Origin of the sequence: Nonomuraea salmonea, from assembly GCF_042428605.1 — a bacterium.
GTDB lineage: Bacteria > Actinomycetota > Actinomycetes > Streptosporangiales > Streptosporangiaceae > Nonomuraea > Nonomuraea salmonea.
Window position 1 is genome coordinate 114,214 of record NZ_JBHMCF010000029.1, and the last position, 57,070, is coordinate 171,283.

At 71.8% G+C, this 57,070-nt stretch carries 47 protein-coding genes and 1 pseudogene (2 of these 48 running past the window's edge); 29 read left to right on the forward strand and 19 right to left on the reverse strand.

Features of this window, described 5'->3' with window-relative positions; all coding sequences use genetic code 11:
• Nucleotides 1-1,130 carry the 5' portion of an aa3-type cytochrome oxidase subunit I gene (gene ctaD / locus ACFFR3_RS24700; protein WP_345409273.1) on the reverse strand. 514 nt of this gene lie to the left of the window's left edge, so 1,130 of the gene's 1,644 nt are visible here — the first part of the coding sequence; its start codon is at nt 1,128-1,130; the stop codon falls past the left edge of the window.
• Nucleotides 1,131-1,403: 273 nt separating this feature from the next.
• On the opposite strand from ctaD, the gene ACFFR3_RS24705 reads away from it, so the two are divergent.
• Entirely contained in the window at nt 1,404-2,615 is a 1,212-nt protein-coding gene (locus ACFFR3_RS24705) for an aspartate aminotransferase type Ic (protein ID WP_364364274.1), read from the forward strand.
• Here ACFFR3_RS24705 and ACFFR3_RS24710 read toward each other — a convergent pair.
• Entirely contained in the window at nt 2,612-3,184 is a 573-nt protein-coding gene (locus ACFFR3_RS24710) for a hypothetical protein (RefSeq protein WP_345386892.1), read from the reverse strand. The genes ACFFR3_RS24705 and ACFFR3_RS24710 overlap by 4 nt on opposite strands.
• A gap of 52 nt (nt 3,185-3,236) precedes the next feature.
• Between ACFFR3_RS24710 and ACFFR3_RS24715 the strand changes: the two genes are divergently transcribed.
• The 6 genes from ACFFR3_RS24715 to ACFFR3_RS24740 all read left to right on the forward strand — a co-directional run bounded on the left by ACFFR3_RS24715 (nt 3,237) and on the right by ACFFR3_RS24740 (nt 13,424).
• Nucleotides 3,237-4,598 (forward strand): FAD-binding oxidoreductase, encoded by a 1,362-nt coding sequence (locus tag ACFFR3_RS24715; RefSeq protein WP_379483912.1) that lies wholly within the window; start codon nt 3,237-3,239, stop codon nt 4,596-4,598.
• Nucleotides 4,599-4,766: 168 nt separating this feature from the next.
• Nucleotides 4,767-7,433 carry a serine/threonine protein kinase gene (locus ACFFR3_RS24720; protein WP_379483913.1) on the forward strand — a complete coding sequence of 889 codons (2,667 nt, stop codon included), beginning with the start codon at nt 4,767-4,769 and terminating at the stop codon, nt 7,431-7,433.
• 132 nt (nt 7,434-7,565) lie between these two features.
• On the forward strand, nt 7,566-9,101 hold the full coding sequence (locus ACFFR3_RS24725; RefSeq protein WP_345409274.1) for an acyl-CoA carboxylase subunit beta: 1,536 nt from the start codon (nt 7,566-7,568) through the stop codon (nt 9,099-9,101).
• Nucleotides 9,098-10,963 carry an ATP-binding protein gene (locus tag ACFFR3_RS24730; RefSeq protein WP_364364260.1) on the forward strand — a complete coding sequence of 622 codons (1,866 nt, stop codon included), beginning with the start codon at nt 9,098-9,100 and terminating at the stop codon, nt 10,961-10,963. The genes ACFFR3_RS24725 and ACFFR3_RS24730 overlap by 4 nt, the downstream gene beginning before the upstream one ends.
• The gene (locus ACFFR3_RS24735; RefSeq protein ID WP_345386900.1) at nt 10,960-11,718 is read left to right on the forward strand and encodes an enoyl-CoA hydratase-related protein; all 759 of its coding nucleotides are present in this window, start codon (nt 10,960-10,962) and stop codon (nt 11,716-11,718) included. Before ACFFR3_RS24730 ends, ACFFR3_RS24735 begins: the two co-directional genes overlap by 4 nt.
• Nucleotides 11,706-13,424, forward strand: a complete 1,719-nt coding sequence (locus ACFFR3_RS24740; protein ID WP_364364256.1) for an acyclic terpene utilization AtuA family protein — start codon at nt 11,706-11,708, stop codon at nt 13,422-13,424. The genes ACFFR3_RS24735 and ACFFR3_RS24740 overlap by 13 nt, the downstream gene beginning before the upstream one ends.
• Here ACFFR3_RS24740 and ACFFR3_RS24745 read toward each other — a convergent pair.
• Nucleotides 13,415-14,326: an ROK family protein gene (locus ACFFR3_RS24745; RefSeq protein ID WP_364364253.1), complete on the reverse strand. Its 912-nt coding sequence runs from the start codon at nt 14,324-14,326 to the stop codon at nt 13,415-13,417. The genes ACFFR3_RS24740 and ACFFR3_RS24745 overlap by 10 nt on opposite strands.
• Nucleotides 14,327-14,419: 93 nt before the next feature.
• Between ACFFR3_RS24745 and ACFFR3_RS24750 the strand changes: the two genes are divergently transcribed.
• The 4 genes from ACFFR3_RS24750 (at nt 14,420) to ACFFR3_RS24765 (ending at nt 17,110) form a co-directional block, all read left to right on the forward strand.
• The gene (locus tag ACFFR3_RS24750; RefSeq protein WP_345386910.1) at nt 14,420-15,433 is read left to right on the forward strand and encodes a phosphotransferase family protein; all 1,014 of its coding nucleotides are present in this window, start codon (nt 14,420-14,422) and stop codon (nt 15,431-15,433) included.
• A gap of 168 nt (nt 15,434-15,601) precedes the next feature.
• Nucleotides 15,602-15,865, forward strand: a complete 264-nt coding sequence (locus tag ACFFR3_RS24755; RefSeq protein WP_345386912.1) for a hypothetical protein — start codon at nt 15,602-15,604, stop codon at nt 15,863-15,865.
• A 57-nt stretch (nt 15,866-15,922) separates the two neighbouring features.
• Nucleotides 15,923-16,774, forward strand: coding sequence for a helix-turn-helix domain-containing protein (locus tag ACFFR3_RS24760; protein ID WP_345386915.1), 852 nt, complete (start codon nt 15,923-15,925; stop codon nt 16,772-16,774).
• 69 nt (nt 16,775-16,843) lie between these two features.
• Nucleotides 16,844-17,110 carry a hypothetical protein gene (locus ACFFR3_RS24765; protein WP_345386917.1) on the forward strand — a complete coding sequence of 89 codons (267 nt, stop codon included), beginning with the start codon at nt 16,844-16,846 and terminating at the stop codon, nt 17,108-17,110.
• A 60-nt stretch (nt 17,111-17,170) separates the two neighbouring features.
• On the opposite strand, the gene ACFFR3_RS24770 is transcribed toward ACFFR3_RS24765, so the two are convergent.
• The 4 genes from ACFFR3_RS24770 to ACFFR3_RS24785 all read right to left on the reverse strand — a co-directional run bounded on the left by ACFFR3_RS24770 (nt 17,171) and on the right by ACFFR3_RS24785 (nt 20,820).
• A complete protein-coding gene (locus ACFFR3_RS24770; RefSeq protein ID WP_379483914.1) occupies nt 17,171-17,536 on the reverse strand; it encodes an ATP-binding cassette domain-containing protein in 366 nt (121 codons plus the stop codon).
• The gene (locus ACFFR3_RS24775; protein ID WP_345386921.1) at nt 17,475-18,860 is read right to left on the reverse strand and encodes a HAMP domain-containing sensor histidine kinase; all 1,386 of its coding nucleotides are present in this window, start codon (nt 18,858-18,860) and stop codon (nt 17,475-17,477) included. Before ACFFR3_RS24775 ends, ACFFR3_RS24770 begins: the two co-directional genes overlap by 62 nt.
• Nucleotides 18,857-19,555 (reverse strand): response regulator transcription factor, encoded by a 699-nt coding sequence (locus tag ACFFR3_RS24780; protein WP_364364245.1) that lies wholly within the window; start codon nt 19,553-19,555, stop codon nt 18,857-18,859. The genes ACFFR3_RS24775 and ACFFR3_RS24780 overlap by 4 nt, the downstream gene beginning before the upstream one ends.
• Nucleotides 19,556-19,620: 65 nt before the next feature.
• The gene (locus tag ACFFR3_RS24785) at nt 19,621-20,820 is read right to left on the reverse strand and encodes a cytochrome P450 (protein WP_379483915.1); all 1,200 of its coding nucleotides are present in this window, start codon (nt 20,818-20,820) and stop codon (nt 19,621-19,623) included.
• An 87-nt stretch (nt 20,821-20,907) separates the two neighbouring features.
• Here ACFFR3_RS24785 and ACFFR3_RS24790 point away from each other — a divergent pair, with 87 nt between their 5' ends.
• Nucleotides 20,908-21,480, forward strand: coding sequence for a TetR/AcrR family transcriptional regulator (locus tag ACFFR3_RS24790; protein ID WP_345386925.1), 573 nt, complete (start codon nt 20,908-20,910; stop codon nt 21,478-21,480).
• Nucleotides 21,481-21,641: 161 nt separating this feature from the next.
• Here ACFFR3_RS24790 and ACFFR3_RS24795 read toward each other — a convergent pair whose 3' ends face one another.
• Complete coding sequence (locus tag ACFFR3_RS24795; protein WP_379483916.1) at nt 21,642-23,147, reverse strand: phytoene desaturase family protein; 1,506 nt, start codon at nt 23,145-23,147, stop codon at nt 21,642-21,644.
• Between the two features lie 166 nt (nt 23,148-23,313).
• On the opposite strand from ACFFR3_RS24795, the gene ACFFR3_RS24800 reads away from it, so the two are divergent.
• The 3 genes from ACFFR3_RS24800 to ACFFR3_RS24810 all read left to right on the forward strand — a co-directional run bounded on the left by ACFFR3_RS24800 (nt 23,314) and on the right by ACFFR3_RS24810 (nt 28,518).
• A complete protein-coding gene (locus ACFFR3_RS24800; RefSeq protein WP_345386933.1) occupies nt 23,314-24,240 on the forward strand; it encodes a pseudouridine-5'-phosphate glycosidase in 927 nt (308 codons plus the stop codon).
• Nucleotides 24,237-25,166: a carbohydrate kinase family protein gene (locus ACFFR3_RS24805; protein WP_364364233.1), complete on the forward strand. Its 930-nt coding sequence runs from the start codon at nt 24,237-24,239 to the stop codon at nt 25,164-25,166. The genes ACFFR3_RS24800 and ACFFR3_RS24805 overlap by 4 nt, the downstream gene beginning before the upstream one ends.
• Before the next feature lie 82 nt (nt 25,167-25,248).
• Nucleotides 25,249-28,518: a hypothetical protein gene (locus ACFFR3_RS24810; protein ID WP_379483917.1), complete on the forward strand. Its 3,270-nt coding sequence runs from the start codon at nt 25,249-25,251 to the stop codon at nt 28,516-28,518.
• A gap of 225 nt (nt 28,519-28,743) precedes the next feature.
• Here ACFFR3_RS24810 and ACFFR3_RS24815 read toward each other — a convergent pair whose 3' ends face one another.
• From ACFFR3_RS24815 to ACFFR3_RS24840, 6 genes are all read right to left on the reverse strand, one after another.
• On the reverse strand, nt 28,744-31,764 hold the full coding sequence (locus ACFFR3_RS24815) for a helix-turn-helix transcriptional regulator (RefSeq protein WP_379483918.1): 3,021 nt from the start codon (nt 31,762-31,764) through the stop codon (nt 28,744-28,746).
• A gap of 49 nt (nt 31,765-31,813) precedes the next feature.
• Nucleotides 31,814-32,248 (reverse strand): GNAT family N-acetyltransferase, encoded by a 435-nt coding sequence (locus ACFFR3_RS24820; protein WP_345386945.1) that lies wholly within the window; start codon nt 32,246-32,248, stop codon nt 31,814-31,816.
• 93 nt (nt 32,249-32,341) lie between these two features.
• Nucleotides 32,342-33,487, reverse strand: coding sequence for an acyl-CoA dehydrogenase family protein (locus tag ACFFR3_RS24825; protein WP_345386947.1), 1,146 nt, complete (start codon nt 33,485-33,487; stop codon nt 32,342-32,344).
• Between the two features lie 3 nt (nt 33,488-33,490).
• On the reverse strand, nt 33,491-34,396 hold the full coding sequence (locus ACFFR3_RS24830; RefSeq protein ID WP_345386949.1) for a hydroxymethylglutaryl-CoA lyase: 906 nt from the start codon (nt 34,394-34,396) through the stop codon (nt 33,491-33,493).
• Nucleotides 34,396-36,342, reverse strand: coding sequence for an acetyl/propionyl/methylcrotonyl-CoA carboxylase subunit alpha (locus ACFFR3_RS24835; protein WP_345386951.1), 1,947 nt, complete (start codon nt 36,340-36,342; stop codon nt 34,396-34,398). Before ACFFR3_RS24835 ends, ACFFR3_RS24830 begins: the two co-directional genes overlap by 1 nt.
• Before the next feature lie 3 nt (nt 36,343-36,345).
• Nucleotides 36,346-37,917 (reverse strand): carboxyl transferase domain-containing protein, encoded by a 1,572-nt coding sequence (locus tag ACFFR3_RS24840; RefSeq protein ID WP_364364220.1) that lies wholly within the window; start codon nt 37,915-37,917, stop codon nt 36,346-36,348.
• A gap of 61 nt (nt 37,918-37,978) precedes the next feature.
• Here ACFFR3_RS24840 and ACFFR3_RS24845 point away from each other — a divergent pair, with 61 nt between their 5' ends.
• The 3 genes from ACFFR3_RS24845 to ACFFR3_RS24855 all read left to right on the forward strand — a co-directional run bounded on the left by ACFFR3_RS24845 (nt 37,979) and on the right by ACFFR3_RS24855 (nt 39,613).
• Entirely contained in the window at nt 37,979-38,578 is a 600-nt protein-coding gene (locus ACFFR3_RS24845; protein ID WP_345386953.1) for an SACE_7040 family transcriptional regulator, read from the forward strand.
• Nucleotides 38,579-38,711: 133 nt separating this feature from the next.
• Nucleotides 38,712-39,053, forward strand: coding sequence for an ABC transporter permease (locus ACFFR3_RS24850; protein ID WP_379483919.1), 342 nt, complete (start codon nt 38,712-38,714; stop codon nt 39,051-39,053).
• A gap of 62 nt (nt 39,054-39,115) precedes the next feature.
• Nucleotides 39,116-39,613, forward strand: coding sequence for a hypothetical protein (locus ACFFR3_RS24855; RefSeq protein WP_345386957.1), 498 nt, complete (start codon nt 39,116-39,118; stop codon nt 39,611-39,613).
• 57 nt (nt 39,614-39,670) lie between these two features.
• Here ACFFR3_RS24855 and ACFFR3_RS24860 read toward each other — a convergent pair whose 3' ends face one another.
• A complete protein-coding gene (locus tag ACFFR3_RS24860) occupies nt 39,671-41,002 on the reverse strand; it encodes a hypothetical protein (RefSeq protein ID WP_345386959.1) in 1,332 nt (443 codons plus the stop codon).
• Nucleotides 41,003-41,230: 228 nt separating this feature from the next.
• Between ACFFR3_RS24860 and ACFFR3_RS24865 the strand changes: the two genes are divergently transcribed.
• Entirely contained in the window at nt 41,231-43,423 is a 2,193-nt protein-coding gene (locus tag ACFFR3_RS24865; RefSeq protein ID WP_379483920.1) for a thiamine pyrophosphate-dependent enzyme, read from the forward strand.
• On the opposite strand, the gene ACFFR3_RS24870 is transcribed toward ACFFR3_RS24865, so the two are convergent.
• A complete protein-coding gene (locus tag ACFFR3_RS24870) occupies nt 43,412-44,971 on the reverse strand; it encodes a serine/threonine-protein kinase (RefSeq protein ID WP_379483921.1) in 1,560 nt (519 codons plus the stop codon). The two genes, ACFFR3_RS24865 and ACFFR3_RS24870, sit on opposite strands and share 12 nt — an antisense overlap.
• A gap of 46 nt (nt 44,972-45,017) precedes the next feature.
• Entirely contained in the window at nt 45,018-45,716 is a 699-nt protein-coding gene (locus tag ACFFR3_RS24875) for a M50 family metallopeptidase (RefSeq protein WP_379483922.1), read from the reverse strand.
• A 121-nt stretch (nt 45,717-45,837) separates the two neighbouring features.
• Between ACFFR3_RS24875 and ACFFR3_RS24880 the strand changes: the two genes are divergently transcribed.
• From ACFFR3_RS24880 to ACFFR3_RS24910, 7 genes are all read left to right on the forward strand, one after another.
• On the forward strand, nt 45,838-46,701 hold the full coding sequence (locus tag ACFFR3_RS24880) for an LLM class F420-dependent oxidoreductase (RefSeq protein ID WP_345386972.1): 864 nt from the start codon (nt 45,838-45,840) through the stop codon (nt 46,699-46,701).
• The gene (locus tag ACFFR3_RS24885; protein ID WP_379483923.1) at nt 46,698-47,579 is read left to right on the forward strand and encodes an amidohydrolase family protein; all 882 of its coding nucleotides are present in this window, start codon (nt 46,698-46,700) and stop codon (nt 47,577-47,579) included. Before ACFFR3_RS24880 ends, ACFFR3_RS24885 begins: the two co-directional genes overlap by 4 nt.
• Nucleotides 47,580-47,586: 7 nt before the next feature.
• Complete coding sequence (locus ACFFR3_RS24890) at nt 47,587-48,060, forward strand: nuclear transport factor 2 family protein (RefSeq protein WP_364364194.1); 474 nt, start codon at nt 47,587-47,589, stop codon at nt 48,058-48,060.
• Between the two features lie 23 nt (nt 48,061-48,083).
• Nucleotides 48,084-49,202: a magnesium and cobalt transport protein CorA gene (locus tag ACFFR3_RS24895; protein WP_364556413.1), complete on the forward strand. Its 1,119-nt coding sequence runs from the start codon at nt 48,084-48,086 to the stop codon at nt 49,200-49,202.
• Between the two features lie 132 nt (nt 49,203-49,334).
• On the forward strand, nt 49,335-49,562 hold the full coding sequence (locus ACFFR3_RS24900) for a hypothetical protein (RefSeq protein WP_364364189.1): 228 nt from the start codon (nt 49,335-49,337) through the stop codon (nt 49,560-49,562).
• Nucleotides 49,559-51,625 carry a hypothetical protein gene (locus tag ACFFR3_RS24905; RefSeq protein ID WP_379483924.1) on the forward strand — a complete coding sequence of 689 codons (2,067 nt, stop codon included), beginning with the start codon at nt 49,559-49,561 and terminating at the stop codon, nt 51,623-51,625. Before ACFFR3_RS24900 ends, ACFFR3_RS24905 begins: the two co-directional genes overlap by 4 nt.
• Nucleotides 51,622-52,188, forward strand: a complete 567-nt coding sequence (locus ACFFR3_RS24910; RefSeq protein WP_379483925.1) for a hypothetical protein — start codon at nt 51,622-51,624, stop codon at nt 52,186-52,188. The genes ACFFR3_RS24905 and ACFFR3_RS24910 overlap by 4 nt, the downstream gene beginning before the upstream one ends.
• On the opposite strand, the pseudogene ACFFR3_RS24915 reads toward ACFFR3_RS24910, so the two are convergent.
• Both ACFFR3_RS24915 and ACFFR3_RS24920 read right to left on the reverse strand, forming a co-directional pair.
• Nucleotides 52,159-52,629, reverse strand: a pseudogene (locus ACFFR3_RS24915) (DNA glycosylase AlkZ-like family protein); the annotation flags it as partial. The gene ACFFR3_RS24910 and the pseudogene ACFFR3_RS24915 overlap by 30 nt on opposite strands.
• A 120-nt stretch (nt 52,630-52,749) precedes the next feature.
• Nucleotides 52,750-53,841 (reverse strand): AAA family ATPase, encoded by a 1,092-nt coding sequence (locus ACFFR3_RS24920; protein ID WP_364364180.1) that lies wholly within the window; start codon nt 53,839-53,841, stop codon nt 52,750-52,752.
• 238 nt (nt 53,842-54,079) lie between these two features.
• Here ACFFR3_RS24920 and ACFFR3_RS24925 point away from each other — a divergent pair, with 238 nt between their 5' ends.
• The 3 genes in view from ACFFR3_RS24925 to ACFFR3_RS24935 are tightly spaced (at most 57 nt apart) and all read left to right on the forward strand, a layout consistent with a single transcriptional unit that may run on beyond the window.
• The gene (locus tag ACFFR3_RS24925; RefSeq protein WP_379483926.1) at nt 54,080-55,282 is read left to right on the forward strand and encodes a hypothetical protein; all 1,203 of its coding nucleotides are present in this window, start codon (nt 54,080-54,082) and stop codon (nt 55,280-55,282) included.
• Nucleotides 55,275-56,504, forward strand: coding sequence for a hypothetical protein (locus tag ACFFR3_RS24930; protein WP_379483927.1), 1,230 nt, complete (start codon nt 55,275-55,277; stop codon nt 56,502-56,504). The genes ACFFR3_RS24925 and ACFFR3_RS24930 overlap by 8 nt, the downstream gene beginning before the upstream one ends.
• Nucleotides 56,505-56,561: 57 nt before the next feature.
• On the forward strand, nt 56,562-57,070 hold the 5' end (the start) of the coding sequence (locus ACFFR3_RS24935; RefSeq protein ID WP_379483928.1) for a chromosome partitioning protein ParA. Its footprint extends 2,809 nt past the window's final position; the window shows 509 of its 3,318 coding nt (coding positions 1-509); it begins with the start codon at nt 56,562-56,564; its stop codon lies off the right edge, out of view.

Below are 57,070 nucleotides of genomic sequence, written 5' to 3' on the forward strand. Positions count from 1 at the left end.
AACACGACGGTGCCGAAGACGACGTAGTGGAAGTGGGCGACGACGAAGTAGGTGTCGCTGATGTGGAAGTCGAGCGGCGGCGAGGCCAGGATGACGCCGGTCAGGCCGCCGAGCAGGAACGTCACGAGGAAGCCCACGGCGAACAGCATCGGCGACTCGAACGTCAGGTGGCCCCGCCACATCGTGCCGATCCAGTTGAAGAACTTCACCCCGGTCGGCACGGCGATGAGGAACGTCATGAACGAGAAGAAGGGCAGCAGCACCTGCCCCGTGGGGAACATGTGGTGCGCCCACACGGTCATCGACAGCCCGGCGATCGCGATGGTGGCGCCGACCAGCCCCATGTAGCCGAAGATCGGCTTGCGGCTGAAGACCGGGATGACCTCGGTGATGATGCCGAAGAACGGCAGCGCGATGATGTAGACCTCGGGATGGCCGAAGAACCAGAACAGGTGCTGCCACAGCAGCGGCCCGCCGTTGTCGGCGACGAACACCTGCGTGCCGAGCTTGCGGTCCGACTCCAGCACCAGCAGCGCGGCGGCCAGCACCGGGAACGCCATCAGCACGAGCATGCTGGTCAGCAGCACGTTCCAGGTGAACAGCGGCATGCGGAACATCGTCATGCCGGGCGCGCGCATGCCGATGATCGTGGTGATGAAGTTGACCGCGCCGAGGATCGTCCCGAGGCCGGACAGCGCGAGCCCCATGATCCACAGGTCGCCGCCGATCTGCGGCGAGAACGTCGAGGACGCCAGCGGCGTGTACGCGAACCACCCGAAGTCGGCCGCGCCCCCCGGCGTGAAGAACCCGGCCACCACCATCAGCCCGCCGAACAGGAACAGCCAGTACGCCACCGCGTTCAGCCGGGGGAAGGCGACGTCGGGCGCGCCGATCTGGAGCGGCATGATGACGTTCGCGAAGCCCGCGAACAGCGGGGTGGCGAACAGCAGCAGCATGATCGTGCCGTGGATGGTGAACAGCTGGTTGTACTGCTGCTGGTTGACGAGCTGCATGCCGGGCGCGACCAGCTCCGCCCGGATGATCATCGCCATGACGCCGCCGACCAGGAAGAAGCCGAAGGAGGTGAGCAGATACAGGTAACCGATGACCTTGTGGTCGGTCGTGGACATCCACGAGACGATCACCGTCCCGGTGCGACGGCGCCGGACCTGCTCGATCGAAGTCTCCCGCACGGTCGTCACGGCTGCTCCCTCCGACGCGGAGTTGTGCCTGCCCCGATCTACCCATTGCACGCCAACGACCGCCGCTCGTGAAGTCGTTCTTTGGGATTCGCCGCCGAAAGCTTTGCGGGAACGGCCGCCGGAGGTGTCCAGATGGCGGAAAGCGGGCCGGTGCTGCGGGCGGCATCTTCTATCCTGCGTAGGCGAACCGAATCGGAGGAGATGCTCGTGACCGCCCAGCGTGACTACGCCGACCTCGTCCAGCGAGGGCTCTCGCTCGACCTGACCAGGGGCAAGCCGTCGCCGCGCCAGCTCGACCTCTCCAACGACCTGCTGAAACTGCCCACGTCCTACCGTGCGGCCGACGGCACCGACGGCCGCAACTACGGCAACCTCCAGGGCCTGGCCGAGCTGCGCGAGCTGTTCGCGCCGCTGCTGCAGGTCCCGGCCGGGCAGCTGGTGGTCGGCGGCAACGCGAGCCTCGCGCTGATGCACGACACGGTCGTGCACGCGCTGCTCAGCAAGGTCCCCGGCGCCGCCCGCAGGTGGGTCGAGGAGCCGAAGGTCACGTTCCTGTGCCCGGTGCCCGGCTACGACCGGCACTTCACGATCTGCGAGCGGCTCGGCATCGAGATGGTCGCGGTGCCGATGACCCCGGAGGGCCCCGACATGGACGTCGTGGAGCAGCTGGTCTCCTCCGACGCGAGCGTCAAGGGCATGTGGTGCGTGCCGAAGTACAGCAACCCGTCGGGCGTCACCTACAGCGACGAGACCGTGCGCCGGCTGGCCGCCATGCCGGCGGCCGCGCCCGACTTCCGGATCTTCTGGGACAACGCCTACGCCGTCCACCACCTCACCGACACCCCCGACGAGCTGGCCGACCTCCTCACGCTGGCCGCCGAGCACGGCAACGCCGACCGCGTGTTCGTCTACGCCTCCACCTCGAAGGTGACGCTCGCCGGCTCAGGCGTGTCGTTCTTCGGCTCCTCGCCGGCCAACGTGAAGTGGTTCCTCGGCAACACCTCGAAGCAGTCGATCGGCCCCGACAAGATCAACCAGCTGCGCCACGTCGAGTTCCTGCGCGACCCGGCCGGCGTGGAGGCCCACATGCGCCGCCACGCGGAGCTGATCGGGCCCAAGTTCGAGCTGGTCGACAAGGTGCTGAGCGAGCGGCTGAGCGGCCTGGCCACCTGGACCAGCCCCAAGGGCGGCTACTTCATCAGCCTTGAGGTGCCCCACGCGGCCGAGGTCGTGGCCAAGGCCAAGGCGGCCGGCATCGCGCTCACCCCGGCGGGCGCGACGCACCCCTACGGCAAGGACCCGGACGACCGCACGATCAGGATCGCGCCCACCTTCCCCGAGCTCGACGAGCTGGAGCAGGCCATCGAGGGCCTGGCCGTGTGCGTCCGCCTGGTGGCGGAGGAGCGCGGCTAGCGCTGGCCGTTCCTGAAGCCGAAGATGTACTCGCGCGTCTCGCTCGGATGGAACGGGACGCCGACCCCCGGCTCGAAGGCGACGTTGTCGCGGGCGCAGTAACAGAGGCTCTCCCACACGGCCAGGGCCTTCTCCCTGGCCGGGGCCTCGACGCGGTCGCGCTTGCGCGCGCCGTACGAGCCGAGCACGTTCAGCAGCCCGAACCCCCAGAACAGGCCCGTCAGGCAGAACGGGGCGAGCAGCACCTCGCCCCACGCCGGGTCCTGTCCCATGGCGATGATCAGCGACATGACCAGGTGCATCAGGGCCGCGACGAGCAGCAGCACGTAGCCCTGGTTCCTGGTCCACGCGGTGTAGTGGCGGCTGGGGAACGACAGCCAGACCGCGAGCTGCGTCCGGCTCATCACGTGTTTGGACGCGCCGAGCGCCGCTGCCGTGGGCAGATCGGCGACCTCGCGCGCCCCCGGTAACCGCACCCGGCCGATCTTGTACGTGGTCCCGGCCGCGACCGCTCCGGGGACCGCGACGACCTGGTCATCCTTGGAGCACACCGGGCACTCGACGTTCATCCGGGCAGTCTGGCCTTAAGGAACGCGCTGCGCAAACCATAGGCTTCGAGATGTGAGACCGATTGATGCCTTGGTGAACGCCCTGCCCGAAGCGCGTGTCGTGACCGACCCCGATGTGATCGACTCCTATGCCCGGGATCGTACGTTTCTGGCGCCGGGCAAGCCGCTCGGCGTCGTGCTGGCCACCACGCGCGACGACGTGGTGACGACCCTGAAGTGGGCGAGCGAGCACCGGGTGCCGGTGGTGCCGCGCGGCGGGGGCACCGGCCTAGCAGGCGCGTCCGTCGCCGGCGACGGCACGATCGTCCTGTCGCTGGCCAGGATGACCGCGATCAGGGAGCTGTCGCCGGCCGACGAGATCGCGGTCGTCGAGCCCGGCGTCATCACCGCCGACCTCGACAGGGCCGCGAGGGAGCACGGGCTCATGTACGCGCCCGACCCCTCCTCGTACGAGATCTCCACGATCGGCGGGAACCTGGCCACCAACGCCGGCGGGCTGCGCTGCGTGAAGTACGGCGTGACCAGGGACTCCGCGCTCGGCCTCGAAGTGGTGCTGGCCGACGGCCGGGTGCTGAACACCGGCCGGCGCACGATGAAGGGCGTCACCGGCTACGACCTGACCGGCCTGTTCGTCGGCTCGGAAGGCACGCTCGGCGTGATCACCGCCGCCACCGTGCGGCTGCGCCGCGCACCGGCCGCGCCGCCCGCGACGTTCGCCGCCGAGTTCGGCTCGCTGCGCGACGCGGGCGCGGCCGTCTCGGCGATCATGGCGGCGGGGTGCCAGCCGTCCCTGATGGAGCTGCTCGACCGGGCCACGCTGCAGGCCATCGACGACTGGCGCAACATCGGCCTGGAGGCGAGCACGCAGGCCATGCTCATCGGGCAGTCCGACGTGCCCGACGGGCAGGCGGTGGTCGAGCGCATGGAGCGGATCTGCACCGAGAACGGCGCCTCGTTCGTGGCCGTCTCCTCCAGCCCGGCCGAGGCCGATGAGCTGGTGGGGCTGCGGCGGCTGGCGTACGGGGCCAAGGAGCGGCTGGGCGCGTGCCTGGTCGAGGACGTGTGCGTGCCCAGGTCCGTCCTGCCCGACATGATCACCGCGATCGAGGAGGCGGGCGTGCGGCACGGCGTGCGCATCGCGACCGTCGCGCACGCCGGCGACGGCAACCTGCACCCGGTCTTCATCTTCGAGCACGGGACGCTCGAACCGCCCGCCGAGGTGTGGGCGGCGGCGGACGAGGTGTTCAGGCGCGCGCTGGAGTTCGGCGGCACGCTCACCGGCGAGCACGGCGTGGGGCTGCTCAAACGGCGCTGGCTCGAGCTGGAGTCGGGGCCGGTGGCGGCCGAGCTCCAGCGGGGGATCAAGGCCGTCTTCGACCCGCTCGGCATCCTGAACCCGGGCAAGGCGATCTGATCTTCGGTTGACCAAGCCGTGACCTTGGGGTTCGCGGCGTACACGACCTGCACAGGAACGCTGACTTTGCTCGTCAAAACCTGAAACTTCTGACACGTCCGGCAGACGCCTCAAGCGTAGCGCTGGTAGCGTTTTGCCTCATCTATTGGGTTGTTATGGGGGTCCGACGTGAATCAGTTCCAGCCGTTGGCGGCGGACGATCCGCGGCGGCTGGGGGCGTTTGACATCGTCGCCCGGCTCGGCGAGGGCGGCCAGGGCGTTGTCTATCTCGGCAAGAGCGACTCCGGGGAACAGGTCGCGGTCAAGCTGCTGCACAACGCCCTCGTGGCCGACGCCGACGCCAGGACCCGCTTCCTGCGCGAGGTCGCCGTCGCGCAGCGGGTGGCGCGGTTCTGCACCGCGCCCGTGCTGCACGCCGACCTCGACGGGAGCCGGCCGTACATCGTCAGCGAGTACGTGCCGGGGCCGTCCCTGCGCGAGCTGGTCATCAATGAGGGACCGCGACGGGGCGCGGCGCTCGAACGGCTGGCCATCAGCACCGCCACCGCCCTGGCGGCCATCCACCGGGCCGGGATCCTGCACCGGGACTTCAAGCCCGCCAACGTGCTGATGGGGCCCGAGGGTCCCGTCGTGATCGACTTCGGCATCGCCCGCGCCCTCGACTCGCCCGGCGCCACCGCGACCGGCATGGCCATGGGCACCCCCTCGTACCTCGCGCCCGAGCAGCTCAGCGGGGCCGCCGTGTCCGAGGCGGCGGACGTGTTCGCGTGGGGCGTCACCATGGTGTTCGCCGCCACCGGCAAGCCCGCCTTCGGCGCCGACTCCATCCCCGTCGTGATGAACCGGATCCTCAACGAGGAGCCCGAACTCGGGACGATGGACGGCATGCTGGGCGAGCTGGTCGCCGCCTGCCTGTCCAAGGACCCTTCGCTGCGGCCCACCGCCGACGAGCTGATCGTCCACCTCACCGGCCAGCCCGCCCCGAAGGCCGCCATCGAGCCGGTCACCGGCTCCACCCCGACCGGCGCCCAGCCCGGCTCCACGCAGACCGGCCTCCCGCAAACCGCCGCCGACCAGGCCGCCGCCGGAGCCCAGGCCGCCGCGGCGGCTCAAAGTACCGCCGGGGCTTTCGGGGCCGACGCGGCTGAAGGTGCCGGCGGGGCTTTCGGGGCCGGCGGAGACGGCTCCGGCCAGGACCACTATCCCGGCCCCTGGACGCAGCCCACCGGCCCGTACCTCGCGGGCGGCCCCCAGGGCACGGCCCCTCCCCAGACCGGCGACTACGGCCACCTGGCCGCCACCGCCCACCTCGGCTCGGGCCTCCCCGGCCAGACCGGCCCTCAGGCCCAGCCCGGCGTTCCCGGCCACTCCGGCGTGCCCGGCCAGGGCGGCGTAGCGGGCGGTCCCGGGCAGGGTGGTGTGCCCGGTCAGGGTGTGCCCGGTCAGGGCGGGGTTCCCGGCAACCCGCCGCACGGCGCTCCGCACCCCGGCATGCCGCAGACCACCGGCCCCCTGCCGCTCGGCGGCCCCGGCAACGTGCCCGGCGGCCCAGCGCACGGCGGTATGCCCGGTCAGGCCGGTGCACCCGGTCAGGGCGCCCCAGGGCAGGGCGTTCCCGGACAGGGTGGACCGGCGCAGGGTGGGCCAGCGCAGGGCGGACCCGGGCAGGGGCAACCTGGGCAGGGGCAACCTGGGCAGGGGCAGCACGGCGGGCCCCAAGGGCCGGGCGGGATGCCGTTCGGACCGCAAGGGCCGGGCGTTCCCGGTCAGCTGGGCCCGCACGCCGGCGCTCAGGGCCCGCACGGGCCTACGCAGGGCGGGCCCGGGATGCCTCAGCAGCACGGCGCCCCCGGCGGCCCGTACCAGGGCGGCCCGGCCGGCCCTAACGGACCCGGTGGGCACGGCCCAGCTGGGCCCGGTACTGGTGCGCCCGGTGCCGGTGTGCCCGGTGCCGGTGGGCATGGCGCCGGTGCGCATGGCGCCGGTGCCGGTGGGCGCAGCGGGCCTGGTGGACCAGGTGGGCCAGGTGGACCAGGGCAGGACGGGGATGGGGCGCGGGCGAAGCAGCGGCGGACGCTGACTCTCGCGCTGTCCGGTGCGGCCGCCGCGGCGCTGCTGGTGGTGGCCGGGGCGGTGGTCGTGCAGGCGAACGCCGGCAAGGAGGTCCCGGTGGTCGCCGTGGGCAAGTCCTCCAGCGACACCGACGCCGACGGCGGCGGTTCCGGCCAGGGTGAGGCGCCCACGACGTCCGACTCGCCCACGCCGGCCCCGACGGGCTCCCCCGCGCCGGTCCCGACGCTGGACATCGAGCCGGAGAAGACGAAGAAGCCGAAGCCGACGAAGGAGCCGATCGCGCAGGTGCCGACGGTGACGACGACGGCGCCGTCGATCCGCCCGACGCCCAGGCCGACGCGCACGACGGTCGTGAACCCGGACAACAAGCCGAGCAAGACCCCGAAGCCGACCACGACCCGCAAGAAAGAGGTCAAGCCGAGCAAGTCGCTGAAGGCGAACACGGCCAGCGCCACGTCGCTGTGCGGCGCCGGCTACGCGATCATCAACTCGCACGCGCTGGCCGGCCACGCCACGGTCTACCTGCTCTACAACGCCGGCGCCGGGATGAACTGCGTGGTCACGATCTCCCGCTACGTCCACCCGAACAAGGTGAACATGAGCGCCATCCTCCAAGTCAAGGGCGGCGCCAGCGCGAACGACCCCGGCACGTTCACCGCCTACGCGGGCCCGGTGCGGCTGCCCGCCAAGAAGAAGTGCGTGATCTGGGGCGGCGCGTGGAACTCGTACGTCTGGAAGTCGGAGTGGAGCCACTGCACCTGAGCCCGCGGGCTGTGACGGGAGGCGGGCCTGCGTTAGCGTGGGCATGATCGTCGGCTCCGTACGAGGAGGGCGCCCGTGATCATCAGCAGGCTCGACACCGGCTCGGCCGACCACCGTGCCCGCAGGGAGGCGATGCTCGCCAAGCTGGCCGAGCTGGCCGCCGAGCAGGCGAAGGCGGTGGCGGGCGGCGGCGAGCGGTACGTCACCAGGCACCGCGCCCGCGGCAAGCTGACCGCCAGGGAGCGCGTCGAGCTGCTGGTCGACCCCGACTCGCCGTTCCTTGAGCTGTCGCCGCTCGCGGGATGGGGCACCGAGTTCCCCGTGGGCGCGAGCCTGGTCTCGGGCATCGGCGTGATCGAGGGCGTCGAGTGCGTGATCACGGCGAACGACCCGACGGTGCGCGGCGGGGCCTCGAACCCGTGGACGCTGCGCAAGACCGTGCGCGCCGCCGACATCGCCCTGCGCAACCGCCTGCCGTACGTGAATCTGGTCGAGAGCGGCGGCGCGGACCTGCCGACGCAGAAGGACATCTTCATCCCCGGCGGGCAGGTCTTCCGCGACCTGACGCGGTTGTCGGCGGCGGGGGTGCCGACGGTGGCGCTGGTGTTCGGCAACTCGACGGCGGGCGGCGCGTACGTGCCGGGCATGAGCGACCACGTGGTGATGGTCAGGGAGCGCGCGAAGGTGTTCCTTGGCGGGCCGCCGCTGGTGAAGATGGCGACCGGCGAGGAGTCCGACGACGAGTCGCTGGGCGGCGCGGAGATGCACGCCAGGGTGAGCGGCCTGGCCGACCATCTGGCGCAGGACGAGTACGACGCCTTACGCATCGGCCGCCGCATCGTCGCCTCGCTCGGCTGGCGCAAGCTGGGCCGCGAGCCGGACGGGGAGGTGCGCGAGCCGGCGTACCCGGCGGACGAGCTGCTCGGCATCGTGCCGGAGGACCTGAAGGTGCCGTTCGACCCGCGCGAGGTGATCGCCCGGGTGGTGGACGGCAGCGTGTTCGAGGAGTTCAAGCCGCTCTACGGCGCCTCGCTGGTGACGGGGTGGGCGAGCGTGCACGGCTACCGGGTGGGCGTGCTGGCGAACGCGCGCGGGGTGCTGTTCAGCGAGGAGTCGCAGAAGGCGACGCAGTTCATCCAGCTCGCGAACCAGACCCGCACCCCGCTGCTGTTCCTGCAGAACACGACCGGCTACATGGTCGGCAAGGACTACGAGCAGGGCGGCATCATCAAGCACGGCGCCATGATGATCAACGCGGTGTCCAACTCGACCGTGCCGCACCTGACCGTGGTCATGGGCGCCTCGTACGGGGCGGGCAACTACGGCATGTGCGGGCGCGCGTACGAGCCCCGCTTCCTGTTCAGCTGGCCGAGCGCCAGGTCGGCGGTGATGGGCCCGGCGCAGCTCGCCGGGGTGCTGTCCATCGTGGGCCGGGCGTCGGCGCTGGCGAAGGGGCAGCCGTACGACGAGGAGGCGGACGCGGCCATGCGCGCCATGGTGGAGCAGCAGATCGAGGCCGAGTCGGCGGCGTTCTTCCTGTCGGGCCGCCTGTACGACGACGGCGTGATCGACCCGCGTGACACGCGGACGGTGCTGGGCCTGTGCCTGTCGGCGATCAACAGCGCGCCGGTGCCTGAGCCGGCGGGATATGGAGTGTTCCGCCCGTGATCACCCGCCTGCTGGTCGCGAACCGGGGTGAGATCGCCCGGCGCGTGTTCCGTACCTGCCGCTCGCTCGGCGTCTCGACGGTCGCCGTCTTCTCCGACGCCGACGCGGACGCGCCGCACGTGGCCGAGGCCGACCTGGCGGTACGCCTGCCGGGCGTGTCGGCGGCCGAGACGTACCTGGACGCCGAGCGGATCCTCGCGGCCTGCCGGGCGAGCGGGGCGGACGCGGTGCACCCCGGTTACGGGTTCCTGTCGGAGAACGCCGCCTTCGCGCGGGCGGTGCTGGACGCAGGGCTGGTGTGGGTGGGGCCGCCACCCGAGGCGATCGCCGCCATGGGGGTCAAGATCGGGGCGAAGCGGCTGATGGCGGAGGCCGGCGTACCGGTGCTGCCCTCGCTCGACCTGGCCGCGCCCGGGGAGTACCCGCTGCTGGTCAAGGCGTCGGCGGGCGGCGGCGGGCGCGGGATGCGGATCGTGCGCGGGCCGGACGAGCTGGCCGAGGCGGTGGAGTCGGCGCGGCGCGAGTCGGCCGCGGCGTTCGGCGACGGCACGGTCTTCGCCGAGCCGCTGCTGGAACGGGCCCGCCACGTCGAGGTGCAGGTGCTGGCCGACCGGTACGGCGGCGTGTGGACGCTGGGCGAGCGCGAGTGCAGCGTGCAGCGGCGGCACCAGAAGGTGATCGAGGAGTGCCCGTCGCCCGGCGTCACGGAGGCGACGCGGGAGCTGCTGTACGACGCCGCCGCCAGAGCCGTCCGCAAGATCGGCTATGTCGGGGCCGGGACGGTGGAGTTCCTGGTCAAGGGCGACCGGGTGGCGTTCCTGGAGATGAACACCCGGCTCCAGGTCGAGCATCCGGTGACCGAGCTGGTCTACGGCGTCGATCTGGTCCGGCTGCAACTGGAGGTGGCCGAGGGCGCGGCGCTGCCGCCGTCGCCGCCCGAGCCGTCAGGGTGGGCGGTGGAGGCCCGCCTGTACGCCGAGGACGCCTCCTTCGTGCCGCAGAGCGGCACGTTGCGGCGGTTCGAGGTCCCCGGTGACGTGCGGGTGGACGCCGGGGTGGAGTCGGGGTCCGTGGTGCCGCCGCACTATGACGCGATGCTGGCCAAGGTGGTCGCGTACGGGGCGACGCGGGCGGGGGCGGTGCGGCGGCTGACGGGGGCGTTGCGCCGGGCGAAGCTGCACGGCGTACCGACTAACCGCGATTTATTAATCGACGTTCTGAAAAATCCGGACTTTGTGGCCGGTGACACGCACACCGGGCTGCTCGACCGCCCCCCGGCCCCCTCGGAGGCCGTCGACGACCTGGCTCCGCTGGCCGCCGCGCTCGCGATGGCCGCCGGGAACCGGCGCCGGGCACGCGTACTCGGCGGGCTGCCGGGCGGCTGGCGCAACGTCCGCTCCCAGCCCCGCACGGTCACCTTCGAGGAGACCGGCCCCGTCACCTACGACCCGCTGCCCCCTGACGTCCGCGTGGTCAGGGCCGGGCCCGACGAGGTGGTGCTGGAACGCGACGGCGTGCGGCGTACGTACGAGGTGGCCAGGTATGAACCGGAAGGCCCGCTCTACGTCGATCACGCCGAGGGCGCCGCGCGGCTGACCCCGCTCCCCCGCCTGCCGGAACCCGCCGAGCACACCGCCCCTGGCTCACTGCTCGCCCCCATGCCGGGTAGCGTGCTGCGGGTCGAGGTGGCGCCCGGCGACCGGGTGACCAAGGGGCAGACGGTCCTCGTCCTCGAAGCGATGAAGATGGAGCACCGGATCACCGCGCCGGCCGACGGAGTGGTGTCCGGCGTACACGTGGAGAAGGGCCGGCAGGTCGACGCGGGCGAGGTGCTGGCGATCATCCAGGAGGGGGACTCATGACGGGCCTGGTGCACAAGGAGCTCGCCGCGGGCGTCGCGACGATCACGCTCGACTCGCCGCACAACCGCAACGCGCTGTCCGTGGCGCTGCTCGGCGAGCTGTCCGAGCACCTGAAGCAGGCCCTGGACGAGCCCGCCGCCCGGGTGATCGTGCTGACCGCCACGGGGACGGTGTTCTGCTCGGGCGCCGACCTGAAGGAGCAGGGCGAGCCGGGGGCGCCGGTGACGGCGTCGTTCCCCGACATCATGGAGCTGATCTGGGAGAGCCCCAAGCCGGTCGTCTGCCGCCTCAACGGCACCGCGAGGGCGGGCGGGCTCGGCCTGGTCGCCGCGTGCGACTTCGCGATCGCGCCGCTGACGGCCTCGTTCGCGTTCACCGAGGTACGTCTCGGGGTCGCGCCCGCCATGATCGCCGTGCCGGTCCTCAGGAGGCTGTCGGCCAGGGCGGCGGCCGAATACTTCCTGACCGGCGAGGTGTTCGACGCGGCGCGGGCCGTGGAGATCGGACTGCTGTCGCGGGCCGTCCCCGAGGACGAGCTGGACGCCACCGTCGCCCGCTACACCGAGATGCTGGCCAAGGGCGGCCCCGAGGCGCTCGCCATCACGAAACGGCTGGTCAGGGAGGTGCCCGCGATGTCGTTCCACGACGGGCTGCGGGCCATGGCCGAGCTGTCGGCCGAGCGCTTCACCTCCGAGGAGGGCCAGGAGGGCATCGCCGCGTTCAAGGCCAAGCGCCCGCCCGCGTGGACGGTGTGAGCCCCGTGGTGCTGCGCGTCGCCAACTGCAGCGGCTTCTACGGCGACCGGCTCTCCGCCGCCCGCGAGATGGTGACGGGCGGGCCGATCGACGTGCTGACCGGCGACTGGCTGGCCGAGCTGACCATGTTCATCCTGGCCGGCAACCGGCTCAAGGGCCGTCCCGGGTACGCGCCGACGTTCCTGCGCCAGCTCGAAGACGTTCTGGGCCCCTGCCTCGACCGCGGCATCAAGATCGTGACGAACGCGGGCGGTCTCGACCCCGCCGGGTGCGCCGAGGCCGTCCACGAGCTCGGCGACCGGCTCGGGCTCAGCCCCTCCATCGCGTACGTCACCGGCGACGACCTCACCGGTCTGCCCCTCGACCTCGTCAACGCCGACACGGGCGAGCGCCTCGGCGCCACCCCGCTCACCGCCAACGCCTACCTCGGCGGCCGGCCCATCGCCGCCGCGCTCGCGGCCGGCGCGGACGTCGTGGTGACCGGGCGGGTGACCGACGCGGCGCTCGTGACCGGGCCCGGCATCTGGCGGTACGGCTGGGAGCCTGGCGACCTCGACGCGCTGGCCGGGTCGGTGGTGGCCGGGCACGTCATCGAGTGCGGCTGCCAGGCGACCGGCGGCAACTACGCGTTCTTCCAGGACGTTCCCGACCTCGGACACTGCGGCTTCCCGCTCGCCGAGCTGCACGCCGACGGCTCCTCCGTCATCACCAAGCACCCCGGCACCGGCGGCCTGGTCTCGGTCGGCACCGTCACCGCGCAGCTCGTGTACGAGCTCGGCGGCCCCCGCTACCTCGGGCCCGACGTGGTCGCCCGCTTCGACACCATCACGCTCACCGACGACGGCCCCGACCGGGTCCGCGTCTCCGGCGTCCGCGGGGAGCCGCCACCTGACACGCTCAAGGCGTCGGTCAACCATCTGGGCGGCTACCGCAACACGATGACGCTCGTCCTGACCGGCCTCGACCTGCCAGCCAAGGCAAGGCTGGCCGAGGAGGCCCTGTGGGCCCGCATCCCCCGTGACCGCTTCGACGAGGTCTCCGTCACCCTCACCGGCCTGGACCCGCGGTCGGAGTCCGGGACGGCACTTCTGCGGATCACGGTCATGTCCGGCGACCGCCGCACGGCGGGCCGCGCCTTCTCATCGGCCGTCGTCGAGACCGGTCTCGCCAGCTACCCCGGCTTCTACGCCCTCACCCCGCCGGGGGACGCCTCCCCGTACGGCGTGCACTGGCCGGTCCTCGTCCCGGCCGCCCAGGTCCGCCCCCGCGTCTTCGTGGACGGCACCGAGATCCCCTTCGAGCAGCCGCCCCCGCCCACCGAGGCGCCGATCATCCAGCAAGCCCCCACGCCACGGCCGGCTCCCGGTGGGAAGGGCGTGCCGATCCCGCTGGGCCGCATCGCCGGGGCCCGATCGGGCGACAAGGGCGGGAACGCGAACCTGGGCGTCTGGACCGACACCCGGCCCCGCTACGACTGGCTGGCCGCGTACCTCACCGTGGAGACCCTGAAGGACCTCCTCCCGGCCCTGCGCCCGTACCGCGTGGACCGGCACGACCTGCCCAACCTCAAGGCCGTCAACTTCGTGATCCACGGCCTCCTCGGCCGGGGTGTGGCGGCGAGCACCCGCCTGGACCCGCAGGCCAAGGCGCTGGGCGAGGAGCTACGAGCCCGCCCGGTGGAGGTCCCGGCCGACCTTCACCCCTGAGCGGTCCAGCCCAGCAGGGCCGCGCCGAGCAGGCCGGCCAGGGGGCCGAGGCGCGAGGTCCGTACGTCGGGAGCGGGGCGGAAGGCGAGCCGGGCGGCCAGCCGCTCGCGCAGGGGTACCACGAGCGCGTCCCCCGCCTGCGACACGCCGCCCCCGATGACAACGGCCGCGGGATCGAGCACCAGCGTGTACGTCGCCAGCGCCAGCGCGAGCGCCTCCACCGCCTCCGCCCACACCGCCGTGGCCCGCGCGTCGCCCTGGGCGGCCAGCCGGACGACGTCCTCGGCGCCGGGGACCCCGCACCGCGCCGCCACGGCCGACCCCGACGCGTACGCCGCCAGGCACCCCGCCTGCCCGCACCCGCACGCGAGCCCGTCGGGCCACACCGGGACGTGCCCGATCTGCCCGGCCCAGCCGCCCGCGCCGCCATAGAGCGCGCCCGACGGCACCACGGCTCCCGCGATGCCCGTGCCGATCGGCAGGTACAGCACATGTGCTTCGCCGCCCCCGTACGCCAGCTCGGCCTCCCCCGCCGACCGCACGTCGTGGCCGAGCGCGACGGGCAGGTCCACGTCGGCGAACGCGGCAGCGGGCACGTCACGCCAGCCGAAGGCGGCGGAGAAGACGGCATGCGTGGGGCTGACGAGCCCCGGCACGGCCAGCCCCACCGCCACCGGCCGCGCCCCCTCCGCGAGGTCCCCGGGGCCCGGTGAGGGTGCGCTTGAGCCGGCCCAGGGCCGAGTGAGGTCGGCGGCGAAGCGGGAGATCGCCGCGATCACGCGCTCCGGCCCTTCGGCGCGCGGCGTGGGCCGGTGTTCGAGGTGGAGGATCGTCCCGTCGCGGGCGACGAGCCCGCCCTTCATGGTGGTGCCGCCGACGTCGATCGCGGCCACGTACGTCACCCGCGGCATCCTTTCACAACGCCACGGTTGACCGGCCGGGAGCCGCTCTCGTAGGGTCAGGCACCAGAATATCGTTCTGTCGAGGGGCGGCCCATGACCTCCACCCACATCGACGTCGGCACGATCGACTTCGACGCGCTCGGCGCGTGGATGGACACCCAGGGCCTGCCCGGCGGCCCCATCACCGGCCCCGCGCCGGTCCTCGGCGGCACGCAGAACGTCATGGTCCGCTTCGAGCGCGGCGGCCGCCCGTACATCCTGCGCCGCCCGCCCGTCCACGCCCGCAGCAAGAGCAACGAGGTGCTGCGCCGCGAGGCGCGCGTGCTGGCGGCGCTGCGCGGCACGCAGGTCCCCGCGCCCCGGCTGGTGGCCGCGCAGACGCTGCGTGAGCCGGTGTTCTACCTCATGGAGCCGGTGGACGGGTTCAACCCCTCGACGGGGCTGCCGGAGCCGCACGCCTCCGACCCGGCGATCAGGCACCGCATGGGCCTGGAGGCCGCCGCGGCGCTGGCCGAGCTGGGGCGGGTCGATCCCGGCGTGCTGCCGGGGTTCGGGCGGCCCGACGGCTTTTTGGAGCGGCAGGTGCCGCGCTGGCTGAAGGAGCTCGACTCGTACGGCGAGCTCGACGGCTATCCGGGCCCCGACATCCCCGGCCTGCGCGAGACCGCCGCGTGGCTGACCCGGCACCTGCCCCGCGCGTTCACGCCGGGCATCATGCACGGCGACTACCACTTCGCGAACCTGATGTTCGCCTGCGACGGGCCGCGCGTGGCGGCGATCGTCGACTGGGAGATGTGCACGATCGGCGACCCGCTGCTCGACCTGGGCTGGCTGCTGGCCACCTGGCCGTCGAGCGCGGGGCACGTACCCGGCCTGCCGGCGCCGCAGGAGATCGTCGCCTACTACGGGGAGCTGTCGGAGCGGGACATGTCGGCCGTCGAGTGGTACGCGGTCATGGCCTGCTTCAAGCTGGGCATCGTGCTCGAAGGCACCCACGCGCGGGCGTGCGCCGGCAAAGCGCCCAAGGACATCGGCGACCTGCTGCACGCGACGACGCTGAGCCTGTTCGAGCGGGCGCGGGAGTTCATGGGCGGCGCGCTCTCCTGATCGGTCGAACGCCCCAAAAGCTACACATAGCCACCATAAATCGCCACAAAAGGCATATGTCGGCGCCAGCCTTATATCACGATTTCCGGAAAAACGATCACATGCTTACCCCCGGCCCGTACAATTGCGCGCAATTGCATCAATCATCGGGGAAGGAACGTCATGCGTATGCGGTTTCTCGGCTCCACCTCGGAGGCGGGCGCCTGCCCCACCCTGTACGAGACCGACCGCGGCACCATCGTCGTGCAGGGTCTGCAAGTCACCGACGCGGAGGCGCTGGCGGACCTCCGCGACGTCCTCGACGGCGAGACAGCGGTCGAAGTGCCCCGCGAACTCCTCACCGACATCGCCCGCCGCGTCCTGCCCGATGATCGGAATGGGACGGTAACCGCTTTCCCGACCAGCGAAGAGACACCCACGGCAACCGCTTGATCACATTTGCGGAGGGCCCTGGCATGATCGGCGTGACCGGAGCTAGCCTCTTGCCGCGTGACGTCCTTTCAGCAGGCGCGCATCGATCTCGGCAGCCAGTTACGCCAATTGCGCGAGGCGGCCCATCTGTCGGGCAAGGAGCTGGCCGAGCGGTTGCGCTGGCAACCCTCCAAGGTCTCCCGCCTCGAGAACGCCCGGCAGACTGCGACCGAGGATGACGTCGTCGTGTGGGCGCAGGCCGTCAACGCCTCGCCCGACACGACCGACGAGCTCATCCGGCAGTCGATCGCGCTGCTCGAACGGCACGACGACTGGAAACAGCGCCACCGCAGCGGCCTGGCCGCACTCCAGGAGGACATCCGCGACCTGGAGGCGCGCACCAAACTGTTCCGCGTCTTCGAGCCCGGCATCATCGTGGGCCTGCTGCAGACCTCCGAGTACGCCAGGCACGTCTTCCGCAAGGTCAAGCGCCTCTACAGCGCCGCCGACCAGATCGACGCGGCGGTTCGGGTGCGCATGCAGCGCCAGGAGATCCTGTACGACCGCACGCGCACGTTCAGGTTCGTCGTCACGGAGGCCGCGCTGCGCTCCGCGGTGGCCCCGCCCGAGGTGATGCGCGGCCAGCTCGACCGCCTGCTCGCGGTCAGCACCCTGCCGAACGTGGAGTTCGGCGTCATCCCGTTCGGCACCGAGCTGCCGTCCAGCCCGATCAACGGCTTCTGGATCTTCAACGAGGCCATGGTCGCGGTCGCCACCATGACGAAGGACCTCATCCTGCGCGACCCCGACGACATCGCCTTTTACGTACGGGCCTTCGACGATTACGTGAAGGTGGCGGAGTTCGATGAGACCGGACGGGAGGTCATCATCTCCGTTCTTCACGAATACCGGAAACAAACTCCACATTAACCGCAGCAATTGCTTGCCTCCTCCGCCAAGATCGTGCAATTCTGTCGCGAGACGTTGCGGAGGTGACGCATGATGCTTGATACCGCGCTCAGCCTTGAGCGCTTCGCCTGGCACGCGGGTCGTCACGCTGACCTGTCCGTGCAGAGCATCGCGCTGGCCTGCGACCCGGCGTACGTGTCGGTTCGCAACCGGTTCTCCGCCACCCTCGCCGAGACCGTCACCTGCTCCGACGAGGGCGCGTTCATCACCTCCTGGGGCTACCGCCTGGGCACCACCGACGACGTCGAGTCGGCCGCCGCCCGCCTCGCCTTCCTCCTCGCCGCCCTCCCCGCCTGACCACCCCGCCTGATCGCCCCGCCTGATCACCGTGCCTGAGCGCCGCACTTCACCACCGCGTTAGGCCGGCCCGCGCGGGCCCCCCGTCCCGCGCTCCGACGGCGACCCCCTGCCGCTGCCCGCCGGACAACGCGGACACGGGCGCGCTCTGCGAGGCCAGCCGCACCCCGAGCCGCTCGCACGCCTCCCGCGTCTCGCGACGGGCTCGCCGTCGATCGCGATCGTCCCGCCGTCCGGCCGCTCGACCCCGGACAGGATCTTCGCCGGCGTGGACTTGCCCGCGCCGTTGTCGCCGATCAGCACCACGACCTCGCTGATCGTTGTCAACCCCGAGGGGCCGCCTTCAGAACCCCGGGGGCCGCCTTCAGGACGCGGACTGGCGTACGTTACTCCCGGGCAGCTCCATGATCGCGATCGCGCCGCCACCGGGCGCGTTGCCCAGGCGTACCGTGCCGCCCGCCTCCTCGACGGCCTGCTTGACGATCGCGAGGCCCAGCCCCGAGCCGGGCAGGCCGCGGGCGGAGGGCGAGCGCCAGAAGCGTTCGAAGACGTGCGGCAGCTCCTCCTCCGGCAAGCCCGGCCCGTGGTCGCGGACGGTCAGCCGGCCGTCGAGCAGCCGCACCTCGATCTGGCCGCCAGGGCTGAACTTGGCCGCGTTGTCCATGAGGTTGAGCACGGCACGTTCCAGAGAGGCGGCGTTGCCCACGAGATACCAGGGCCGCAGGTCGGTGCTGACCTCGGCGCCGCGCAGCCTGGCCCGCTCGACCGCCGCGGTGACCACCTCGTGCAGGGCCAGCTCGACGTGCGGCTCGTGGTCGTTGTCGCCCCTGGCGAGCTGGAGCAGGTCGGTGACCAGCGTGGACAGCTCGGCGAACTGCGCCTTGACGTTGACCAGCAGGCGTTCCTTGGCGGCCGGGTCGAGGCTGCGGCCGGTCTGCTCGCTGCGCAGCAGCAGATCGATGTTGGTGCGCAGGGTGGTGAGCGGTGTGCGCAGCTCGTGGCCCGCGTCGGCGACGAGCTGCTTCTGCCGCTCTCTCGACCCGGCCAGCGCGGCCGTCATGGCGTTGAACGACGACGACAGGCGGGCGATCTCGTCGTTGCCGGTGACGGGGATGCGGGTGCCGAGGTCCTCGGTCTGGGCGATGTGCTCGACCGCCTTGGTCAGCTCGCCGACCGGGCGCAGCGCGGCCCGCGAGATCACGAGCCCGGCCCAGGCCGCGCCGATGACGCCGAGCGCGGTGATGCCGCTCAGCATGAGCGCTGAGCGCCGCAGCGTGTTGCTGACCCACCACATCGGCCTGGCCTCCATCACGGCCACGCCCTTGTCGAAGTTGAGCGCCACCACCCGGACCGGCGTGCCGTCGCTGGTGTGGCCGTCGCGGTAGACCGGCTCGCACGGCTCGAACGCCTCGGAGTCCTTGTCGTACACGGGGACAATGGGCGGCCCGATCGAGCAGGTGGTGCCGTCGGAGCGCAGCAGCGTCGCCATGCCGTCGAACATGCCCTGCGTGCCCTGCTCGGTGCAGTGATGCTGGAGGTAGTCGCGGTCGCTGTCCTTCAGCGACTCCACGATGCTCATGTCGAGGTTGCTGCGCAGCCGCTGCTGCACGATGTAGTAGGACAGGCCGGCGCACGTCGCGATGGCCACCGCCACGGCGACCGTGACGAGCAGCGTCAGCCGCGTGCGCAGGCTGCCCCGTCTGGAGAGCGCGGCCAGACGGGACCGCATCGTGCTCGTGCGCCTGCTCATGGGGAGTTCCGCAGGACGTACCCCACCCCGCGCACGGTGTGGATCACTCGCGGCTCGCCGCCGGCCTCGGTCTTGCGCCGCAGATACATGACGTAGACGTCGAGCGAGTTGGAGGTCGGCTCGAAGTCGAAGCCCCACACCTCGCTGAGTATCTGGTCGCGGGTCAGTACCTGGCGCGGGTGCGCGAGGAACAGCTCCATCAGCAGGTATTCGGTGCGGGTCAGGTCGAGCCTGCGCTCGCCGCGGGTGACCTCTCTGGTGGCCTGGTCCATGCGCAGGTCGCCGTAGGTGAGCGTGTCGCCCTCCGGCGTGCCCGTGCTGATCGAGGCCCGCCGCAGCAGCGCGCGCACCCGGGCCAGCAGCTCGTCCAGCTCGAACGGCTTGACCAGGTAGTCGTCGGCCCCCGCGTCGAGCCCCGACACCCGGTCGCCGACGGCGTCGCGGGCGGTGAGCATGAGGACGGGCACGTGGTTGCCCGACGACCGCAGCCTGCGGCACGCGGTGAGCCCGTCGAGCCGTGGCATCATCACGTCGAGCAGCACCGCGTCGTACGTCTCCGCGCCCAGCGCGTCGAGGGCCTGCTGCCCGTCGTCGGCGGTGGCGACCTTGTAGCCCTCGAACTCCAGGCTCGACTGCAGCGCCTCGCGCAACGCGGGCTCGTCGTCGACCACCAGCAGACGTGCAGGCTCACTCATACTTACCAAAGGTAAGGCGTCATCATGAGAACCGGATGAACGATCTCACCTTCGTTTCCTGACGATCACCAGGCCACGGGCATCCTGGTGAGCCCGAAGATGGCCTTGCCGTACTTCAGGCCGAGCTCCTCCTCCGTCGCCGTGACGCGCAGCCCGGGCAGCCGCTCGAACAACGTGCGCAGCGCGATCTCCAGCTCGGCCCGCGCCAGGTTCTGGCCGAGGCACTGGTGCACCCCGTACCCGAAGGCCACGTGGTGGCGGGCGCCGCGCTGGACGTCGAAGTCGTCGGGCCGCTCGAACGCCCGCTCGTCCCTGTTGGCCGACGCGCCGAGCACGTACACGCCCTCGCCCTTCCTGACGAGCTGCCCGCCGATCTCCTGGTCCTCGACGGCCACCCGGTCGAAGGCCACCCAGTCGACGATCGAGTGGTAGCGCAGCAGCTCCTCGACCGCGGCCGGCCAGCCGCCGGGGTTCTCGCGCAGCGCGGCGAGCTGGTCAGGGTTGCGCAGCAGCGTGTACGCCGACAGCGGGATCATGTTCGCCGTGGTCTCGTGACCGGCGACGAGCAGCAGGAAGGCCACCCCGGTCAGCTCCTCGGCGGTCAGCTTGCCGCCGGTGGCCAGCCGGCCCAGCAGGTCGTCCTCGGGCGCGGCGACGACGTCGGTGACGAGGTCGGCGAGGTAGGACCTGATCTCGTACGTCGCCGACCGCCTGGCCCGCTCGTCGGCCCCGGCGTCCACCATCATCCTGGTGCGGGACTGGAAGAAGTCGTGGTCGGCGTACGGGACGCCGAGCAGCCGGCAGATGACCAGCGACGGGAGCGCCAGCCCGTACGCCTCCACCAGCTCCCCTTCGTCGCCCTTGGCGGTCATGTCGTCGAGCAGCTCGTCGGCCAGCCGCTGGATGCCGGGCCGCATCTCCCTGACCCGCCGGACGGTAAACTCGCTGATGAGCAGCCGCCGGAAGCGGGTGTGCTCGGGCGGGTCGTGGTCGATGAAGAACCCGACGGACAGCTGATGGGCTGCGGCGATCTCCTCGGGCGTCATCGTCGCGGTGTCGGGGGCGCTGGGGTGGCCGGGGGTGCGGGGGTCGGTGCTGAAGCCGGTTCCGGCGAGGATCTGCTGGGCCTCGGCGTGCCGGGTGACGAGCCACACCTCGCCGCGGGAGGTCTCGCCTCTGACGAGGGGGGCCTGGTCGCGCCAGCCCTCGTACTCGGGAGGCGGGGCGAACGGGCACGTGCGATGGACAGGGAAGCTTTCCGCCATAGTCTGCTCCGTAATAGCCGGACTCCGCATTGCTTACTTACGCGAAAGTAAACAATGCGAGGCACGGCCGTCAACAGAAGGAGCGAGATGGCAGGGCGGCGGACGGACACACGAGAGCGGATCCAGCAGGTCGCGCTGGAGCTGTTCGCCGAGCGCGGATACGACAAGACGTCGCTGCAGGAGGTGGCGGAGCGGCTCCAGATCACCAGACCGGCTCTCTACTACCACTTCCGTACGAAGGAGGAGATCCTCACCGGCGTGATCGAGCGGCTGGTCGAGTCGATCGAGGAACTGGTGGCCTGGGGCAGGCAGCAGCCGGCCACCACGGAGGCGCGGCTGGAGATCCTGCGGCGGATCTCCGGGCTGCTTTCCGACCAGTGGCGGCCGCTGTTCAGGTTCGCCCAGGTCAACCAGGGCGCGTTGGAGCACCACCCGAAGGGCGAACGCCTGCGCGGGTGCGTGATCTCGCTGGTGTCGCTGCTGTGCGTGCCAGGCGAGAGCGCGGAGAAGCAGTTCGAGTCCAGGCTGGCGGTGCTCGCGGTGATCCTCGGCAACCTGCCGCTCCTGTTCGGGTCGGAGTCGGACCCGGAGACGGACTTGAACGAGGTGGCGCTCCGCGTCGCCACCAAGCTCGTCACCGGCGAGCAACCGGACGAGTAACCGGCGGCGAGCCCCACCGGCCCCGCAAGCCCCGCCCCCAAGCCCCGCCCCCAAGCCCAGCCCTCCGGGCCCGGCCGGCCCTGCCACCAGCCGGCCGATCATCCTGGCCCGGCCATCCCGGCCATCCCGGCCTGACTGCGCCGAGTGCGGCGAGTGCGGTGTCAGGCGGTGAGCAGGGCCATGGCGGCGTTGTGGCCGCCGATGCCGCTCACGCCGCCGCCCCTGCGGGCGGCGGCACCGCAGAGCAGGATGCGCTCGTGCTCGGTGTCCACGCCCCAGCCGCCGCTCTCCGCGTACGGCCAGCTCAGGTCGGTGTGGAAGATGTGGCCGCCGGGCAGGCCCGCGTCGGTCTCCAGGTCCACGGGGGTCTTGACCTCGACGCACGGGGTGCCGTCGGGGGCGGTGAGCAGGCAGTCCTCGATCGGCTCTGCGAGGACGGCGTTGATGGAGGCGAAGGTGGCATCCAACGCCATCTTCCGCGCTTTCTCCGGATTTTTCCGGAAAAGGCGGGCGGGCATGTGCAGGCCGAACAGCGTCATCGTCTCCGCCCGCCCCCGCAGGCCGGGCCCCAGGATCGACGGGTCGGTCAGCGAGTGGCAGTAGACCTCGGCGGGCGGCAGCTCCGGGATCTCACCGCGCGCCGCCTGCTCGTACGCCCGCGCGAGCTGGTCACGTCCCTCGTTGATGTGGAACGTACCGCTGAAGGCCGCCCCCGGATCCACCGTCGCGTCCTTCAGGCGGGGCAGCCGGGTCAGCACCATGTTGACCTTGAGCTGCGCGCCCTCGGGCACCGTCGCGGGCCGTCCCATGAGCCGGTCGAGCACCGCGGGCGGCAGGTTGACCAGCACGTGCCCACCCCGCACGGCGTGCTCGCCCGCGCCGTCCCTGAACGTCACCTCGCCCGACGGGTCGATGCCGACGATCTCCGCGCCCGTCCTGATCTCGGCGCCCGCTCGCCTGGCCGCCGCCTCCAGCGCGCCGGAGACCGCGCCCATGCCGCCGACGGGGACGTTCCACTCGCCGGTGCCGTCGCCGATCACGTGGTAGAGGAAACAGCGGTTGGCCAGCAGGTCGGTGTCGGGGGCGGCGAAGGTGCCGATGAGCGCGTCGGTGAGCACGACCCCGCGTACGGTGTCGTCGGCGAACCGCTCGGCCACGCTCTCCCCGATCGGCCGCCCGAACAGGTCGCGCCACGCCTCGGGGCCGACCATCCGCTCGATCTCGGCCTGCGGGCGCAGCGGCTCCAGCAGGGTGGGCGCCAGCACCCGCGCGACCTCGGCGACCATGCCGTAGAAGCGCCGCCACGCCTCGTGGTCGGACTCGCCGCCCGTCACGTGCCGGAACGAGGCCGCCGTTCGCAGGTCGTCCTCGTTGTCCACGAGCAGCCCCGTGTCGCCTTTGGGCGTGTACGAGGCGTAGCGCCGCCGGCGCAGCTCCAGGTCGAGCCCGAGATCGCGGGCGATCTTCGAGGGCAGCAGGCTGACGAGATAGGAGTACCGCGACAGGCGCACGTCCACGCCGGGGAAAGCCTGCGCCGAGATCGCCAGGCCGCCGACGTGCTCGTGCCGCTCCAGCACCAGCACCCGCCGCCCGGCCTGTGCCAGGTACGCCGCCGCCACCAGCCCGTTGTGCCCGCCTCCGGCCACGATCACGTCATACGCACTCATCCTCGCACCTTAAGGCCGATACCGGTCAGGACGCCACGGGCCGCGCGGTCCTCAAGTGGACGGCCGGGCAAGGGGCCCGTACGCTGCTCTGTTCGGAACAAATCTCATCAGAGCCGCCGTTCCTCACACGCAGGGCCACCACCACTCAAGGAGCACGAGCCTCACCATGCGCAGCACCACCGACGCCGTTCCGCAGCCGTCCGACGAGGTCGCCGAGGCCCTGGCGACCGGAGCGCCGGTCGTGGCCCTGGAGTCCACGATCATCTCCCACGGGCTGCCGCAGCCGCGCAACCTGGAGGTGGCGCGCGAGCTGGAGGGCATCGTACGAGACGAGGGCGCCGTCCCCGCCACGATCGCGGTGCTCGACGGGGTGCCCCGCATCGGGCTGAACGAGGTCGAGCTGGAGCGCATCGCCACCGAGCCGGGCCTGCGCAAGCTGGGCCAGCGCGACCTGCCGCTGGCGGCGGCGCTGAAGGCGAGCGGCGCGACCACCGTGTCGGCCACGTCGTTCCTGGCCGCCCGCGCCGGCATCCGCGTCTTCGCCACCGGCGGCCTGGGCGGCGTGCACCGCCACTGGACCGAGGACCAGGACGAGTCCGCCGACCTCGACACGCTCGCCCGCACCCGCATCACGGTCGTGTGCGCGGGCGTCAAGTCGATCCTCGACGTGCCGGCCACGCTGCAGCGGCTGGAGACGCGCGGGGTGAGCGTGGCCGGGTTCCGCACCGACACGTTCCCCGGCTTCTACCTGCACTCCTCCGGCCAGCCGATCGAGTGGCGGATCGAGACGGCCGACGAGGCGGCGGCCGTCATGCGCGGCCAGGACGCGCTCGGCGGCACCGAGACGGCCCTGATCGTCGCCAACCCGGTGCCCAAGGAGCAGCAGCTCGATCCCGAGCTGCACGACCGGGTGCTCGCCGACGCGCTGGCCGCCGCCGAGCGCGACGGCGTCAAGGGCCAGGCGATCACCCCGTTCCTGCTCGGCTACCTGGTCGACGGCACCAAGGGCGCGTCCCTGGAGGCCAACCTGGCCGCCGTGCGCGGCAACGCCGCGCTCGCCGCCCGCATCGCCCTGGCCTGGTCCCGATCGTGAACGGTGACGCCCTCCTGATCATCGGCGACGTCGTCACCGACGTCGTGGCGCTGCACGGCTCGCCCGTCCTGGCGGGCGAGGACACCGCCGCCGAGATCGTGCTGCGTCCCGGCGGCTCCGGCGCCAACACCGCCGCCTGGGCCGCCTGCCTGGGAGCCGAGGTCCACCTGCTGGCCAAGCTCGGCTACGACAGCAGCGAGTGGCACGCCACCGAACTGATCAACACGGGCGTCCAGCCCCACTTCTCCGTGGATCCCGACCACCCCACCGCCGTGGTGATCGCCATGGTGGACAAGAGCGGCGAACGCTCGATGCTCACCAACCGCGGCGCCGGTGACCTGATCTCCGAGGACGACTGGGACCCGGCGCTGCTCGACGGCGTCGGCCGGCTGCATCTGTCGGGGTACGTCCTGTTCGCCGAGCCCGGCCTGCGCCTGGCCGCCCGCGCCATGGCCGACGCCGTGGCGGCGGGCATCACGGTGAGCGTGGACCCGGCCTCCACGGGGCCGCTGCGCGACTTCGGCGTCGAACGTTTCATGCAGGCGACGGCCGCCGCCGAGCTGATCCTGCCCAACCTCGATGAGGCGCTTCTGCTCACCGGGGTGACATCGGCCGAGCGTGCGGCCGTACTCTTGAGTGAGAGATATGGCACAGCGGTCGTGAAACTCGGCGCGGAGGGGGCGCTGGCCGCGCGAGACGGTGAGGTGGTGGCGACGGCCGAGGGCCGATCCGCTGAGGTCGTGGACTCGACGGGCGCAGGTGACGCCTTCGCCGCCGGGTTCATCGCCGCGACGCTGCGCGGCGCCGGGACGCGGGCGGCTCTGGAGGTGGGTTGCCGTGCCGGTGCCGCATGTGTGGCCCAGGTGGGCGGCCGTCCACGGTACGGTTTGGATCTGAACCGTCTTTACCCTATTCACACTGATTGATAGCTTGCCGCGTAGGCTGCACCATTAGCCACATGCGTTACGGGCAGCACACGCGGCTCACTGGGGAGGATAAGGTCCGCCGATGGAAGTCGAGTCATCGATCTGCCTGAGCGACCTGGTCCCTGCGCTGCGATGGAGCCGGCCCCAGCAGGTGGCCGAGGCGTTGGGCGACCCACGCCTGCCCGCCGGATGGTGGCACTCCCTGCCGCTGCCCAAGGCCCTCGGCATGACGGGGCTCGACTGGATCTGCGAACGCCTCGCGCGGCTCGCCTCCTCCCGCTGGGACCACCTCCCCCTGTCCGACCTGCTGCCCGCGCTGACGGTCCACCACATCGACCCCGCGCTGCCGGGCTGGCCCGACGCCACCCGTACGGCGATCACCGGCCTCGGCGGCTGGCAGCGGCTGCGCCGGCTGTCCCCCAGTGACCTCGGCACGCCGTCGGCCACACCCGAGGTCGTCATCGGCTCGGTCTTCCGCGAGATCCTCGGCCGCATCCCGGCCCAGCCCGACGCGTCCGGCGCCGCTCCTGGCGCCGCCAGCGTCCCGGGGGTCGCGGGCGGCCACCCCGAGGTCACCCGGCCGCTCCAACGCGGCCAGGGCGTACCGTCGGGCGCGTTCCCGGTGCCGGAGTCCGGCCCCTTCCCCGCACAGGGCGACCCGGCCGCACAACCGCTGGCAGCCCAGGCCGGCGCCGGCGGCCCCTTCGCCCAGGCCACTCCCTCCGGCCCGCTCCCCGCACCCATCGACACCACCACCGGCCGCCCCCAGACAAGCGGCCCCTTCGCCCCCCAGGGCGGCCAGCCCCCAGCGGACGGCCAGAGCGGCCCGTTCGCCGCGCAGGAAGGCCAGTCCCCGTCAGGCGGCCCCTTCGCGGGCTCCGGCACTCAGAACGGCCCCCTGCCCCAGCGTCCGGGCGGCTCCTACCCCGGCGCGCCCGGCGACGGCGACCCGCAACGCCCCGGCACCTTCCCCGAGGGCACCCCCGGCCCGCGCCAGACGGGCTCTTTCCCGGCTGTGTCGGATGGCCCCCGCCAGACCGGCGCTTTCGCCGACGCCAATCCCGGCTCCCGACAGACGGGCTCCTTCCCAGCGGTCCCCGACGCCTCCGGCTCCCCCCAGACCGGCAGCTTCGCCGCAACTCCCGACGGCGCCCCCGGTTCCCGGCAAACGGGCAACTTCCCGGCCGCCCCTGACAACGCACCCGGCCCCCGCCAGACCGGCAGCTTCCCCGCAGCCTCCGACGGCACCCCCGGATCCCGCCAAACCGGCAGTTTCCCGGCCGCTACCGACAGCGCACCCGGCTCTCGACAGGCCGGTAACGACCCCGGTGCGTCCGACGGCCGGCCCGGCACCGGCTCCTCCCCCGCCCAGGGGGCCGACTCGCGCACCAGCGGCTCTTTCCCCGTTCCGCCCGGGTCGCGTTCGACCGGTTCTTTCCCGGCGGCGTCCCAGCCGGGGGCCTTTCCCGGCGCGCCCGCCGACGGCGGCCAGCAGCGCCGCCCCGGCACCTTCCCCGAGGGCGCCCCCGGCCCCCGTCAGACGGGCTCCTTCCCAGCGGTCCCCGACGCCTCCGGCTCCCCTCAAACCGGCAGCTTCGCCGCAAACCCTGACGGCGCGCCCGGCTCCCGCCAGACGGGCAGTTTCCCGGCCGCCCCCGACGGCGCGCCCGGATCCCGCCAGACGGGCAGTTTCCCCGCCGCCTCGGACGGCGCGCTCGGCTCCCGCCAGACGGGGAGCTTCCCCGCCGCCTCCAACGGCGCTCCTGGGGCGCAGCAGGGCGGCGCGGCCCGCCAGGGCTTCGCGGGCGAGGGCCTGCCCCAGCGCCCAGGTCAGCAGGACCGCCTCCCGCAACGCCCCACCGCTCAGCCCGGCCGCCAGGACACCGGCGCTGCCGCAGCCGGCGCAGGCAACGGCATGCCCGGAGCCCCCGGCAACGAGCTGCCCGGCGGCCCCGGCAGCCCGGCGACCCGCGCAGGCGCCGGCAGCGCAGGCGGAGCGAGCACAGGCGGTCCTGGTGCAGGCGGCGGACCTGGCGCGGGCGGCGGACCCGGAATGGGAGCGGGCGGCCCCGGAACGGGCTCCCTCCCGGCGATCCCAGGCACGAACGCCCCCGGCTCCGGCACCAACGCGCCGGGCTCGGGTGCGACCGCCCCCGGCTCCGGCACGAACGGCCCGGGCTCGGGTGCGAGCGCCCCCGGCTCTGGCGCGAGCACCGCCGTGCCGGGCACGAACACGTCCGTCCCGGGGAAGGGCACGCCCGCCTACGCGGGCTCCGGCCCCATCCCCACCGACCCGGACCACGCCATGGTCAGGGTCGTGGACAACCTCTTCCGCAACCTCGACAAGCTGGAGCTGGCCGTGGCCCAGCACCGGCTGTTCGCCGAGGACCCGGTGAGCCTGCGTACGCTCGCCCACAAGATGCTCGTCGAACGCGAGGCGCTCTCGCTGGCCCAGCGCACCGCCGAGGAACGCGTCCTGCAGTGGCTGCGCTCCTCGGAGTCCGCGCCGGTCACCGGGCACATGTTCCGGCTGACGGAGTGGCTGGGCGCGGCGGCCACCGAGGATCAGCTGATCGGCGCCGACCCGGCCCACCCGGTGACGGTTCCATCGCTGCGTACGCCGCTGTGGCGGGTCCTCGTGACGCTCATGCCGGACCGCCGCCTCCAGGACGGCTGGCTGGTCGTCGGCGACATGTACGGCCTCCAGGCGCGTACGCGGCAGCTCCTCGCCTCGGCCCCGCCCGACGCGGACGTCGTCGAGCTCATGAGCGAGCTGGGCATCCGCGCCCACTCCGCCAAGGCGTGGCTCGACGCCCTGCCCCCGGAGACCAGCCGCGACGCCGCGGCCGCTGCTCCCAGCCCGGCCCAGCCGCTGCCCCGCCGCACCCCCGGCGCGAACGGCCACCACCACCGCGGCGGCCAGCCCATCCCGCCCGCCGCGAGCAGCTCGATCGACCCGTCGGCCGCGCTGGCCACCCTGTCGGCGCTGTCGGGCGGCCGCTCGCCCATGCTCTCCGGCACCTTGGCAGGCACGCCGCCCACGCCTCCCCCGCCGCTGCCCAGCCCGTCGTCCGACCCGCGCCGCTGGCAACGCATCGAGGTCACCCCGGAACACCTCAGGGGCGGCCCGGTGCCGGTCCCGGAGGGCTACGCCGCCCAGCTCGGCATGCGCCCCGGCACCCTCCTGTCGGTCACGGGCCCCGGTGACAACGCCATCGTCCTGGTCTGGCAGGGCCACCAGCCCGTCTTCGACTCCCTCCAGCCGGTACTGATGCGCCTGAACGCCCGCCCTGGCGACCAGGTCTACGTCACAGTGGACGGCTACCGCCTGGAAGCCCAACTGACCGGCTGACCACCACCCGGAAAGGCAAAGGCAAGCCGCAGAACACAAAGCCGCGCCCCACACGCCCACCCCAAGGCAGCCGGCCGACCCAGAACAAGGACGATAAAGGCCGAATCGGCAGCCTCTCTTGAGCCGGTCCAGCCGAAGGGGTGGAGGTGGTTGGCGGGGCAGCGGCGCGGAAAAGGACACCCGGCCGACACCACCCCGACACCGAGACCAAACGGCCGGCGGAGCCTAGTCGAAGAGGTGGAGGCGGTGGGCGGTGGCGGCGGCTTCGCCTCGGGTGGCGACGCCGAGTTTGGCCAGGATGTTGGAGACGTGCACGCTCACCGTCTTGATCGAGATGACCAGCTCCTCCGCGATCTCGCGGTTGCTGCGGCCGTTCGTCACCTCGCGCAGGACCTCCAGCTCGCGTGCGGTCAGGCCCAGCGGCTGGGCGTCGGTGGCCTCGTCGGAGCCGCCGATCCTGGCGCGGCGGCCGAGTACGTCGAGTTGTTCGAGCAGCGGTGTGACGCCCAGGTCGCGGGCCAGCGTGCGGGCCCGGGCGAGCCGCGTGGCGGCCTCCTGGCGGGCGCCGCACGCGAGCGCCGCCTGCCCGGCCGCGAGCAGGCACTGCGCCTCCGCGTACGGCTGCCGCAACGCGGCCCACGCCGCCACCGCCTGCTCCCAGGCCGCGAACTGCCAGGCGGCCGGCTCGACCCCCTCGTCCCAGGGCTTCTCTGGGCCGGTCAGCGCGATGAAGGTGAGCCGATGCGCCTCCTGCAGCGGGCCCTCGCACCTGAGCTCACGCCCGAGCGCCCGCAGCCGCCGCAGCAACAGCAGCGCCTGCTCCACGAGCGCCTCACCTTGGGCCACCCCGGAACCCGGCGCGCCACCCGCGTCGGACCCACTCAGCGCATCATCCCTGATCGCATCGAGCAGGCGTGAGGCGGGCACCGCCATGCGGACGAGTCGCCCGAAGGTGGTCACGACAGGCCAGGCGTAGCGGGGGCCGTTGATGAGGTCGTCGCCCTCCATGCCGCGCAGCGCCGCCGCCACCGCCTCCCCGAGCTGCCCGCGGCACATGAGCGCCAGCACCTCCCTGCGGAGATGCGGCAGGACGTGCTGGTCGCGGTGGGCGCCGCGGGCCAGGACGCGGCGGCTGGAGTCGAGCAGGCGGGCGGCCCGGTCGTGGTCGCCCCGCGCGAGCGCGATGTCGGTGGCGAACCCGCGCAGGCTGGCGGCGTAGGGGGCGGGCGGCGCGAGGTCGAGGGCGTGGTCGATCACCTGGAGCGCCTCGTCCCATCGCCCGAGCGAGACCAGCGGCTCCGCCAGGTTGATCGACAGGAACGCGCCGGACGTGCGGGCCAGCCCGTAGTGCAGGGACTCCTCGATGCCCTTCCTGGCCACTTCGGCGGCCTGCTCATGCCGGCCCGCGCCTTCGAGCGCGTCGGACTCGGAGATCGCGCAGCGCATGAGCGCGCTGAAGACCTCACCGCGCGCGGCGATCTGCCGGGCCTCGGCGAACGCCTGGAGCTGCGGCTCCATGTCGGAGTAGTCGGTCAGCCCCCAGGCGAGGTCGATGATGGCGTGGGCCTCGAGGCCGGCGTGGCCCAGGGTGTGGCCGATCTCCATGGCGGCCCTGGCCGTGGCCGCGCGCTCGGCCCGGGTGGCCGGGCCGTGGAGCATGCGGGCCAGCGACTCCAGCACCCTGCCGCGCAGCAGCGGCTGGTCGTCGGGCACGAGCTCGGCGGCCCTGCGCAGGTCGTCGATGAAGCCGGGGCGGCCGAGGTCGTAGCGGGTGTGGCTACGCTGGCGCAGCAGCATGACGGCCCTGACCGGGTCGGCCTCGAGCCCGGGGTCGCGGGCCAGCTCGTCGAGCGCGGCGCTGGACACGGCGATGCCGCGCTCGAACTCGCCGGCCAGGTGGGCGACGACGGCGGTCACCCTGAGCACGTCGAGCCGGTCGGCGCCGATGCGCTCGGCCGCGTCGGGCACCTGGTCCCACAGCTCGAGCATGCGGGAGAGCATGCGCAGCTGCTCGTCGTAGGCGGTGGACTTGCGGGCGGCGGCGGCCGCGTGCCAGGCGCTGACCAGCGCCCAGGTGGAGTCGTGGGCGGAGTGCCAGTGGTGGGCCAGCTCGATCGCGCCGCGCGGGGCGGGCAGGATCGACAGGTCGTGCTCGAGGGCCTCGGCGTAGCGGGTGTGCAGTCGGGTGTGCTCGCCGGGCAGCAGGTCGTGGTGGAGCGCCTCGCGGATGAGGGCGTGGCGGAAGGCGTAGCCCTCGCCGTCGACGACCAGGACGTTGCCCGCCACGGCCGGGCGCAGCGCGCGCGACAGGGCGGCGTCGTCGAGCCCGGCGACGGCGCTGAGCAGAGCGTGCTCGATGCGCTGCCCGCCGGCGCTGGCCACCCGCAGCAGCTCCTGGGTCTCTTCGGGCAGCCGCTCGACGGCGGCGAGCAGCAGGTCGCGCAGCGACTCGGGCAGCGGCTCGCCCGCCCCCGACTCGGTGAGCAGCGCCTCGACGAACAGCGGGTTGCCCTCGCTGCGGGCGTAGATGAGGTCCATGTCGGCCGCGGACGGCTCGCGCTCCAGCATGCCGACGGCCAGCGCGACGGCCTCCTTGCGGGTGAGCCTGCGCAGCTCGACCCTGCCGACCGACTCGATGCGCCCCAGCTCGGCGAGCAACGGCCGCAGCGGGTGGGTGCGGTGGAGCTCGTCGGTGCGGTAGGTGACCACGAGCAGCACCCGGGCGGCGGTGCGCTGGTAGCGGACGAGGAACGTGAGCAGGTCGCGGGTGGAGCGGTCGGCCCAGTGGGCGTCTTCGACGACGAGCACCACGGGCCGCTCGTCTGCCAGGCGCTCCAGCAGCCCGAGCACCTGCTCGAACAGCCGCGCCCTGGCCTCGGCCCCGTCTTTGCCCGGCTCGCCGAACTCGGGCAGCAGCCTGGCGAGCCCGCGCGCGTTGCCGCCCGGCACCAGCGCGGCGACCGCGTCGTGACCCAGCTCGCGGACGAGCTGGCGCAGCACGGCGGTGAACGGCGCGAAAGGCAGGCCCTCTGTGCCCAGCTCCAGGCAGGCGCCGACGAGCACCATGGCGTCGCTCGTGTGCCGCCCGGTGAACTCGTTGATCAGGCGGGTCTTGCCGGCCCCGGCCTCGCCGCCGACGAGCACGGTGGCCGGTATGCCGGCGCGCGCCCTGGACAGGGCGTCGCCGAGGGCGGCGAGCTCGCGGGAGCGCCCGACGAGCAGCGGGCTCACGGCGTGGATCCTCACGCCCTCAGCATGCCACCCGGCGCCGACAGAATCGCCCGCCAGGTGGCCCCTATCGCAGCACCTTGCGGAAGAACGTGGCCGACGCCTCGTAGCCCAGCGCGTGGTAGAACTCCGGCGCCCGCCGCGTGGCCATCGCGACGTAGCCGGCCTCGCGGGAGCGTGCCCACCGCTCGAACTCCTCCAGCAGCGACCGCCCGACGCCCTGCCGCCGGGAGCCGGACTGCACCATGGCCTCCTCCACCCAGGCGACCGGCCCGTTGGCGAAGAGGGTGAGGTGGACGAAGCCGAGCAGGTAGCCGCGCACGCGCCCGTTGACGACGGCCGCGAGCAGCAGGGCGTCGTCGTTGGCCAGCAGCGCGGGCAGCGCGGCGTCGAAGGCCTCGCGCTCGGGCCTGAAGGTCAGGCCGAACTCGCGGGCCAGCGCGAACACCTCGTCGGCGTCCGCTTTCTCCGCTCTCCTGATGAGAAGATCGTCAGCCGTCATGAGCATCGACCCTAGATCGTCGGTCGTCGCCTGCGCAAACCCATGCTTGACGTTTCCCCGCTTTTCGTGCCGGGATGAAACGGGCGCGGCGGGTCACAGGTCACCGAGTCCGAGCTGGCGGGCGATGAGCATGCGCTGCACCTCGCTGGTGCCCTCGCCGATCTCCAGCACCTTGGCGTCGCGGTAGAAGCGGCCGACGGGGAACTCGTTCATGAAGCCGTAGCCGCCGAACACCTGGGTCGCGTCGCGGGAGTTGTCCATGGCGGCGTTGGAGGAGACGAGCTTGGCGATCGCCGCCTCCTTCTTGAACGGCTCGCCCGCGAGCATCTTCTGTGCGGCGTGGTAGTAGGCGAGGCGGGCGGTGTGGGCGCGGGCCTCCATGTCGGCGATCTTGAACTGGATGGCCTGGTAGTGGCCGATGGGGTGGCCGAACGCCTTGCGGTCCCTGACGTACTTGAGGCATTCGTCCACGCAGCCCTGCGCCAGGCCGACGCCGAGCGCGGCGATGGCGACGCGGCCCTCGTCGAGGGTGCGCAGGAACTGGGCGTAGCCGCGGCCGCGCTCGCCGAGCAGGTTCGCGGCGGGCACGCGGCAGTCGGTGAAGGACAGTTCGCGGGTGTCGGAGGCGTTCCAGCCGACCTTGGAGTACTTCTTCGACACCGTGAACCCCGGCGTGCCGCTCGGCACGAGGATGGTGGAGATCTCGCGCTCGCCGGTGAGCCCGGTGAGCGCGGCCACGCCGACGACGCCGGTGATGTCGGTGCCGGAGTTGGTGATGAACGACTTCGTCCCGTTGATCACCCATTCGTCGCCGTCGAGCACGGCCGTGGTGCGCATCCCGCCGGGCACGTCGGACCCGCCGCCCGGCTCGGTCAGCCCGAACGCGCCCAGCATCTCGCCGGATGCGAGCTTGGGCAGCCACGTACGGCGCTGCTCGGGCGAGCCGAACCGGTAGACGGGCATCGCGCCGAGCGAGACCGCCGCCTCCAGGGTGATGGCGACGCTGGAGTCGACCCTGGCCAGCTCCTCCAGGGCCAGGCAGAGGGCGAAGTAGTCGCCGCCCATACCGCCGTACTCCTCCGGGATGGGCAGGCCGAACAGCCCCATCGCACCCATCTGCCGCACGATGTCGTAGGGGAACTCCTCGCGCTCGTAGAAGTCCCCGATCACGGGCGCGACCACCTCGCGGGCGAACGCCTCGACGGTCTTGCGCAGCTCTTCGTACTCGTCGGTGAGCATCTCTCAGCCTTTCGCTAGCGCCTGTACGACGCGGGACGGGCTCGGCCGCCCGAGCAGCTCCGCCAGCCAGGTGCTGGTGGCGACGAGCTTGCCCAGGTCGAGCCCCGTCTCGATGCCGAGTCCCCGGAGCATCCAGACGAGGTCTTCTGTGGCGAGGTTGCCGGTGGCGGACTCCGCGTAGGGGCAGCCGCCGATCCCGCCGGTTGAGGCGTCGATGGTGGTGACGCCGCAGTGCAGCGCGGCCAGGGTGTTGGCCAGCGCCTGCCCGTAGGTGTCGTGGAAGTGCACGGCGAGCCGGTCCGGGCGGCGGAAGCCACGGATCAGCTCGGTGACGTGGCCGGGGGTGCCGACGCCGATGGTGTCGCCCAGGGAGAGCTGGTAGCAGCCGAGCCCGAGCAGCCGCTCGCCGACGGAGACGACCTGCGCGATCGGCGTGGGCCCCTCCCAGGGGTCGCCGAAGCACATGGAGACGTACGCCCGCACGCGGATCCCGTTGTCCAGCGCCCTGGCCACGACCGGCTCGAACATCTCGAACTGGCTCTCCAGGCTGCGGTTGAGGTTCTTGGCGGCGAACGTCTCGGTGGCGCTGGCGAAGATGGCGATCTCGGCCACGCCGAGATCGATCGCCCGGTCGAGGCCGCGCGCGTTCGGCACGAGCACGGGGTAGCGCACGCCGGTACGGCGGTGCAGGCGGCGCAGCAGCTCGTCGGCGTCCGCGAGCTGGGGCACCCACTTGGGGTGCACGAAGCTGGTGGCCTCGATCACCTTGTGCCCCGCGTCGGCGAGCCGGTCGATGAACTCGGCCTTGACCTCGACGGGGATGGTGGCGGACTCGTTCTGCAGTCCGTCGCGCGGCCCGACCTCGTAGATCGTGACCTGCTGCGGAAGACCTTCCATCGGATACGGCATCACGCCTCCTCGGCGGTGACCACGGCCAGGACGGCGTCCATGTCCACCGGCCGGCCCGCTTGCACGGGCAGCTCGGTGACCACGCCGTCGCGCGGCGCGGTGACCGTGTGCTCCATCTTCATGGCCTCGACGACGACCAGCGGCTGGCCGGCGCTGACCCGTTCGCCCTGCTGGGCCTTGACCAGCAGCACGGTGCCCGGCATGGGGCTCCTGACGACGCCGTCGCCGGCCGCCGCCGCGCCGGGCCGGTCGCCCGGGTCGCCGATGTGGTGGCGGGTGAACGACCAGGACGCGCCGTCGCGGCCGAGCCAGAGCGTGTCGCCGTCGCGTACGCACAGGTACCGCTCGCCGCGCCCGCCGAGCGTGACGGTCAGGTCGGCGCCGTCGCGCCTGATGCGCGCGGGCACCGCCTGCTCGCCCACAAGGACCTCCGCCTGTTCCTGGGGCAGCCCGCGCACCTGGATCGCGTGCACGCCGTCGCGGGACTCCAGCCGCCAGGTCGTCCAGGCCGGCTCGCCGAGCCGCCAGCCGTCGGCGACCTCCCAGGGGTCGTCGCCGCGCGGCTGGTCGTGGAAGACCAGCGCCGCCGCCGCCGTCACCGCGTCAGGCGTCTCCACGGCGGGCAGCAGGCCGGGCAGGACGCGTTCGACCAGGCCCGTGTCCAGCTCGCCGGCCGCGACGGCCGGGTGGGCGGTCAGGGCGCGCAGGAACGGGACGTTGGTGACGACGCCGAGCACCGCCGTGGCGGCGAGCGCGCGGTCGAGCGTCCGGTACGCCGCCGGGCGGTCGGGCGCCCAGGCGATCACCTTCGCCATCATGGGGTCGAACTCGCTGCCGACCACGGCCCCTTCGGAAAGGCCCGAGTCCACCCGCACGACCGCCTGGCCCGCCGGATCCCCGGGTTCGCGGAGCGCGAGCACGCGCCCGCCGGTCGGGAGGAAGCCGCGCGCCGGGTCCTCGGCGTACACCCGCGCCTCGACCGCGTGCCCGTCGAGCCGCACGTCCTCCTGGGCGAGCGGCAGCCGCTCCCCCGCCGCCACCCTGAGCTGCAGCTCCACCAGGTCGAGCCCGGTGACCAGCTCGGTGACGGGGTGCTCGACCTGGAGCCGGGTGTTCATCTCCATGAAGTGGTACGCGCCGGTGGCGCCGTCGACGATGAACTCGACCGTGCCCGCTCCGGTGTAGCCGACGGCTCGGGCGGCCTCGACCGCCGCCGCTCCCATGGCCGCGCGCGTCTCGGGGGTGAGGAACGGGGACGGCGCCTCCTCGATGATCTTCTGGTGGCGGCGCTGCAGGCTGCACTCGCGCTCGCCGAGGTGCACGACGCCGCCGTGGGCGTCGGCCAGCACCTGGATCTCGATGTGGCGGGGGCTCTCGACGTAGCGCTCGATGAGCAGGGTGTCGTCGCCGAACGCGGCCCGCGCCGTACGCCTGGCCGACGCCAGGGCCTCGGGCAGCTCGGCGGCCGCGCGTACGAGGATCATGCCCTTGCCGCCGCCCCCTGCGGACGGCTTGATCAGGGCGGGGAAGTCGCGCCAGTCCTCAAGGCCCGGCCCTGTCGCGCCCGGCACCACCGGCACGCCGGCCGCCGACACGGTCTCCTTGGCGCGGATCTTGTCGCCCATGGCCTCGATGGCCGCGGCGGGCGGCCCGACGAAGACCAGCCCGGACTCGGCGCACCGGCGGGCGAACGTGGCGTTCTCCGCGAGGAACCCGTAACCGGGATGCACGGCCTGCGCGCCGGACGCGCGGGCGGCTCCGACGATCGCCTCGACGTCCAGGTAGGACGGCACCTGGAGGGCGGCGTCGGCCTCACCGACGTGCCGCGCCCCGGCGTCGGACGGCGTGTGCACCGCAATCGCCTCGATGCCGAGCGCGCGCAGCGTGCGGGCGATCCGTACGGCGATCTCGCCCCTGTTGGCGATCAGAACACGGTCGAACAACATGCGTCACATCCGGAAGATGCCGAAACCGGCGGGTTCGAGCGGCGCGTTGGCCGCCGCGGACAGCGCCAGGCCCAGGACGGTACGGGTGTCGAGCGGGTCGATCACGCCGTCGTCCCAGAGCCTGGCAGTGGAGTAGTACGGATTGCCCTGGTGCTCGTACTGTGCCCTGATCGCGGCGGGATCGGCGTCGCCGACGGTGGTGAGCACGTTCGCGGCCTGCTCACCGCCCATGACCGAGATGCGGGCGTTCGGCCACATCCACAGGAACCTGGGCGAGTACGCCCGCCCCGCCATCGCATAGTTCCCCGCCCCGAACGAGCCCCCGATCACCACCGTGAACTTGGGCACCCGCGCGCACGCCACCGCCGTCACCATCTTGGCGCCGTGCTTGGCGATGCCGCCCGCCTCGTACGCCTTGCCGACCATGAAGCCGCTGATGTTCTGCAGGAAGAGCAGCGGGATGCCGCGCTGGTCGCACAGCTCGATGAAGTGGGCGCCCTTCATGGCCGATTCGCCGAACAGGATGCCGTTGTTGGCGAGGATGCCGACCGGGTGACCGTGCACGTGGGCGAAGCCGGTGACGAGGGTCGGGCCGTACTCGGCCTTGAACTCCAGGAAGCGCGAGCCGTCGACGATCCTCCCGATCACCTCGCGCACGTCGTACGGCTGGCGCGTGTCGGCGGGGACGATGCCGTAGAGGTCGCGGGGGTCGTGACGGGGCGGCTCCGGCGTGATCGTCTCCCACGGGCGCGGGGCGCGCGGCGCCAGCGTGGAGACGATGTCGCGGACGATGGCCAGCGCGTGGGCGTCGTCCTCGGCGAGGTGGTCGGTGACGCCGCTGACCCGCGCGTGCAGGTCGCCGCCGCCCAGCTCCTCGGCCGTGACCTCCTCGCCGGTGGCTGCCTTCACCAGGGGCGGGCCGCCCAGGAAGATCGTGCCCTGGCCGCGGACGATGACCGCCTCGTCGCTCATGGCGGGCACGTACGCGCCGCCCGCCGTGCACGAGCCGAGCACGGCGGCGATCTGCGGGATGCCGCGCGCGGACATCGTGGCCTGGTTGTAGAAGATCCGGCCGAAGTGCTCGCGGTCGGGGAACACCTCGTCCTGCCTGGGCAGGAACGCGCCGCCCGAGTCGACCAGGTAGACGCAGGGCAGGCGGTTGTGCAGGGCCACCTCTTGGGCGCGCAGGTGCTTCTTGACCGTCATGGGGTAGTAGGTGCCGCCCTTGACGGTGGCGTCGTTGGCGACGATCACGCATTCGCGGCCGGAGACGCGGCCGACGCCGGTGATGATGCCGGCGGCGGGGGCCTGGTCGTCGTACAGGCCGCCGGCGGCCAGCGGCGACAGCTCCAGGAAGCGCGAGCCGGGGTCGAGCAGGCCGTCCACGCGGTCGCGCGGCAGCAGCTTGCCGCGCTCGACGTGCCGCCGCCGCGACCGCTCCGGTCCGCCGAGCGCGGCGGTGGCCAGGCGGTCGAGCAGCTCGGCGGCCAGCCGCTCGTTGAGCTCGGCGTTGCTTTTGTACGCCTCGCTCCCGGGCTCGATCGCCGATCTCAGCACCGGCCAGTCGCTGCTCATGAGTCCCCTCCCATGGCTCGGATGTTAGCCATCATTAACGTCATCGTCTAGCATGTGAGACGTGACCACCGCCTCCGCCCCCTCTACCCGCAGCAGGCGCAACAGGCGCGCGGAGATCCTGGAGGCGGCCGCCCGGCTGTTCGCGGCGCGCGGCTTCCACGGCGTCTCGATCGAGGACATCGGCGCCGCCGTCGGCGTCTCAGGCCCGGCCCTCTACCGGCACTTCGACGGCAAGGACGCGCTGCTGTCGGAGATGCTGCTCGACGTCAGCTCGCGGCTGCGCGAGTCGGCCGTCGCGGTCGCCACCTCATCCCCCGGCCCCAAGGAGACCCTCGACGCGCTGCTCAACGTGCAGATCACCTTCGCGATCGAGCAGCCCGCGCTCATCACCGTGCACGACAGGGAGCTGGGCAACGTCCCTGAGCCGCAGCGCAGGCAGATCAGGCGGCTGCAGCGGCTCTACGTCGAGGAGTGGGTGACCGTGCTGGCCGAGCTGCACCCGTCCTGCCCCGCCGCGCGGCTGCGGGCCGCCACGCACGCGGTCTTCGGGCTGCTCAACTCGACTCCGCACAGCGCGGGCGAGCTGCCAGGGCACGAGATGCGGCCGCTGCTGCACGCGATGGCCAGGGCGGCCATCGAGGCGGCTGTTAAGGCTTATTAACTTTTTTGTGCCGTCGCTCGCCCGGGCTCCTCCTCACGCCGCTGGCCGAGACGTTCCTCGCGGCGTTCACCATCACCGCCTTCGGCGTCGCGCTGGCCACCGGCCGCGGAACACGCAGACCTTCTTCGGGCTCATGCAGACGGCGATCATGCCGATGATGTTCCTGTCGGGCGCCATGTTCCCGCTGGCCGGCCTGCCGTCGTGGCTGCACGTGCTCACCGTGGTCAACCCCATGACGTACGCCGTCGATCCCATGCGCCAGGCCGTCTTCGCCCACCTCGACGTCCCCGCCCCGGCCGCCGCCGTCCTCAACCCCGGCGTCCGCTGGTTCACCCAGCAGGTCCCCGTGCCGGCGGAGCTCCGCATCGTCACCGCCCTCGGCCTCCTGCTCCTCGGAGTGGCGGTCCTGCAGTCAGAAAAGCCGACTAGGAGTTTCTCTCACATCAGCCTGCGCACTCGCATGTACGGAGGGTAACTTTCCTGATGCGCCGCGCGGCCCCTTCCAGCAGTCCCCCCGGAGCGTAAGGAGCTCACCCGATGGTGGATCTCGAAGCGAAGTACTTTGACCTGGAGCGCCGAGTGCAAAAGCTCGAAGCGGCTAAGCTGAGTGGCGTGCCCAACCTCAGCGTCGCCGACCGCATCGACACCCTGCATGATCGCGTCACACAGGTCCAGAACAACGTCAACGCGAGAATCACGAAAGAGGCCCAGTCCATCAGGGCCGAGATGAAGGCCGGCTTCGCGACCGTCAACGAGCGGTTCGAGCAGATCGACAAGCGCTTCGAGCGGATCGACGGCCGGTTCGAACAGGTCGACAAGCGCTTCGAGCAGATCGACAGCCGGTTCGAACAGGTCGACAAGCGCTTCGAGCAGATCGACAGCCGGTTCGAGCAGATCGACAAGCGCTTCGAGCGGATCGACAGCCGGTTCGAACAGGTCGACAGGCGGTTCGAACAGGTTGACACGCAGCTCGACGGCCTCCGGACCCTGCTCATGCGGATCGATGCCAAGTTGCCGGATTCGCAGGTCAACTAGCCGCTGAGGAAGGGCGAGGCCCGGGGTGGTGCCCCGGACCTCGCCCGGATCGATAGGTCAGCGACGGACGCGGACGTAGTCCTTGGCGCTGTCGTCGCCGTTGGTGTCCGCGTCGCCGCGGAACACGAACTTCCAGTGGCCGGAGCGCCAGGCCCTGGCCTTGGTGTAGAGGCGGCCGCTGTCACCCGAGGAGGTGGTCTTGACGTACTGCCACTTCCTGGAGCCGAGCGGCTTGAAGTAGAGCGCCACCTTGCCGGCGTAGCCCTCCCACGAGCCGTCGTCGTCCACCTGCAGCACGCCCCTGAACTTGAGGTAGCCGCCGCGCCTCGGCGGCTCGGGGTAGGCGTTGAACCTGATCAGCCGGGTGTCGGCCTTGTCCGCGGTGGGCGGCGGGGCGGGCTCGTTGACGCGGACCCAGTCGGGGCCGCTGACCGTGCCGTTGACGCCGCGGGTGCCGCGGTACTCGGCACGCCACCAGCCCGACTTCTCGGCGGTGGCGGTGGCGAAGAAGCGGCCGCCGCGACCGGTCACGTCGGAGGTGACGTACTCCCAGCGGCGGGAACCGTCCGCACGGAAGAAGACGGACACGCGCTGGCCGGTCAGGCCGCCGCGGCGCTCGGCGCGCAGGGTGCCGGTGAAGCGGAGCTTGTCGCCCTCGTCCACGGGCTCGGGCCTGGCGTCGAAGCCGGAGATGCGGCTGGCGAGGTTGGCGCGCCTGACGTCCACGCGGTCGCCGTCGCTGACGGTGCCCCTGGCCGTGGCGGTGGCCGCGAACTCGGCCCGCCACCAGCCGGTGGACATGGCGCGTACGCGGGCGGAGAACCAGCCGCCGCGCCCCGTCGTCACCTTGGCCACCTGGCGGTAGTCGTCGGAGCCGCGCCCACGGAAGGCGATGGCGACGGTCTGCCCGTCGTACCCCTTGCCGTCGGCGACCAGGCGGCCGGACACCTTGATCGTGTCGCCCCTGCTCACCCGGTCGGGGTCGGCGTCGAAGTCGCCGATCCTGGTGGTGAGCGCCTTGACGACGTCGAAGGTGCCGGTCTTCGTGGCATCGCCGTCACCCTTGGCGACGGCGTTGTACGTCCACTTGCCGACGGCCCCGGCGCCGAACGCCTTGGTGCCGGTCCACTTGAAACCGCCCGGTACGGGCGACTTGGCGAGGTTCACGACGTCGTTGTTGAGCTTGAGTTCGGCGCTGTTCGCACGCCTCGTCGTGAACGTGAACGTCACGGTGACGTCCTTGTCGAAGACCACGATCGCGGGCGCGGGGCTGATGCCCACGTCGCTGATGGTGGGTACGGCTGCCGCCGTCGCCGTGCCAGGCGCGGCGGCGAGTGCCCCTGCCCCGAGCACGAGGGCGAGGGCGGCTACACGGATGCGTTGTAACATGCGGGTTCCTTTCTGGAGACCCCATTGGTGTTTCAACGCGGCATTGAGGGTGCCACGCGTGTCCTCCTAGTAGACGTGGCTCTCGCCGTGAAGGTTGGGAATTCTGACAAACAGTTATCTCAGTGGGTCAATCGGACCGGTCCACAACATCTCCCCCGCGTCCGGCAGACGTCAGCGCCGATCAAAGACATAATCGGGGGTGTGGCGCGCGACACAGTTGAGACTCATTTGATCCAGGCCGTTGCGACGCTGGAGGCGGGTCCCCCGCGAGATCCGGGGCTCCCGATCCGCGACGGCACGTCCCTGACCGGCGCCCAGTGCAGGACGCTCTACCGGCGGCAGCTCGACAGCCGGCTGCTCGACATCGCGGCCAGGTGGCTGCGCGAGCGGGACGAGGGCCACTACACGATCGGCTCGGCCGGTCACGAGGGCAACGCGGCGGTGGCCGCCGCCCTGCGTCCCGACGACCCCGCGCTGCTCCACTACCGCTCGGGCGCGTTCTACCTGACCCGGTCCGAGCAGGCGGGCAGACTGCCCGAGCAGGGCATCCGCGACGTGCTCATGGGGCTGACGGCCGCGGCGGACGAGCCCATCGCGGGCGGGCGGCACAAGGTGTTCGGCCATCCCGACCTGGCCGTCATCCCCCAGACCTCCACGATCGCCAGCCATCTGCCGCGGGCCGCGGGGGTGGCGTTCGCGATCGAGCGGGCGCGGGCGCTGGGCGTGCCGTCCGCCTGGCCCGACGACGCCATCGCGGTGTGCAGCTTCGGCGACGCCTCGATCAACCACGCCAGCGCCCTGTCCGGCTTCAACACCGCCGCCTACGCCGCCTACCAGGGGCTGGGCATGCCGATCCTGTTCGTCTGCGAGGACAACGGCATCGGCATCAGCGTGCGCACCCCCAAGGGCTGGGTGGAGACCGCGGCGCGGCGGCCCGGCATCGAGTACTTCGCCGCCGACGGGTGCGACCTGGCCGAGGCGTACGACGTGGCCGTCAGGGCCGTCGAGCACGTACGCGAGCACCGCTCCCCCGCGTTCCTGCACCTGCGCACGGTGCGGCTGATGGGCCACGCCGGGTCCGACGTCGAGTCGGCCTACCGCACGCAGCGCGAGATCAGGGCCGACCTCGAGCACGACCCGCTGCTGCGCACGGCGGCGCTGCTGGTCGAGGCGGGGCTTGAGACGCCGGACGGGCTGCTCAAGTCGTACGAGCTGGCCCGCGAACACGTGCTGCTGATCGCCCAGGAGACGGCGCGCAGCCCGCGGCTCAGCTCGGCCAAGGAGGTCATGGAGCCCATCGCGCCGCGCAAGCCCGAGCTGATCGCCAAGATCAGCCCCATGGCGGCCTCGCCCGCGGTGCGGGAGAAGGCGTTCGCCGGGTCGCTGCCGGAGAACGACAAGGCGATGACGCTCTCGCAGTCCATCAACCGCACGCTCGCCGACGCGCTGGCCGTCTATCCGAAGCTGACCGTGTTCGGCGAGGACGTCGGCAAGAAGGGCGGCGTCTACGGCGTGACCAGGGGGCTGCAGAAGCGGTTCGGGGCCGGCCGGGTCTTCGACACGATGCTCGACGAGCAGGCCATCCTGGGTCTCGCGCTCGGGCAGGGCGTGTCGCGGCTCCTGCCCGTACCCGAGATCCAATATCTCGCCTACCTGCACAACGCGCTCGACCAGATTCGCGGCGAGGCGGCGACGCTGTCGTTCTTCTCGCGCGGCGCCTACACCAACCCGATGGTGGTGCGGGTGGCCGGTTACGCCTACCAGAAGGGGTTCGGCGGGCACTTCCACAACGACAACGCGGTGGCCGCGCTGCGCGACATCCCCGGGCTGGTCATCGCCTCGCCGGCGCGGCCCGACGACGCCTCCGCGATGCTGCGCACGTGCCTGGCGGCGGCCCGTACGGCCGGGTCGGTGTGCGTGTTCCTGGAGCCGATCGCGCTGTACCACACCCGCGACCTGTTCGAGGACGGCGACGGCGGCTGGCTGGCCCCCTACGCGCCGCCCGCGCGCTGGGCCGAGACGCACGTCCCGATCGGGCGGGCCCGCTCCTACGGCGACGGGCGCGACCTGACGATCGTCACGTTCGGCAACGGGGTGCGGATGAGCCTGCGCGCCGCGGTGCGCCTCACCCAGGAGGGGTACGGCTGCCGCGTGCTCGACCTGCGCTGGCTCGCGCCGCTGCCGCTCGACGACCTGCTGCGGGCGGCCGAGCTGACCGGCAACGTGCTGATCGCCGACGAGACCCGCCACTCCGGCGGCGTCTCCGAGGGCATCGTGGCCGAGCTGCTCGACGCCGGCTACACCGGGAAGGTCGCGCGGGTGACGTCGTCCGACAGCTTCATCCCGCTCGGGCGGGCGGCCGATCACGTGCTGCTGTCGGAGGAGGAGATCGAGCAGGCCGCGCGCAAGCTACTCGGCTGAGCGGGCCACCGCTCCCCTGATGCAGTACGGCTTCGACCAGGCGACCGTCGACTTCTCCGAGATCTGCAGCGGCACCCCGACCAGGAAGCAGTAGCCGCTCTCCGGGTCCAGGCCGCTGATCTTCGCCGAGGTGACGCCCTGGCCGAGCGCGGTGATGGGCTGCTTGCCCTGCTCGACCGGGGAGCGCTGGATGACCACCGGGTAGCCGCGGGCCGCGGCAGGGAGCGTCCACTTCAGCTCGATCAGCGCGCCCTGGTCGGCGGTCAGCTTGAGCTGGCGGGGGGCGTACGCGGATGCGTCCCGCCCGCCTGGGTCCCGGCGCTCGGTGGCCGTTGCCGTCGGGCTTGTGGTGGCCGGTGTCTCCAGTTGCGGCAGGAAGACGGCCAGGGCGGTGCCGCCCGCCGCCACGACCGCCACGGCGCCCGCGATGAGGAGGACGTTGCGGGTGCGGGTGTTGCCCGAGGGCCGCGTCGGTAAGCTCGGCGGGCCGCTCATGGCGGGCTGGGCCGGGGGGAGGTGCCGGCCCGTGGCGGGGAACGCGTTACCGCCGGCCGGGCCCGAGACGCTGCCGCCCATCGAATGGTGCCCCGTCGTGGGTGGTGCGTGGTGGCCCGTCGTGGGTGGTGCGTGGTGGCCCGTCGCGGGGAAGGCGGGGCCGGTCGTGGTGGGGTGAGCCGGCCGGGGCGGGGTGGCGTCGGAGCCGATGAGGTCGGTGACCGGCAGGCCCAGCTCCGCCTGTACGGCCTGCAGGTGCCGGGCGAGCTCGCGCGCCGACCCGTACCTGGCCTCCGGCTGCTTGGCCATCGCTCGCAGCACCGGCGCGAGCACCGCGGGCGGCAGGTCGGCGCGGTTGATCGGCGGCGGCTCGGCGCTCAGCACCCGGTACATCAGCGGCGCGATCGACGGGTCGGCCGGGTTGTGGAAGGCGGGCTGCCCGGCGAGCAGGTGGTAGAGGGTGGAGCCGAGCGAGTAGACGTCGGTGGCGGCCGAGTGGGGCCGGCCGGTGAGCACCTCGGGGGCGGCGTGCAGCGGGGTGAACGCCTGCGAGGTGGCCGAGATCTCCGCCGCGTCGACGACCCTGGCCACGCCGAAGTCGGCGATGGCCGGCTCGCCGTAGCGGGAGATGAGGATGTTCTGCGGCTTGATGTCGCCGTGCAGCACCCCGGCCTCGTGGACGGCGGCCAGCGCCCCGGCCAGCTTCACCCCGGCGCGCAGCACGTCGGGGACCGGCAGCGGCCCCTCGTTGCGTACGCGGTCGCGCAGCGAGCCGTGCTCGAAGAAGTCCATCGCGATGTACGGCTTGCCCGACCCTGTCATGCCGGTGTCGAAGACGGTGACGACGTTGGGATGGCCGGTCAGGCGGCCGGTGAGCTGCAGCTCGCGCTGGAACCTGCGCATCGTCCGCTGGTCGACGCGGTCGACGGACAGCACCTTCAGCGCCACGACCCGGTCGAGGCGCTCCTGGTGGGCGCGGTACACGACGGCGAATCCGCCCTGGCCCACCTGATCGAGTACCCGATAGCCGGGTGCGTCCTCGACTGGCAGCACTCCACTCTCCCCCTGTTGCTGTGGAGTTTAGTGGGAAATAAGGGGATCAGAGCGGGTTCATCAGGTACGCACCGAACACCATGGAGACCAGCGCCACCAGCAGGAAGAAGAACACGTAGAAGCCGCCGGGCAGGATCGTCAGCCGGGCGAGCTGGTCGGCGTCGGAGTCTCTGGCCTGCCTGCGGCGCCGCTTGTGCTGCAGCTCGATGATCGGCCGGATGCCGCCGAAGAGCAGGAACCAGGCGGCGACCAGGGCCACGACCTGCTGGACCTCGGCGGGGGCGTACATGATCAGGGCGAAGACGGCGCCGCCGGTGACGAGGAGGATGAGGGCGCCGTACAGGTTGCGGATCAGCAGCAGCATGCAGACCAGGAGCAGCAGCACGCCCCAGATCAGCAGCGTGATGTGGCCCTGCTCGGTCAGCCACGCGGCGCCGAGCCCGAGCAGCGGCGGCGCGACATAACCGGCCATCGCGGTCAGCACCATGCCGGGCCCGGTCGGCCTGCCCCTGGTCAGCGTCACGCCAGAAGTGTCGGAGTGCAGCCGGATGCCTTCGAGCTTGCGCCGGGTGAGCAGCGCCATGACGGCGTGACCGCCTTCGTGGGCGATCGTGATGAGCCCCCGGGAGACCTGCCAGGGCATGCGGAAACCGACGATCACGAGCGCGGCGAGCGCCGAGACCCCCACGACCCAGGGGTCGGGGGCAGGCTGAACCGCGATCAGGTGGGCCCAGAACTTGTCCATCGAGGACAAACCCTAATCGCTCCGGCCTGTCCGCGGCGCCCGTACGGGGGCGGCGATCCAGGAGATGCGGGCGGCGCGATAATGAACCGGAGATACCTCCGATTCACGACGGGATCAGCCCATGGAACTCGGACTGCACATTCAGCACTTCACCTGGCCCGGCGGCGCCGAGCGGATCGGGCCCGAGCTGGCCGGGATCGCGCGTACGGCGGAGGACGCGGGCGTCGCCCGGCTGACCGTCATGGACCACGTCTGGCAGATCGACTCGGTGGGGCCCGCCGAGCAGGACATGCCCGAGCCGTACACGACGCTCGGTTTCCTGGCCGCCGCGACGCGGCGGGTCCAGCTGCACACGCTGGTCACCGGCACCGTCTACCGGGAGCCAGGCCTGCTCGCCAAGACCGTGACCACGCTCGACGTGCTCTCCGGCGGGCGCGCCTGGCTCGGCATCGGCGCCGCCTGGTACGAGGCGGAGGCGCGCGGGCTCGGCCTGCCGTTCCCGCCGCTCGCCGAACGCTTCGAGCGGCTGGAGGAGACGCTACAGATCTGCCTGCAGATGTGGAGCGGCCGGGACGAGCCGTACGAAGGACGGCACTACCGGCTCGAACGCACACTCAACGCGCCCCAGAGCATCGGCAGGCCGCACCCGAAGATCATGATCGGCGGGTCGGGCGAGAAGAAGACGCTGCGCCTGGTCGCCAAGTACGCCGACGCCTGCAACCTCTTCGGCGGCCCCGAGGTCACCCGCAAGCTCGACGTGCTGCGCGAGCACTGCGAGCGCGAGGGCCGCGACTACGACGCGATCGAGAAGACGACCGTGCTGGCCATCGGGCCGGACGACGACGCGGGACGCGTGCTGGAGCAACTGCGCGGCATGCACGAGCTCGGCTTCACCGCCGTCTACGTGACCGTCCGCGACGGCGACCAGCGCAAGGCGATCGACCTGCTGGGCGGAGAGGTGATCCCGGAGGTCTCGGGCTGGTGACGGGCGTGGTTTCCGACGTCGATGTGCCCGGATGGTTGCGGCGGCTGGGGCTGCCGGGGCTGATCGACCTGCACGTACACTTCCTGCCCGAACGCATGGAACGCCGGGTGTGGCACCACTTCAACCACGGCGGGCCACTGATGGGCGGAGGATGGCACATCGCATACGAGTGGCCGGTCGACAAGCGGGTCGAACGGCTGCGCGAGCTGGGCGTACGGACGTTCCCCGCGCTGGCGTACGCCCACAAGCCGGACATGGCAGCCGACCTGAACGCGTGGACCCTCGGCTTCGCCCGGCGCACCCCCGGCTGTCTGCCCTCCGCGACCTTCTACCCCGAGCCGGGCGTGGAGGCGTACGTGCGGCGGGCGCTCGACGACGGCGCCCGGATCTTCAAGGTGCATCTGCAGGTGGGCGGGTTCGACCCGCGGGTGCCCGAGCTGGACGACGTGTGGGGGCTGCTGGCCGAGTCGGGGGTGCCGGTCGTGGTGCACGCGAGCTCGGTGCCCGTACGGGGCGGGCACGTCGGCGTGGCGCCCATCGCGGAGGTGCTGCGCCGCCATCCGGCGCTGCGGGCCGTCATCGCGCACCTCGGCATGCCCGAGTACGACCCGTTCTTCGACCTGGCCGCCCGCTACGAACGCGTCGCCCTGGACACCACCATGGCCTTCACCGACTTCAGCCAGGAGCGGATGCCGTTCCCCGAACGGCTGCGGCCCGCGCTGCTTGATCTCGGCCTGGCGGGGAAGGTGGTGCTGGGCACGGACTTCCCCACCATCCCGTACCCCTACGCGCACCAGCTCGACGCGCTGGCCCGCCTCGGGCTGGGGGACTCCTGGTTGCGGGCCGTGTGCTGGGACAACGGTGCGGCCATGATCTGATAGAGGGGTGAACGATCGGCACGTGGCGCTCATCAGCGCTTTCTACGACGCTCTGGGCCGCGCGGACTTCGCGGCCATGGAGCGCTGTTACCACCCCGCGGTCAGTTTCGGCGACCCCATCTTCCAGGAGGTCGAGGGGCGCGACAGGGTGATGAGGATGTGGCGGCTGCAGCTCGGCGTACGCGACGGGCTGAAGTCGGAATACCGCGACGTGACGGCCGACGACTTCACCGGCACCGCCCACTGGACGGCCACCTACGCCTTCTCCAGCACGGGCCGCCAGGTCGTCAACGAGATCGACGCGCTGTTCAGGTTCGAGGACGGCCTGATCGTCCGCCACCACGACGACTTCGACTTCAGACGCTGGTCGAAGATGGCTCTGGGCCGGCCGCACGGGCTGCTGTTCGGCTGGACGCCCATGTGGCGCAAGACCATCAGAGACCGCGCGACACAGCAGCTCGACGAGCTCGGCTCGTCCTAGTTCTTCCTGTTGGGGAGGTGCCCATGGCCAGGGTGAAGGGGCTCAGGCGCGGCGGTGACGTACGCGAGCAAGCGCCCGAACACTCGATGGACCCGCGCGCCGTGGAGGAGCCTCCCTACCGCCCGACCGTCATCGACAACGCCATCTACTGCGACGGCGAGCGGGTCGACAACCCCGGCTCGCTCGCCGACGCCTTCGAACGCCTCAAGCAGACCCCCGACGCGATGGCCTGGATCGGGCTCTACCGGCCGAAGGAATGGGAGCTGGTCAAGCTCGGCGAGGAGTTCGAGCTGCACGAGCTGGCGCTGGAGGACGCCATCGTCGGCTCCCAGCGCCCCAAGGCCGACCGCTACGGCGACACCCTCTTCGTCGTGCTGCGCGCCGCCCGCTACCTCGACGACGTGGAGGAGGTCGCGTTCGGCGAGCTGCACGTCTTCGTCGGCCCCAACTTCGTGATCACCGTACGCCACGCCGAGGCCCCCGACCTGCAAGGCGTGCGCAGGCGCATGGAGTCCGACCCCGACCTGCTGCGCCAGGGCCCGCAGGCCGTCCTGTACGCCATCCTCGACGCCGTCGTCGACGGTTACGCCCCGGTCGTGGCCGGGCTGCAGAAGGACATCGAGGAGATCGAGGTCCAGGTCTTCAGCGGCGACCCGTCGGTGTCGCGGCGCGTCTACGAGCTGTCGGGCGAGGTGATCGAGTTCCAGCGGGCCACCGCGCCACTGGTCGGCATGATCCACGGCTTCATCGCCGGGGCGCGCAAATACGGGGTCACCGACGAGCTGCAGAGCTACCTGCGCGACGTCGCCGACCACGCCATCACGGTGACCGAGCGCATCTCGTCCTTCCGCCAGATGCTGCAGAACATCCTCGTCGTCAACTCCACGCTGGTCACCCAGGCGCAGAACGCGGAGATGGCGCGGATGACGGAGGCCAGCATCCGGCAGGGCGAGGAGGTCAAGAAGATCTCGGCGTGGGCGGCCATTCTCTTCGCGCCCACGTTGGTGGGGACCATTTACGGGATGAATTTCGACTTCATGCCGGAAACGCACTGGGTCTTCGGTTATCCGTTCGCCATCGTCCTGATGGGAGCGGTCTGCCTGATCCTCTACACCGTCTTCAAGCGGAGGGACTGGCTCTGACGGGCGAGCCATTCCCGGGCGATTTTTCCCGACATATCATCATCCATTCCATCGCCCTTTCCCGGGCTTGATGATTTCCGCCCTGACCTGCTTTTATGATGCCTTCGACCCCGCCACTACAGATCGGTGACGATGGCGACGCAGGAACACATCAACACCGCCCGGCGGCAGCTGGAGCATTTGCGCGACCACCACCAGGACGACGTGCTCGCACTCGCCCGCCTGGTCGAGGCCGGCGCGCTCAAGGGCCCCGCAGGCGACCGGCTGGCAGCCGACCTCCGCTCCTGGGACCACGCCGTCAAAGACCTCTTCACCCGCGCCCTGTCCCTCCTGGACACCCTCACCCCGGACGCCCGGTGACCCCGCAGGTAGGCATCGACCCGGCCCTGATGACCCAGCTCATCAACGGCATGCGACGAACCGCCCAAACCCTCCCGGAAGTGGCCGTCCACATCGAACGCAACCTGTCCGCCCTGGGCCTCCACATGTGGGGCCCTTCCCACCTCCACACAGTGGCCCGCCGCCTGGCCGACCAGCTCCCCGCCCTGCAGGGCCGCCTGGACCTCATCCTCGCCACCCCCGACCGCACCCTCGGCAAGGACGGCCTCCTCTGGGCCGACGAATCCGCCTGGCTCTCCAAGTCCCCCGCCGAAGGCACCACCAACGCCCAGCTTCTCGCCACCCGCCTCCGCACCGAGCTCACCGCCCACGCCCTCACCCCGGAAACAGTCGCCGCCCTGGAACGCCACAAAAACGACCCGTACTTCGCCCTGGCCTTCACCCAGGTGATCGGCCCCGCCGAGCTCAGATCCCTGATCGCCCGCGCCTACGGGGCGGGCCTCCCACCCTCAGAACGCCCCCTCCAGTACGACGTGGCAACCCAGGACCGCCTCACCACCATCCTCAGCACCCTGCTGGCCACGGCCTCCCGAGGCGTCGGCCGCCTCACCCTCCCACCGGACTACACCGACCTCCTGACCGCCGACCTCCACCTCCCAGAGAACGCCTTCGCCCTCAAGCGTCTCCTCCAGGACGGCACCTTCGACCACACCTTCCTCCTCACGTTGATCCGCAAGCTCTACGACCTGGACGTGGCCCACCCGCCGGACCTCTCACTCCCCCGCGACACGTGGACGACCCCCGGCCCCCGCGACACCACCCCCGGCGACCTCAGCCCGATGGGCACCGCCCTGGCCGCCCTCGCCCACCACCCCGCCGTAGCCCAGGACTTCTTCACCGACCCGGCCCGCCGCCCCCTGGCATATCTGATGCGCACCCACCCCTGGCACGGCACCGCCGGAACAGACCTCGCCTGGGCCATCGAATCCGCCACCACGGAATTCCGCGACCACGACCTCCCACCCGCCGAAAGCCGCGGCTACAAATCCGCCCTGATCGCCTCCTGGGCCCTGCACTTCTGGAGCGACCCGAAGGTCCAGAAGAACCTGCCTGAATCCCGCCTCCATGTCGGCAGAATTCTCGCGGCGTACATCAGCGACGTGCATCGCGACACGCAGGCATTCAGCGACGAAATCCCCGGCGTCGTGACGAGCCTGGATCCGGACAAGAATGTGAAGGGGCTGGAAGCCTACGGCGCCAGATTCAGCAACAGCGACCTCAAAAAGATTATGACCTGGGCGTTCGTGGATGAAGGAGCCTTCGAGACAGTCGCCACGGCACACGGCCTCTATTCAGCTGAAGTCCTCGACCAACTGGCCGTCAAGGTGTCCGCTGAAGTACAGGCCGATTTCACTGAATGGCGGCACTCGCACCCGGAGGCGACTCCACAGCAGCTCGAAGCGGAGTGGCAGGACGTACTGGAAGAGCGGATGAGCCGTAGTGGTGGTGCCGCATTTGCCCGTGCCGCCTGCGATCTCAGCATGACCACGTGGGCGATCACCGACGCCGCCAACATCTCCATGATAAGTGCCGCCAAAGAGGATGATGCGCGGCTCACCTTTTTCAAGGATCTGGCGGAACAGGCCGTGGGATTCCTCGCAGGACCTCCGGGAACGTTGGCCGGCACGGTGGCCGAGACAGCTCGGGACCAGATGTTCGGACAGATCAAGCCGGGCCATGAGGAAACGGCTCGCCAGGACGCGGACACGGCTGTGGGAGCGGCCAAGCACATGTTCACCGACCTCACGGCAGCCGCCATGATGCGTCATGGACTTTTCGGCGACGCGGCCGCGCGCGCCAGATCGCATCCCTACCACCACGCGGACTTCTCCCCCGGTGCACCTGGCCACTTTCTCGATGACGGGCACCTCATTCCTTGGGCCGACATGAACTCCGGCCAACGCCGGGCCTACGACGAGTGGCTGCGGCTGAACGACACCGGCCGGGTGTTCGCTGCTCCTGACGCCGCGATCACGAGTGGCTTCAGGGATGCGAAGAACATCTACTCCGGACATGGCTCATGAAGAGCCGGCTCATCCTCTTCACGGGAGCCGTGTCTCTCTTGGTGGCATGCTCGTCACCATCGAGCACACCACCAGACACCCGGGCGCTTGGGGACGTCACAGCCGAGCCTCGGGAGTGCGGTCTGATCTCATCCGACGCCATCAAAATCGCTACCGGCCTCACCGAGTATTCCGCCTACGGCACCACAATCGACATGGGCCGGCGCTTCGGGTCATGTTCCGTCGGTGGAGAAGCGGAAGGTGAGCAAGGGCTGCTGATCAAAATGTTCGAGCCCTCACCCATCAGCCCTGAAGGGTTGGAGAACACGAAGCGGGTGAACCGGGGCAATGATCTCCCCAATGGACTGGGCCCAGGGTTTGTGGCGCGTCGGGGGAATGCTCAGGGGCGGAGCATCGCGTTCGTCTATGGGTGGACGGGTGATTACGAGAAGCTGCTCACCATCAACATCATGGAGGGTGTGCCGGGGCGGGATTCGGCGGCGGATGCGGTGGAGTTTTTTCGGCAGCTTAGGCCGGTTCTGTTGGACGAGCGGTCAGGTGAGGAAGCGGTGGATGTCGGTTAGCTCGGGGGTGGTGAGCGAGGGTGGGAGGGTGTCGGAGGAATCTAGCTCGGCTTTTGTGCCGGTGCGTTTCCAGGTGCCGCGGATCAGGCTGTTCATCAGGACTGCGGGGCAGAGGATGCCGCCGCCCGGGTAGATGTGGTGGGTGTGTTCCTCAGCGAGGATCGGGGTGCGGGTGGGCCAGCCCAGGAGGTACTCGTCGAAGGCGGGGATCAGGCGGACGAACGGGTCCGTGGCGGGTGGCTTCGGCGACGGCGGGGTGAGGTGCCAGGCGGTGCGGGTGGTGCCCAGGGGCAGGCCTGACCAGGTGACCAGGTCCTCCGGGGTGGCGGGGTGGGGGGCTCGGCGGTAGCGGGTGGCGAGTTCTTTGAGTACGCGCTTCGTGGGGCGCCTGGTCAGGGCGTGGAGCCAGGGGAGGCCGTCCACGTGGATGAAAGCAGCGCGGACGGTACGTCCTGGGCCTGCACGGCGCCCAGGTGGCGGACGATGTCCCCGGCTGTCAGGCCCGGCGGGCGCGGTGCAGCAGCTGGGCCTCGGTGCCTCTCGGCATGCCGGGCATCGCTCTCAGGCGGCCTGGGGGACGGGCATGGTGGTCAGCAGTTCCGTCAGGGCGGTGGCCGCCGTGAAGTCGCGGAGTTCGGCTTCCGGGGTGAGGATGAGGCGGTGGGCGAGGACGGGTACGGCCAGGGCCTTGACGTCCTCGGGCACCACGTAGTGCCGTCCCGCGGCGGCGGCCTTGACGCGGGCGGCCCGCAGCAGGGCGAGGCTGCCGCGCGGGCTGGCGCCGAGACTGAGGTGCGGGCTCGTACGGGTCGCGGCGCACAGCGCGACGATGTAGTCGTAGACGGGGTCGGCCACGTGGATGCGCGAGGCGAAGTCGATCATGCCGGCCACGTCCGACGAGCGCGCCACCACGGGCAGCCGTTCGACCTGCGGCCCGGTGGGCATGCCCTTGAGCACCTCGACCTCGGAGGCGTGGTCGGGGTAGCCGACGGAGATCTTCATCAGGAACCGGTCGAGCTGGGCTTCGGGCAGCGGGTACGTGCCGTCCATGTCGACGGGGTTCTGCGTGGCCACGACGAGGAACGGGCGGGGCACCGGGTGCGGCTCGGCGTCGACGGTGACCCGGCGTTCCTCCATGACCTCCAGGAGCGCGGCCTGCGTCTTCGGTGAGGCGCGGTTGATCTCGTCGGCGAGCACGATGTTGGCGAAGACGGGCCCGTGGTGGAACTCGAACGTCTGCTGCGCCTGGTTGAAGATGGACACGCCGGTGATGTCGCTGGGCAGCAGGTCGGGCGTGAACTGGATGCGCCGCCACTCGGCGTCCACGCTGGCGGCGAGCGAGCGGGCGAGCGTGGTCTTGCCGGTGCCGGGGACGTCCTCGACGAGCAGGTGTCCTTCGGCGAACAGGCAGATCAGGGCCAGCTCGATGGCCTCGTGCTTGCCTCTGATGATGCGTTCGATGTTGCCGGCGAGGAGGTGGAAGCGCTGGGCGAACTGGCCGGCGAGCTGCGCGTTGTGCTGCTGGAGGTGGGCGGAGGGGTCGTGCGGTCCGGTGTGCTGGGGGTGTGCGGCCTGCTGCTGGTACGCCGGCGCGGCGGGCTCGCCGAGGTCCTGGTAGCGGGCGGCGTGGTCCTGGTAGTGGTACTGGGTCAACTGAGTCCCCTTCTCAGCCGGCGCACTCGGAGAGCGGCCCTCAGGGGAGGCGACGGCGAGGACAGCCGGCACACCGCTACACACCCCGATATTTCCGACTGCACACCGTTCGCCCCCGTATTACCGGGGATCACCCTAGCGCTCGGGAATCACTCGCGCGCGCGTACCGGCTGGTAGCGCTGGGATTCGGGGTGCGGGCGTGCGTGGAGTGTCGGTCCGAAGCCGTACCTTAGTGCCCGTGTCCGAACAGCCCCTGACCCTCGACTCCGTGCTCACCGACGAGGCGGTCCTGTCGACCTACCGCCGCATGTTCGCCGCGCTGGCCCGCGACAGCGGGGCGGTGGTCGACGATCCCGCCCTGGTCGACATCGCCGAGACGTTGTTCGCGGCGTTCGCCGAGGCGGGCGAGGAGTGGCTGACGCACGAGCAGATGCGCTTCGCCTGCCGGGCCTACCCGACCGACCAGTTCGACAACCGGCTGCGGGTGCTCAAGGGGCTGGGCGCGATCCGCGAGGTGTTCCCCAAGCCCAACCAGCTCCGCTACCGCGCGTCGTTCACGAGCGTGGTGGGGCTGATGTTCATCAGGCGGATGATGGACGACGGCGGCCAGTCGGAGATGCACAGGCTGCTGGCGCTCGAAGACCTCAACGTCGCCGACCCGCGCACCACGATGGAGGAGGCCAGGCAGAGCGCGCTCAACCTGGCGCGGGCGTTCCGGCTGTGGGCGCTCGAGCTGATCACACTTACCACCGGCACCATCGAGGAGCTGCGCGAGCAGGCACCCAAGCTGTGGGGCACGGAGGAGATCGCGCGGCGGGCGCAGGGCCTGCACGGCACGATCCTGACCCGCTGGCCCGAGCTCGACCGGGTCTGCACCGACCTGCGCGCGTCCATCTACGCCTACAGCGACGCCTCGCGCCGGGCGGCCGGCCGGCTGGCCGACTCGGCGGGCACCACCCGCAACCTCACGCTGCTGCCGACCGAGACGTGGCGCACGTTCGCGCAGACCGCGCCGAAGGAGCGGCTGGCGGCGGTGCTCGACGGGTTCGTATTCGACGCGCCCGCGCCCTGGCACGACCCGGCCGCGATAGCCCGCGCGGTCGACGAGGCCCCGCGCCCGGCTCCCGCGCAGCCCACTCCCCCGCGCTCCAACCTGCCCGATCCTGGTCCTGACTCCGAGCTCGGCGCCTCGCAGGACGCCGTGCTCGAGCGATTGCGCGAGACGGCCGAGTCGCTGCTCGGCGGGTCGGAGCGGGTGGCGCTGCGCGACGCGCTGAGCTCCGACTGGGTGGCCGCGCGGCGGGTGCTGGCCGACCTGACCACCGTCGATCTGCGGCCCGAACTGCCCTACCGGCTGGTCTGGGCAGACGGGCTCAGGATCGACCCCGATCGCGAGCCGGCCTGGCTGTCCGACGGTCACCTGGAGCGTGTCCATGGCTGAGCATCCCGGGCCCGCCGCCGCCGCCCACGCGCGCGCCCGCGCGGGCGGCCCCGTCAGGCTGGGCGCGGCCGAGCCTGCGCCGCCCGGCATGATGCGGCTGACCAGGGCCGACTCCACCGGCGAAGCGCTGCCGGTGTGGCCGGACGGGGTGACGCCCGCGCTGCTCGAGGAGCACCAGGTGCCGCCCGTGGCGGTGGAGCGCTCCGGCGAGACGCGGCGGGTGCTGGCGGCGGTGCTCAAGTGCTGCTGGCACGACCTGTCCGCCGACCCGTGGCCGGGCCGGCCCGCGCCCGTCGACCTGGTGCTCGACACCTACCGCGAGCTGATCGGCCGCACCGACGACCTCATGCGCAACTGGGCGGTGGGTGCGCTGCGGCGGCTGCACGACTCCGCGTGGGTGGTGATGGGCGACGGCGTGGTCACGCTGGGCCCGCGCTGCGCCCTGTGGCCGGTCGAGTCGCACGCGCAGCTGCAGGAGCTCGTACGCAGGCTGCCCGACCCCGCGCGGCCCGAGCTGACCGTGGTGCCCGACGACGACCTCGTGGCCGCCGGTCAGAGCGCCGAGGCCAGCGAGGCGGGCGGCCGGGCGGAGGCGGCGGTGGCCGAGTTCGACGACCTGCTGAGCGGCTACGACGAGCGGCGGCGGGCCGAGCTGGTGGCGGCGTACATGGTGGTCGAGCACGCGGCCGAGCCCGTCCAGGAGGTGCGCTTCGCCGCGCTGCGCGACCCGGCGCTACGCCACACGCTGGGCGAGATGCTGGCCAGGCGCGGCCGCACCCTGATCCAGCACCGCGACCGCTGGACCTCCGGCTACGACGACGCCGTCGCCGCCCGCCTCGGCGCCGAGGGGCCGGCCCGGCTGGGGGTGAGCGAGCGTGCGGTGCTGACGCTCGTGCTCGTGCACTCGGTGGCCATCCCGCGCGCCGAGGGCCTGCTGCCGGAGGACTCCTGGCTGTCGCCGCACCCCACGCCGGCCGACGAGCTGCGCCGCCACACCCAGCTGCCGATCGGCGAGCTGGAGTCGGCGCTGCGGGTGCTGCGGCACGCGGGGCTGATCAGCCAGGTCAAGGCGGGCGAGGAAGCGGGCGGCTACGTGCCGGGGCCGCAGTTCCACCGGCTCACCCCGGCGGCGCGGCGGCGGCTGCAGGAGGAGCTGATCCTCGCGGCCGGGCCCAGCACGCCGCTCGCGGCGGCCGTGCTCGCCAGAAGATCGGCCAGATGAGATCACATGTCAGCGTTGATGAGGGATGGAAGGGTCACGGGGGTTCAGGTGTCGCAGGTGGAGAACGTCGTCGGAGACCGGGTGCTGATCGCCGTGCAGGCGGTCAACATCTCGCGGTTGTCGACCCATCCGGTGCCCACCGTCCCCGGCACGCTGATCGTGGTGGCGGGCGCGGGGCCGAAGGACTCCAACGGGGCGGGCAAGTCGTCGTTCATCGCCTCGATCACGGCGCTGCTCGGCGACGAGCAGTGGCGGTTCGCGTCGGGCGCCAAGGCGGTCTCGGAGCTGCTGTTCAACGCGGAGCTGGCCAGCGGCGCCGGGTCCAGGCAGTGGGCGAGCGCCGACCACGGCTACATCGTGGGCGTCTTCGGACCGCCCGGCATGGATGGGTTCGCCCCGCCTGCCCCTGAGCCGCAGGAGCCCGCGGCCGACGGGGAGCTGTTCGAGGTGCCCGACACCTCGGGCGGCGCGATGACCGTGTGGCTGCGGGTCAACCAGGAGGCGCCGCACCTGGAGATCCGCTGGCGCGAGGGGGTGCACCTCGCGGCGTCGCCGTCGGAGGCGGA

Excerpts from the sequence above, each read along its gene's own strand:
- ACFFR3_RS24705 (WP_364364274.1), top strand. The coding sequence starts at position 1,404 with ATGCTCGTGACCGCCCAGCGTGACTACGCCGACCTCGTCCAGCGAGGG.
- ACFFR3_RS24710 (WP_345386892.1), bottom strand. The coding sequence starts at position 3,184 with ATGAACGTCGAGTGCCCGGTGTGCTCCAAGGATGACCAGGTCGTCGCG.
- ACFFR3_RS24725 (WP_345409274.1), top strand. The coding sequence starts at position 7,566 with ATGCTCGCCAAGCTGGCCGAGCTGGCCGCCGAGCAGGCGAAGGCGGTG.
- ACFFR3_RS24735 (WP_345386900.1), top strand. The coding sequence starts at position 10,960 with ATGACGGGCCTGGTGCACAAGGAGCTCGCCGCGGGCGTCGCGACGATC.
- ACFFR3_RS24750 (WP_345386910.1), top strand. The coding sequence starts at position 14,420 with ATGACCTCCACCCACATCGACGTCGGCACGATCGACTTCGACGCGCTC.
- ACFFR3_RS24755 (WP_345386912.1), top strand. The coding sequence starts at position 15,602 with ATGCGGTTTCTCGGCTCCACCTCGGAGGCGGGCGCCTGCCCCACCCTG.
- ACFFR3_RS24765 (WP_345386917.1), top strand. The coding sequence starts at position 16,844 with ATGATGCTTGATACCGCGCTCAGCCTTGAGCGCTTCGCCTGGCACGCG.
- ACFFR3_RS24775 (WP_345386921.1), bottom strand. The coding sequence starts at position 18,860 with ATGAGCAGGCGCACGAGCACGATGCGGTCCCGTCTGGCCGCGCTCTCC.
- ACFFR3_RS24780 (WP_364364245.1), bottom strand. The coding sequence starts at position 19,555 with ATGAGTGAGCCTGCACGTCTGCTGGTGGTCGACGACGAGCCCGCGTTG.
- ACFFR3_RS24785 (WP_379483915.1), bottom strand. The coding sequence starts at position 20,820 with ATGGCGGAAAGCTTCCCTGTCCATCGCACGTGCCCGTTCGCCCCGCCT.
- ACFFR3_RS24790 (WP_345386925.1), top strand. The coding sequence starts at position 20,908 with ATGGCAGGGCGGCGGACGGACACACGAGAGCGGATCCAGCAGGTCGCG.
- ACFFR3_RS24795 (WP_379483916.1), bottom strand. The coding sequence starts at position 23,147 with ATGAGTGCGTATGACGTGATCGTGGCCGGAGGCGGGCACAACGGGCTG.
- ACFFR3_RS24800 (WP_345386933.1), top strand. The coding sequence starts at position 23,314 with ATGCGCAGCACCACCGACGCCGTTCCGCAGCCGTCCGACGAGGTCGCC.
- ACFFR3_RS24810 (WP_379483917.1), top strand. The coding sequence starts at position 25,249 with ATGGAAGTCGAGTCATCGATCTGCCTGAGCGACCTGGTCCCTGCGCTG.
- ACFFR3_RS24820 (WP_345386945.1), bottom strand. The coding sequence starts at position 32,248 with ATGACGGCTGACGATCTTCTCATCAGGAGAGCGGAGAAAGCGGACGCC.
- ACFFR3_RS24825 (WP_345386947.1), bottom strand. The coding sequence starts at position 33,487 with ATGCTCACCGACGAGTACGAAGAGCTGCGCAAGACCGTCGAGGCGTTC.
- ACFFR3_RS24830 (WP_345386949.1), bottom strand. The coding sequence starts at position 34,396 with ATGCCGTATCCGATGGAAGGTCTTCCGCAGCAGGTCACGATCTACGAG.
- ACFFR3_RS24835 (WP_345386951.1), bottom strand. The coding sequence starts at position 36,342 with ATGTTGTTCGACCGTGTTCTGATCGCCAACAGGGGCGAGATCGCCGTA.
- ACFFR3_RS24840 (WP_364364220.1), bottom strand. The coding sequence starts at position 37,917 with ATGAGCAGCGACTGGCCGGTGCTGAGATCGGCGATCGAGCCCGGGAGC.
- ACFFR3_RS24850 (WP_379483919.1), top strand. The coding sequence starts at position 38,712 with ATGCAGACGGCGATCATGCCGATGATGTTCCTGTCGGGCGCCATGTTC.
- ACFFR3_RS24855 (WP_345386957.1), top strand. The coding sequence starts at position 39,116 with ATGGTGGATCTCGAAGCGAAGTACTTTGACCTGGAGCGCCGAGTGCAA.
- ACFFR3_RS24860 (WP_345386959.1), bottom strand. The coding sequence starts at position 41,002 with ATGTTACAACGCATCCGTGTAGCCGCCCTCGCCCTCGTGCTCGGGGCA.
- ACFFR3_RS24875 (WP_379483922.1), bottom strand. The coding sequence starts at position 45,716 with ATGGACAAGTTCTGGGCCCACCTGATCGCGGTTCAGCCTGCCCCCGAC.
- ACFFR3_RS24880 (WP_345386972.1), top strand. The coding sequence starts at position 45,838 with ATGGAACTCGGACTGCACATTCAGCACTTCACCTGGCCCGGCGGCGCC.
- ACFFR3_RS24895 (WP_364556413.1), top strand. The coding sequence starts at position 48,084 with ATGGCCAGGGTGAAGGGGCTCAGGCGCGGCGGTGACGTACGCGAGCAA.
- ACFFR3_RS24900 (WP_364364189.1), top strand. The coding sequence starts at position 49,335 with ATGGCGACGCAGGAACACATCAACACCGCCCGGCGGCAGCTGGAGCAT.
- ACFFR3_RS24910 (WP_379483925.1), top strand. The coding sequence starts at position 51,622 with ATGAAGAGCCGGCTCATCCTCTTCACGGGAGCCGTGTCTCTCTTGGTG.
- ACFFR3_RS24930 (WP_379483927.1), top strand. The coding sequence starts at position 55,275 with ATGGCTGAGCATCCCGGGCCCGCCGCCGCCGCCCACGCGCGCGCCCGC.